Origin of the sequence: Paraburkholderia sp. BR14312, from assembly GCF_040948675.1 — a bacterium.
Lineage (GTDB): Bacteria > Pseudomonadota > Gammaproteobacteria > Burkholderiales > Burkholderiaceae > Paraburkholderia > Paraburkholderia nodosa_A.
Genome location: NZ_JBFPKI010000011.1, coordinates 114,364 through 170,699 on the forward strand (window position 1 = coordinate 114,364; position 56,336 = coordinate 170,699).

The window sequence follows — 56,336 nt, forward strand, 5'->3', positions numbered from 1 at the left end:
TCGCTGCGGTGGCAGGCCATGCAGTTGTCGCGATAGACCGCTGCGCCGCGTGCGCTCGCGTCGCCGTTTTGCAGCTTGTGCGCGGCGGCGGGATCGTAGGCATACGCGGTTTCCTTCGGGTCACTGGAGGGCAGCGTCTTGAGGTAGCGCGCGATGGCGAGCAGGTCCGCGTCGTTCATGTGCTGCATGCTGTGCCGAACCACGTCGGTCATGCCGCCGAAGGCCGCAGTATGCAGATTGCGGCCCGACTTGAGGAACTGCACGATGTCGTCCTCGTTCCAGTTGCCCAGGCCCGTGCGCGGGTTGCCGCGCAGGCTGGAGGGGACCCAGCCGTCGATCGGGGCGCCGCCCGCGAGGAAGTCGTCGCCTTCGAGGTCGGTGAGCGCAAGCTCCTGCATCGTGCGTGCGCGCGGCGTGTGGCACGCGCCGCAGTGGCCGAGGCCCTGCACGAGATACGCGCCGCGCGCGACGATCGCATCGTTGTAATGCGAGCCGTCGAACGCCTGCACCTTCGGCGCGAACAGCACGCGCCAGGCGCCGAGCGGCCAGCGCATCGAGAGCGGCCAGGGAATGTCCACCGCGCGGTTCTGCGCCTGCACGGGCCCGACGCCATGCATGAAGTACGCGTAGAGCGCCTTCATGTCGTCGTCGGAGAGGCGTGCGTACGACGGGTAGGGCATCGCCGGGTAAAGCGTGTCGCCGTTCGGCCGCACGCCCTGGCGCACGGCCCTGGCGAAGTCGTCGTAGCTCCACTTGCCGATGCCGCTCCCGGCGTCGGGCGTAATGTTCGTGGAGTAGATCGCGCCGATCGGCGTATCGAACTTCAGCCCGCCCGCGAAGGGCTTGCCGCCCTGGGCGGTATGGCAAGCGATACAGTCGCCAGCGCGAGCGAGGTATTCGCCGTGCGCGACGAGTTCGGGGTCTGCGGGCTTGGCAGTGGCATTGGCGGCACGGGCCGTGAGCAGCGCAAACGCCATGGATAACGCAGCACAGGCGGCGAGCGTGATCGCCGCCTTCGAAACGGGGTTCAGGCGGCGCAGTGCGCCGCGTGCGCTTTTGCGAGCGAATCGCATGGGGACCAGGTTTTTCTTCATGATCGTCATGAGGCTTCTCACACGCTCACCAGGGGACCGGAGTTCTTCAGATACTGGTTGCGAATGGCCTTCGCGCTCCAGTAAGCGAGGGCGGCGACGAGGCCGGTCGGGTTGTAGCCGATCCCCTGCGGGAACGCGGAGGCGCCCATCACGAACACGTTGGGCACATCCCAGCTCTGCAGATAGCGGTTGATGACGCTGGTGTTCGGATCGGTGCCCATCACGGCCCCGCCCACGAGGTGAGTGGTCTGATAGTGGCGCGAGTCGAAGTGCGCGCCGAACTCGCGCGTGTAGACGTTGATGGCCTTCGGGCCCATCGCCTCGGCAATCTTCTGCATCTGGCCCGTCACGTACCGCGCCATCTTGATGTCGTTGTCCTTCCAGTCGAAGGTCATGCGCAGAAGCGGCTGGCCGTACGAATCGCGATAGGTCGGATCGAGGTCGAGGTACACGTCGCGGTACGACATGTTGGAGCCGTGCGCGTCCATCGAAATGGTGTGCGCGTAGTGGTCCTTCACGGCCTTCTTCCAGCCTGCGCCCCAGTTCGGCGTGCCCGCGGGCGTGGCGATGCCGCTGATCGGCTTCACGCCCGCCTGGTTCACCCAGAGCGGCGAGCCGCCCACGAAGCCGGGCGGGCCGTGGTCGAAGTTGTCGGCGTTGAAGTCGTCCACGGCCACGCCGTTGCCGCCCGCACCGATGAACGGGTTCGTCCACGTGTCCTTGTCGAAGAACGCCGTGATGGTCGAGAGGTTCTGGTACGCGAAGTTGCGGCCCACCACGCCTTCGCCCGACACCGGGTCATAGGGCTTGCCGATGCCCGAGAGCAGCAGCAGGTGCACATTGTGATACTGGAACGCGGCGACGATCACGAGATCGGCAGGCTGGAACACTTCCTGGCCCGCCGGATCGATGTACGTCACGCCCGTGGCGCGCTTTCTCGTGTCGTCGAGTTCGACGCGCAGCACGTGGCATTTTGAGCGCAGTTCGAAGTGCTTTTCCTGCTTGAGCGCGGGCAGGATGTTGAGATTCGGCGAAGCCTTCGAGTACATGTAGCACGCGTAGCCGCTGCAGAAGCCGCAGAAGTTGCACGGGCCCATCTGCACGCCATAGGGATTCGTGTACGGCCCCGACGTGTTCGCCGAAGGCAGGCGGTAGGGATGCAGGCCGAGCGACTTCGACGCATCGAAGAAACGCTGCGCCGAATAGGTATTCAGTTGCGCGGGCAACGGGAAATTGTCGCTGCGCGCGGCTTCGAACACATTGCCGTCGCCGACCACGTTGCCCTTCACCTTGTACGCCTGGCCCGAGGTGCCGAACACCTTTTCCGCGAAGTCGAAGTGCGGCTCCAGTTCGTCGTAGGTGACGCCGTAGTCCTGGATCGTCATGCCTTCGGGGATGAACTTCTTGCCGTAACGCTCTTCGTAATGGCTCTTCAGGCGCAGCTCTTCGGGCGTGATGCGGAAATGCACGCCCGACCAGTGCAGGCCCGCGCCGCCCACGCCTTCGCCGGGCAGAAACGCGGCGAGCTGGCGGTAGGGCAGGGCCGTGTCGTTCACGCCGTGGCGGATCGAAACCGTGGTCTTCGAAAGATCGAGAAAGAGCTTCTTGCGGATGTTGTACGTGAGCTCGTCGATGGTGTTGGGGTATGCACCGTCCGGGTAGGTGTCGCGATACTCGCCGCGCTCGAGCGCCACCACCTTCAGACCCGCTTCGGTCAGTTCCTTCGAGAGGATCGCGCCGGTCCAGCCGAAGCCGACCACGACGGCATCGACATGAGGTTTCTTGATCGCCATTTACGTACGCTCCCCGTTGATCGAGACCGGGCCGTACGGATAGGGCTTGCCGTTCTGGTTCACGAAATCCATGAAGTCGGCGCGTGCGCCGGGAAAGCCGATCATCTTCCACGCGGCCATGTTGCGGTTGCCGCCATGAATCGGGTCGCAGAAGTAGCCTTCGCGCGTGTTCTGCAGCAGCTGCCCGAAGAACACGGAGGCCGGCACGCCGTCCAGTTCGACCTTGCCCGCCTCGAGCGCGCCGAGCACGCTGTCGCGCGTGCTGGCGTCGAGCGCGTCGAAGTCCTTGCCGTAGGCCTTCGCGCAGTACGCGTTCACGGCCTTGATGCTGAGCCGGTAGATGTCGCGTGGCACGAGCTTCAACTGGTAGCCGAGTTCGGGCACGCCTTGCTGGAACGGTCCCTGCATGTACCAGAGCGCGCCGTGCGCGTAAGGCGTGTCCATCTGCCGGTCGATGAATTCGGGCACACCGGCTTGCAGCGCGCCGGGGCCTTCGGCGTCGGCGGGAATCAGACGGTCGGTGGCGGCTTCGACAAAGGCCCACTCGCGCGCGTCGAAGAAGCGCGGCTTGTAGGCGGCCTGCGCGGCTTCTGGCCTGACGTTGGGCGCAGAGGCGGCGCTGCCCGCCGCGGCGGTTTCGCTCGACGGCTGCTTGCCGCCCTCGCAGCCCGCCAGTGCGCTGGCGGGCACGAGCACCGCTGCCGTGCGCAGGAAGCCGCGGCGTGACGTGAGAGGAGAGGCTGACATAGTTGAAATCCGTATCAAGACTGCGCGGCCGGCTTCGACTGAGGCGGCAAGCGGGGACTGGAGATCACCAATTGGTGAAGGAGACCACTGATTGCTCTGGCAATCAGGACGCGGTACCAACGAGGGTTAGATCGCGGCCAGTAAGCGTACCGATTAGCGCTACCAACGATGCACGGGCCTCGTCCTTTTGAGTCATATAAAGATACATTCGGCATCCTAATTTATATCGATGCTCAGCTGCGTGGTCACAATAAGCGCTGCGCCGATGAGCACGACCTCGAACCCGATCCGTATGTCCAGAAGTAACGGAGACGTTACCCCTTACGGCACCAAGTAGGCCCATGTGCATGACAAGCTGGCCGAGGAGACCCAAGCCACTAAGCGGGGAGACACTCTACGCCGCCGCGTCAATGGCTTTAAAGATTATTAGTCTCTAGGGTTGGCCACCTCGGCCGCTTCCTGAAATCCACAGCAAGCCTTCCGCCTGAAAGCCAATCTAGAGTAAGCCACGCGTAGACGCAAATGCACTTTGGGTTACATATGACACGGCGCTACTTCCCATCGACACATGGATGTAGGTAAGCCATTGTGCAGTGGACCGCTACACCGATTGCAGCCTAGAGTGCTGTCATGTCCCATTGTTCACTGACTGCATAGTACCGTCCTCACCAAAATTTCACTTCGACATTACTGTCCTCTCACGACTTTCGGGCACATCCACACCAATAATGCTCCCGTCGTAACCATCTCTTTGAAGTAGATGGTATGGACGCGTCGCAATGGTGAGGCTGCAGAAGCGGAGCCAAAACGCCCGCAGGCCATACTGTCGTAATCCGGCAAGACCGGACTGTTGACCATAGCCTCATATCTAACGAGAGGACCATGATGAGCATGTACGCAAGGGATTTGCTTGAGCTACGCCGAGAAGATCCGACGTCGACAGAACTACCGAAGATGGCGATGAACATCATCGCCGCCGGCACACGAGATCAACGTGAAGGCTGCTGACATGAACGCAATCGAACGGTGGCGCTCACGACCGTTGCAGTTCCGTGCCTTGACCCGCTGCGATGAATGCGGCGAATTGAAAGAGGACGCACAGAAGCGCGTGAAATATTGCTCGAATATTACAGTCATCTGTTGTACGAAGTGTTTCGCGGAAATGACTGAAGGTCATGAGGCGGAGTGAGTCAACAAACTGCGATTTCCGGTAAACCACGACGCCTCAGTGACTCAGCATCAGCAACCGAGCGCGATTCATTCCTGCGCACGTGGCTCCTGCGTAACCGTTAGCGGCGGGTGATCGCGCAACCAATCACTGCGCCCCAACTGTGCAATGATTTCGCAAAACCGCGGATAACGATACAACCGGTGTGACAAAGGAAAATATCTGGAAAAGTAAAATAAATTAGTGTCGCGAATTTCGCACGCTTCGCGGGCGTAGCGAATCACCTCATCCTCCCTCGCCACCGCACAAGCCGTGATAGCGAGCGCCGTCGGCGTAACATATTCACGACGGGCTCGGGCCTGCATTTCGGCGAAAATCGCATCGGCGTCCGTGGCTTTGCCCCAACTTGCGAGTGCCACGGCAAGCCAGGCCATGGACCAGGGGTGCCGGCCGGACATGGCCAATGCCGATTCTCCCGCCGCGATAGACTCTTCGAACTGGCCGTTCAACAGCAGTGCCATTTGCAGCACCCAGTTAGCAAGAAAGCTCTCGGGATCGAGATGGACGGCGCGCCGGCTGACCTCCACGCCTTCCCCGGTTTTGCCCGCCACGATACAGGTCAGTGCGTATAAGGCGTGTGCGTAGGCGGATAGGGGGTCCGCTGCCAGCGCTAGCTTCGCTTGCTCCATTCCCTCCGCCAGCCGCCCTTCCGAGAACTGGAGATAAGCACTTCCGTACCAGCCGAGTGCCGAGATGTACTTCGGATTCAGTTGTAGCGCGCAAAGAAACTCACGCTCGGCCTCCGCTGTGTTCCAGGCCCAGAGCAGGTAGGCGAGAGCCAAGGTGCAGTGTGCTTCGGCGAGCGAAGGATCTAATGCCACCGCGTGTCGAGCGGCCTCTATGGCCTTGGGCATGAAAGCCTGAGGAGCCGCAAACCCGTAGAAGCAAAGCATCGAGTAGCAATCGGCAAGATCGGCCCACGCCAATGCATAGCCTGGATCGAGATCCACTGACCGCTGGTAACAGGCGAGGGCACGTGAAATAGCGGGACCCCTCTTGTAGAGCAGAGCGTGACCCTTCAGGTAGGACTCGTATGCCTCGAGATTCGGGGTTCCAGGATTAGTCAGGTTTCTCGTATTCCACGGGAACGTGATCTTCAACCGCTTCACTATCGCTTGGGCAATCTCTTCCTGAATAGCGAAAACATCGTTCATCTCACGGTCATAGCGCTCCGACCAGAGATGATATCCGTCCACCGCAGACACAAGCTGCGCCGTGATACGCAGGCGATTATCCGCTCTGCGCACACTTCCCTCGAGAACGGTGCGCACGTTCAGTTGCTCGCCCACAATGCGCAAGTCGATGTGCTTACCCTTGAACGAGAAGGCGGAGCTTCGTGCCACGACGTGAAGCTCCTGGATCTGGGCGAGCGCGTCGATGATTTCTTCAGTGATCCCGTCGGCAAAGTATTCTTGCTCCGGATCTGCGCTCATGTTGACGAACGGCAGGACCACGATGGAATCGCTTACCACACTCTCAGTGGGCGCAGGCGTGGCGCTGCCTGCAGTTACCGGTGCAAGCAGTCGATAGCCTCGTTTCGAAATTGTCTCGATGACGCGCGGATCGCGGGCATCGTCGACAAAGGCGCGGCGCAACTCAGCGATGCAGCGCTTCAATACATCCTCGGTCACCACGGTCTTGGGCCACACAGCTTGAAAGAGCTGCTCTTTGGAAACCGTGTCTCCCGGGTGCTGGGCCAAACACACCAGCACTTCCATTACTTTCGGCTCGACGCGAACGGTCCGGCCCATGGAAGAGATGCTGTTGAGGCTGGGGGTGACCACCCAGTTCCCCACTCGGAGGTCGTCCATCGGGTCTCTCCACCAGCCGGTCGGTTATCAGAATTATAGCTTTGCTGAATACCGTCCGCACGAGCATCCGCCTGGTCAGGAACGGTATAGCAAGTCTGGACGACTACCGTAAAGGCTCCATCGATATTATCAAAGGCAGGCCCGAACACTGAGCGTCTGGACGGAAGGCACATCGACACGGATTGGATTCGAGGTGCGCCACCAAAGGCTCCGATCGCCGAAAGCCATTCCTCACTAAAATTCCCCGCCTATATCACCGTCTCCTCACGACTTCCGGTCACTTTCAGACTAACAATGGTCCCGTCGGAGCGATCTATTTTGAAGGGAATACTTAAGTTTTCGTGAGCCTTCGACGTGCGCTTCTCTTCGGGAACGGCAGAAGCGCAGCGCGCGCCAATACGGGCGCAGATTGGAAAAGCTCGCGCTGGTAGCGCGCCTGAAGGGAAGGACCGCGATGGAATATGAACTCAGAAGTACGGTGGATGCGCTCCCGGGCCTGGTCTGGACCGCACTGCCGGACGGTCGCATTGAATTCGTCAATCGCCCCTGGTCGGACTATACGGGGCTCTCCGTCGAGCACGCGTGCGGCGAGGGCTGGCAGTCTGCGGTCCATCCCGAGGACCGGCCCGCGCTGCTTGACGCCTGGCGAGCGGTCGTTGCTTCCGGCGTGCAGGGCGAGTTGGAAGCGCGAATGCGTCGCTTCGATGGCACGTATCGCTGGTTTCTATGCCGTGTCAGTCCGGTCGTCGACGCTGCCGGCAAAGTCGCGAAGTGGTGCGGGATCAACACGGATATCGAGGACCGTAAGCAGGCCGAAGCGGCCCTGAAGGCACACGAGGAGCGCTTTCGGCTCATCGTGGACGGACTGCCTACGCGCGTCATTCTCTTTACGCCGGACGGGGACGTGTTTCAAGCCAACCGCCATACGCTCAAATATTCAGGGGCGACGCTCGAAGAACTGAAGCAGTGGACTAGCAGAGACTTTACCCACCCGGATGATCGACGTGCGACTGTTGCCCGATTTTATGCGTCACTCAGAACCGGCGAGCCTTACGATTTTGAGTCCCGTCATCGTCGCGCGGACGGCGTCTATCGATGGTTTCGCGTACAAGGCTTTCCGTTGCAGGACAAGGAGGGGCGAATCGCTCTCTGGTACTTCCTGCAGACGGACATCGACGAGCGGAAGCGAGCCGAGGCGCTGCTTGCGGGCGAGAAGCGCCTGCTCGAAATGATCGCCATGGGCCTGCCCTTGCCCACGGTTCTTGATGACTTATGCCGGCTGGTCGAGCAGATCGTGAGCGATTGCTTCTGCAGTATTGCGCTGATCGAACCCGGCGACATGACATTCCAGCAGGTGAATGCGGCAGGCCTCGCTTTGACCTACACCTATCCTTCGAGTGGCGGCCGCGTCCACCTGGACTTGGGACCCTGCGGATTAGCAGCGTCGCGCAGCGAGCAGGTCGTCGTATCAGATATCGCGTCTGATTCACGCTGGCCCACGGCATGGCGCGACCTGAGTCTCGCACATGGTCTGCGCGCGTGCTGGGCGACCCCGATCCTGTCACGTACAAACGAAGTGCTGGGAACATTCACGTTATTCCGGTCGGAGCCTGGAACCCCCTCTCCGTTTCAATCCGATCTAACAGGACGGCTTACACACCTTGCGAGTATTGCGATCGAGCGTGCACAGGGCGAACTCGCACTGAAGCGAAGCGAGGAGCGCTTCCGTGCGATCGTGGACACGACGCCGGACTGCGTGACAGTCCTCGCAAACGACGGAACGGTATTGTGCGCCAACTCGGCTGCACGCCGCGCTTTGAGATCGGTGCGTGCGGAAGGTGTGATCGGAGCGTGTTACTTCGATTTCGTGGCTCCTGAACATCGCGCGCGCTATGTCGAGTTCAACAGAAACATTTGCTCGGGACGGGACGGCGTCCTGGAGTTCGACTTCATCTCGCCACACTACGAGCGACGGCACCTCGAAACCCATGCCGCGCCGATGCACGATTGCGACGGCGCAATCGTGCAACTGGGCGTTACACGTGACATCACGGCACGCAGGAAGGCGGAGGAGCAACTGCGCAAGAGCGCGGCGCTGATGGCCAAAGTCGAGCAGCTCACCTTGAGCGGAAGCTTTAGCTGGCGCCCAGAGACTGGTTCATTCACCTGGTCGGAACAGCTTTATCGCATCTTCGGCTTCGAGCCAGGGGTGAGAGTCACGCTGGATACGATCGCCACGCGCGTCCACCCCGGCGACCTTCATCTATTGCACGAAATGATCGAGCGGGCGCAAGACGGCCAGCACCTGGAGTTCGAGCACCGCCTGCTCCTGTCCGACGGCTCGGTCAGGTACGTGCGCATACAGGCTCACGCGACGCGTAGCCCACAGGGCTGGCTGGACTACATCGGTGCGGTACATGATGTCACCGAGCGCCGGGAGTCCGAAGAAGCGCTCTACGGCCTGCGCGTCGAATTAGCTCACGCAAGTCGGGTCAACAGCCTGGGTGCGCTGACCGCCTCGATTGCGCACGAGATCAACCAGCCGCTGGCCGGCATCATGACCAACGCCAGCACTGGCTTGCGCATGCTGAGCGCCCAGCCGCCCAATGTCGAAGGTGCGCTCGGGACCGTAAAGCGCACGATCCGGGATGGACATCGCGCCTCGGAGATGATGACGCGTCTGCGCGCACTGTTCAGCAAGAAGGCGGTGACGAAGGACGCCGTCGATCTGGTTGAAGCCGCGAACGACGTCATCGAACTGCTGCGCGCAGAGATTCGGAACAAACGGATCGTGCTACGACTGGAAACTGCCGACAACCTGCAGCCGGCCACAGGCGACCGGATCCAACTCCAGCAGGTGGTGCTGAACCTGCTTCTCAATGCCGTCGAGGCGATGAATGGCATCGATGATCGTCCACGGCAGATGCTGGTTAAGATAGAGCGCGAGGATGGCGACCACGTGCGATTCGCTGTCACTGATTCCGGCGTGGGCATCGACCCGCAGAATGCGGGCAGGCTATTCGACGCGTTTTTCACGACCAAGAGGGAAGGGATGGGCATCGGGCTGTCCGTATGCCGACGCATCATCGAGAGCCACGGTGGCCGCTTGTGGGCCAGCTCGAATGAGCGCTTTGGCGCGACGTTTTCATTCTCGCTACCGTCTCGAGCCGAATTCGAGGCGCCCGCGGCCCGTTCTGTCGATAGGAGCTTGCCGGTGCGCCCGGACGCAGAGCAGTTCGTGAGCGACCTGTGATGGTCGAACGCTCGCTTATCGTGGTGGTCGACGACGACGAGTCGGTGCGCGAATCGCTGCCTGACCTGTTGCACGAGTTCGGCTTCGCAGCGCAGGCCTTTGCTTCGGCGGAGGCGTTCCTGGCCTCCAGCTATGTAGGCGAGGCGCACTGCCTGATCGTCGATATGTGCATGCCCGGCATGTCCGGCCGGGACCTGCAGCGCGAACTGGTGCGGCGCCGGCAAACCGTTCCGATCGTCTTCATTACAGCGCATGGAGATGAATCCCTCCGCCCACGCGTGCCAGGACAGGGCGCCGTTGAATGTCTCTTCAAACCATTCAGCGACACCGCTCTGCTCGGGGCGATCCGGGCCACGCTCCGCGTCAAATAATTCATCCAGGCGCTTACGAATGGAGTTTTCAATGACACCATCTCATGTAGTTGAACGTGAATCGGAACTTTCGCCGGTGCAAGCCACGCCGGTCGTCTTCGTCGTCGACGACGACGTCTCGGTGCGTGAGGCGCTCGAAGCCATGATTCACTTTGCCGGTCTCAGGGCAGAGACGTACACCTGCGCACAGGACTTTCTCAAACGTCCGCGCGACAGGGCCCCGAGCTGTCTGGTGCTAGACGTCATGCTTCCCGATCTCAGCGGCCTCGACCTTCAGAATCTTATTGCCGCCGAGCGTTCCGACACGCCGATCATCTTCATCACCGCCTTCGGCGATGTGCCGATGACCGTGCAGGCCATGAAAGCTGGCGCGGTTGAATTTTTCACCAAGCCCTTTGACGACCAGGTCCTGCTCGATGCCATCCGGCATGCCATCGAGTGCAGCCGCGTGGCGTTGAACGAGGAAGCCGAGCTGCAGTCGATCAAGGATCGCCACGCTTCACTCAGTGGGCGCGAGCGCGAGGTCATGGCGTTGGTCGTGACCGGACTTCTGAACAAGCAGGTGGGGGCCGAGATCGGCATCGCCGAGATCACTGTGAAGATGCATCGCAGGCAAGTCATGCGAAAGATGAACGCTCACTCGCTCGCCGAACTGATAAGCCTGGCGCGAAGACTTCATCCTGACCGCGCGCCGAAGGCCGCGCTGCAAAAAGTCGCGTAAAGCGGTCGGCATATCGCTGGAAGACTACTCGAGCGACCTGACCATGCACCAGGAAGCCGTGTGCGCTCCGGCTCCCGCTTCTCCGATCGGCTAGCGACGAAATCGGGCATCGATCCGGGAGTGTCGAGCACGGATGCAGCGCGGCGTTCGTATGAGCGCTTGCACGTACGCGCCATGCGTCTGACGCGCAAGTGTCGACGCTGCCCGCCTGGTGCGCTGATTCTGCCGATACAATGCGGCCCGGGAGCTCATGTTTGGTCGTCGGTCGTGCGTTTTCTTACGCTCAGATGGACGCCAACACTGTCTCCTGCTGACGACGCGATGGCGAACGATGCAACGCACGCCGCTTTGCCGATGCACTCAACCGTCGAGAAGATCGCAATGGCAACGCTGCGCGAATACTCAAGAGGTAACGCTGGTGCTATGGCGAACACGCCGACTCCACAGATGAACGTGAAAACCTGACGGGTAAAGCGCAGGTTGGCTATAGCGGCCGTGCCAATGAAGCCGAGCAGTACCTTCGACGCTACCAAGGCAAGCAGCCCGGTCCGATCAAGCGCGCCACCAAGCTCCAAAGGTGTCTCAATCACTGCCCAGACGCATACCGCGATGACAGATGCGTTGAACAGCAGGTTCCTGTTTTTTGCTAGCTCGACGAGGTTCTTTGGAATACGTTCGGATAAAACGTCCTTGTAGCCCATCGGGTTGATCATATTGGCTGTTTTCTTGCGATCCACGAGAAATCCTCCTCTGGGCGGGAAACGTGTCCTTATCGCGCAGCCGCCATGGAGCCAAGCTACGTTCAACGGATTGAGCAGGCGTTTCTGTTAAAGGGCGGCAATGCTGCTGCCACGGCTTTAGCGGCACAGCACAGTGCATCTGCACATAGCGGCCATTTACGGAGAATCTGCGCCGACGTAGGGGATGCCATGAGTCGGCGCGTGGAAGACCTGCGTTTGGAGCATCGGCCTGTGAACGAATTTAGGCCATGCCCAATGTGGCCGCAATGACACTTTGGGTGAGGGGTGAAACGAAATTCACTCGCGTCGACGCGTCGACCTTCCTACACCATTGTGCATTTGAGTCGGGCGCCGCCTTGCGCTTAACCTTATCTCTGAAAGGCGACTATCAGGACGACTCGATAGGCAATCGCGGCAGCAAGGCGTCTCGATGATTCGGTAGGCCGAGTGGGTACATCGAGGGCCCCATCGAATGAAGTTCCGCTCCGGGTTGTGCAGTCTTCCTTCGCCCCTTTCCCTGCCGCTTTTAGGGCGGCCATAGAGCAAGGTGCCTTTATGAGAGAAATATGCCGGAAAGTTCTTTGTCGCTCTGCCGTAATCGCGGGGCTGTCAGGCCTCGGTGGCTGCAGCTGGGTCCTGTTTAACACGAAGGGCAGCGTCGGCCTTCAGGAGCGCGACCTCATCATCCTGTGCGTCGGGTTGATGCTGATCGTGGTCTTGCCGGCCATCGTGCTGACCTTTGTATTTGCGGGGCAGTACCGGGCGTCGAATCACAACGCCACGTACATGCCCGAGTGGGCGCATTCCACACGGATCGAAGCAGTGGTGTGGGGTATCCCGATCCTGATCATCGTCACGCTGGCAACCATCGTGTGGAAATCGACAAACGAGCTGGATCCGTACCGGCCGCTCGATGTGCCCGGCCAGCCCATCAACGTCGAAGTCATCGCAACTGACTGGAAGTGGATCTTCATCTATCCAGACCTCGGTATTGCCACAATCAATCAACTGGTATTCCCTGCACATCGCCAGGTGGCGTTTAGCATCACCTCGAACTCGACGATGGGGACGTTCTTTATTCCCCAGCTCGGCGGCCAGATCTACGCGATGGCGGGCATGCGAACCCAGCTGCACCTCATGGCAAACGAGGAGGGGAAGTTCCGCGGCATGTCGGGCAATTTCAACGGACCCGGTTTCTCCGACATGAAGTTCATCGCGACCGCCACCAGCGAGGATGACTTCCAGCGCTGGGTGAGGCAGGTCCAGACCTCGCCTAACCGGCTCGATTTCAACACCTTCCAGAAAGTGGCGAAGCCCAGCCAGGGTACTGCCATTGTGCAATTCTCGCGGGTTCAGCCAGGTCTTTTCAGGGCTGTGATCGACCAGTTCGTTGCTCCGGGAGCGGACGCCGCGGCACATACAGCTCTCAACGTCAGCGCTTCGTCGAAAAGAGAGGAGTAACCCATTCATGTTCGGCAAATTGACATGGGCGGACGTGCCACTGCACGAGCCGATCATCGCGGTCACCCTCGCGGGCATTGTGGTCGGCGCCGTGGCGGTTCTGGCCGCGATCACATGGTTCAAAAAATGGGCTGTGCTCTGGAACGACTGGATTACTACGGTCGACCACAAGCGCATTGGCATCATGTACATCTTTGTGGCAATCGTGATGCTGATCCGCGGCTTCGCCGACGCCATCATGATGCGAACACAGCTTGCGCTCGCCGGTCCCGGGCACCAAGGCTACCTGCCGCCGCATCACTATGACCAGATCTTCACGGCGCACGGCGTAATCATGATCTTCTTCGCGGCTACGCCGTTCGTCGTTGGCCTGATGAACATCGTCGTGCCGCTTCAGATCGGGGCTCGCGACATGGCGTATCCCTACCTGAACGCCTTCAGCTTCTGGCTGTTCGTCGTGGGCGTCGTGCTCGTCATGCTGTCGCTCGGCGTCGGCGAATTCGCGCAGACAGGCTGGGTCGCCTATCCACCATTGTCGGACATAGAGTTCAGCCCTGGAGTGGGGGTGGACTACTACATATGGTCGCTACAGGCATCAGGTCTGGGGACGCTGTTGACGGGCGTGAACCTCTTCGTGACCATTCTCCGGATGCGAGCACCTGGGATGACGCTGATGAAGATGCCGATCTTCACGTGGACGGTGTTCGTCACTAGCGTGATCATCATTGCCGCCTTCCCGATCCTGACCGTTGCGCTGGCCGCGCTCGCACTCGATCGCTACCTGGGCTTCCATTTCTATACGAATGAGTTCGGCGGCAATCCGACGATGTACGTGAACCTCATATGGGCGTGGGGGCATCCTGAGGTATATATCCTCGTTCTTCCGTCGTTCGGAATTTTCTCCGAGGTCACATCAACATTCGCGCGCAAGAAGCTGTTCGGCTATAACTCGATGGTGGGCGCGACGCTGGCGATCGGTATCCTGTCGTTCCTCGTCTGGCTGCACCACTTCTTCACGATGGGTTCGGGCGCGGACGTCAATAGCTTCTTCGGTATTATGACGATGATCATCGCCATTCCGACCGGAGTGAAGATCTTCACTTGGTTATTCACGATATACCGCGGGCGCGTCGAGTTCACGACGCCCATGCTCTGGACGCTGGCGTTCCTCGTGACTTTCACGATCGGCGGCATGACCGGCGTTTTGCTCGCCATTCCGGGGGCCGACTTCCTCCTTCACAACAGCCTGTTTCTCGTCGCCCACTTCCACAATACGCTCATCGCCGGCGGGTTGTTCGGCTATTTCGCCGGCTTGAACTACTGGTTCCCAAAGGCCTTCGGCTTCAAGCTTAACGAGCGTCTCGGCAAATACTCGTTCTGGTGCTGGGTCATTGGCTTCTATCTCGCGTTCATGCCGCTTTACATGCTCGGCTTCATGGGCATGACCCGGCGCCTGAATCACTACGACAACCCCGCCTGGACGCCGTATCTCCTGGTCGCGTGGGTGGGGGCTGTCTTCATCCTCGCGGGGATTGGTTTCCTCATTGCGCAGATCCTCGTCAGTATCCGCGACCGCAAGCAGAACCTCGACGTCACGGGTGACCCGTGGAATGCGCGCACGTTAGAGTGGTCGACGTCATCGCCGCCGCCGTTCTACAACTTTGCCGTGGTGCCGCGCGCGGATGCCGTCGACGCATTCTACGAGGCGAAGAAGCGCGGAGTGCCGCCGCCCGCGAGGAAATACGAGCCGATTCATATGCCGCGCAGCACCGGTGTGCCGTTCATCCTGAGCGTATTCATCCTGCTGCTGTGCTTCGCGCTGATCTGGCACATCTGGTGGCTCGCGGGTGCAAGCTTCTTTGCCACGATCACGATGGTGATCGTCCGCTCTTACGACGACGATACGGATTACTACGTTCCGGCCGACGAAATCGAACGGATCGAGAAAGCACACGTTCCTCCCATGAAGCGAGATCTGAACCATGTCTACGCAAACACTAATTGAATCAATCGGGGCCGGGGAGGAGCATGCGCAGGATGGCCACGACACAGGCTCGCGCAAGGTACTGGGCCTATGGATCTACCTGATGTCGGACTGCATCCTGTTCGGTTCGCTGTTCGCGTCGTACGCGGTATTGAGCGGCGCATTTGCAGGTGGTCCCGGCCCGAGGGACATCTTCGAGCTGCCATACGTGCTCGCTGAGACGTTCGTGCTGCTGCTTTCCAGCATCACCTGTGGCTACGCGATGCTTGCCGTGCACCGGCGCGATCAGGGCAACGTGCTCCGGTGGCTGAGCCTGACTTTCATTCTGGGCGCTGTCTTTATCGGCATGGAAATACACGAGTTCCATCATCTGATCTCGCTCGGCTTCGGACCGCAGCGCAGCGGGTTCCTGTCTGGCTTCTTCGCGCTCGTCGGCACGCACGGTCTGCATGTCGCGTCCGGCCTGCTCTGGATGGCGGTGGTCCTGCACCAGGTGGCGATCAAAGGACTGACACCGGCCAATGTGACACGCCTCTCGTGCCTGAGCCTTTTCTGGCACTTCCTGGATCTTGTCTGGATCTGCGTGTTCACGATTGTCTATCTGATCGGAGCATTCTGACCATGGCAAGCGATGCGACTACCCGCGCCGGCCAAGCCCACGGCAGCGCGAGGTCCTACAACACGGGCTTCATCCTCTCGATCGTCCTGACGGCCATCCCGTTCGCGCTGGTCATGCATCCGATGCTGCCGCGCGCGACGACGCTGCTCGTGGCTGTGATATTCGCGGTCCTGCAACTCGTGGTGCACCTCGTGTACTTCCTGCACATGAGCCGTTCCTCTGAGGGCGGCTGGAATCTGATCAGCTTCGTATTCACGCTTGTGATCCTGTTCATCGTCGTGGCGCTCTCGGTCTGGATCATCTGGAGCATGCACTTCAACATGATGATCCACTGATCCACCGCGCGCATCTGACGAAGAACACCCGGACCATGTATCGACCATTCCTGCAACTGACTAAGCCCGGCATTGTGATCGGCAATCTCGTCGCCGTCACGGGCGGTTTTCTGCTGGGTTCGCACGGCAGTGTCGACTGGTTGCGTGGCGGCCTCGTTGCCGTCGGCGTCATGCTGGTCGTCGCGTCCGGGTGTGTGATCAACAATGTGATCGACCGGGATATCGACGGCCTGATGGCGCGAACACGCAATCGTCCCATGGTAACCGGCTGTGTACCGGTGCCGTTCGCGTTACTGTATGGTGTCGTGCTCTGCCTCGCAGGCATAAGCGTGCTTTACGCTGGCTCGCGTTCGCTCCTGCCCCTCGCGCTGATACTCGTCGGCTACGCCGTGTATGTTGGACTGTATAGCCTTTACATGAAGCGCAATTCGGTATATGGGACGCTGGTCGGCAGCATTGCCGGCGCGATGCCGCCAGTCGTCGGATATTGTGCGGCGACCAGCCGGTTCGACACCGCCGCCGTCACATTGCTAGTCATGTTCAGTCTCTGGCAGATGCCCCATTCGTATGCGATCGCCATCTTCCGGGCCCAGGATTATCGCGCGGCTGCCATTCCGGTTTTTCCGGTTGTCTGCGGCTTTGCGGCCGCGAAGCGCCACATGTTGGCCTACATTGTCGCCTTTACGGCGGCCACCCTGACGCTCGGCTTCCTGGGGTATGCCGGCAAGATCTATATGCTCGCGGCGCTGGTGGCGGGGCTGTACTGGTTCGGGCTCGGCGTTGCGGGACGCACCGCGGCAAACGAGGGCAGATGGGCACGCAAGATCTTCTTTGCGTCGATCATCATCGTGAGCGTATTGAGCGCCGCAATGTCGGTGGATGGCTGCCCGCCTCAACCGGCGCCCCATCTCGCGCCGATTGCGAGGGGTTTCCGGGGGTAGTGCGCTGCGAGCTTGCTACTGTCCTCGGCACTTTCCTCATATTGCAGCGCGAAGCGCACCACACCCTTCGTGTCGATTGCGTAAGCGAATACCGGGTGTTCCATCGAACACGAGCTACCGGACGGGACGTTCCGGTAGTACGCTCCGAAGGATCGGGCGGTTTCAACTGTCTGTTGCGCGTCGCCGTATAGTCCGATAACCGTCGGGTCGAAGGCCGCGGTGTAGGCCTCCAGAATCGCCGGCGGGATCAAGCGAAATAACGACTATCTTCGGCCCCTTACCCTGATCTCCGAGCAGCCGTTTGATCTGTGCAGCGCGAGCCAGAGTCGTTGGGCACGCGTCTGGACGCCGCATGTATCCGAAGAGAAGCAAGGCCACATTGCCCAGGAAGTCCTCAAGCGTTCGCGGATTGCCGTTGGTATCGCGCAGATAGAGCGTCCCCGGTAGCTTCGTCGATGACAGATCGATACCGTGCGGCTTCGATGAGATTCTTTTGCCGTTCGAGAAGGAGCGCAGCAGCGAGCAGACGGCGGCAACGCGGTGACAGAGCATTTTGGGACGGACGGCGCTTCATGGCCTCGGACATGCTGAAACCCCATGAGTCGGAGGCAGTGGCGACGCTGGTTACGTGCGGCGCACAGCGTGTCGTTAGCATGACCAACGATACACCTCTATCCGTGCCGGCCGCGGGCGGTATACCAGGGGCAATAGCAGCCGACGGCGACCATCGGAACAGGCTCGACATGTAACCCTTCGACCAGCTTGTTGAGAATCGGCTCCACGAAACTGTTGTTCGAACTACAGACAAGGCCCGTGCTGTAGGGTCCCGCGTAGGCGAGCTTTCCATTCGCATCCCAAATGGCGATAGCGGGACTGGCCGGTATGCGCTCCATTCCTTCGATTCCCCGTAATGGCTTGATTTTGCCTCGCAGAAAGGCCGGTAACTGTCCGTGGGTACCGGGCTTGCGCACGCTGTAGAAGTCAATATCCGCATCCCTGAACATCGTGATGAGATAGTTCAAGTGGGCGTCGGTAATCTCGTTACAGCTTACGCAGTCGGGGTCCCAGAAATGCACGACACGAATGCGTCCGGTATTACCCGCGAGGTCCGGCGGCAGACGCAGGTCGGCGTCTTCGAAGAGAACAGGCTGATTCGAGTAACTGGACACTCCATCAACGCCGAGGTATCGCCACAGTGCAACACCGGTCCCGACCAGAATGCATACAGCTGCACAGAGAAACAGGATGAATAGGCGGCGACGCATCAGGGGAACGATTGATTGAGGGGGTTCCACGGTATCGGCTGGAAACATGTGCGGCAGGTGAAGTGTCGAGGCTTGTGATCAGCGGCGGAACCGATCATAGACAGTGTGGCCGACGAGTCGGTTGCCGCACGCAAAGCGCGATGGGTAGTGCGGCTGGCCGAATTCTTTCCTAGAAATCGCAGTCCCGAGGCTTGCGAACGAGGTCGATAGCCTCCCTCAAAGTCATTGCGGTTACACCATTCTTCTGCGTCTTGATGCGGGGCAGTGTTATGTAGGTGCGGCATAGCTCACGGTAATACTCGTCATGGGCCTGCTCACTTAGCCAGTTGAGCCGTTCGCTGTCCGCATTGCTGGTATGGGCTTCGACCAAGTGCTTGCGAAGCAGCTCGATCTCGTTGGCGACTTGACGAAGGGTTTCAGCCACCTCACCTGTCATCCATTCTGCCTGTTTTCTTATCTGTTCAAGATCAACGCACATAATCAGGTATTAAAAATATTGCAATAATGTTGTCTGGACAACGTCCGCTTCCCACCCGGACCGTGAGAAAAAATCTGGCTTATTCACTCAGCTCGCGGCTCAGCATGGCCGCCCCAATCAACGGTGCGCCGATGAGCGCGAGCTCGAACCCAATCCCCATGCTCTGGAGGGGAAGACACTCCACGCCTTTCGGCACGAGGTCGCCAACGAAACGCAGGGTTATGCGTGTGACGAGGTGGCCGAGGATGTTCAGCCCGCAAAGCAGGTAGAGAAACCATGCTGCGGTGGCGGGGCGCAAACCGTGGCGAAAGGCCCTTCATGTAGTCTCTCGCGTCGATCGTGCCAGCCGCTTTGATCAAGTCCACAACAAGGCCTCCGTCTACGAATGAATTTAAAGTAAGCCCTGCGCAATCGCAATTCCACTTTGGGTTACATATAAGATGGCGCTTCGTGCCGCCGGTACGAAGGCTTACCTAAACCATTGTGCAATGGACCGGTGCACCCCTGGCAACGTAGAGTTTCCGTCATGTCACTGTCCACTGACCGCATCGGTTGCGTGACTTTCGCGTTCATGCTGGTCCGGATTAGCCTCCTGTTCCCGGCGATGAACGGCTACAACCTGTACCAACCCGCGATTTCCGTGGCTAGGTGAAGGGCAGGACTCACGCCGCGGGGAACGCGATTCAGGTAAACGGCTTGTTTCCAGGAGCAGGCAATGAGGACGAAAGAGTACGCTGCAGAAGACGTTGCACGGGTCCAGGTCGAAATTCTCGAACAGGCAGAAAATACACTCCTTATTCGATGGGTTGAGCCCGGTCGATGCCATTATGGCGAGCAACGTTGGCGTCGTCGTTCCGCGAGGGTGTCGGGAGTGTGTGTTGTGTCGCAACGAGCAATCCGACGCGGCGATGCCGTATTTCGCCCGGCTGAGCGGCCCGTCCCGGCGAACGGATCGGCGATGATCTCGGTGGAGGCGCTCAGGTCATTCGAAATAGTGCCAAGGGAATTCCGATTGACGCGCGTACGCCGGCGACTGACTCACCAACCTAACTGTGAGGCTGCGCAGGACAGGGACGAGTCCATCGAGCGCGAGTAGCTCGCGCAAGACTTCGCGGCACGGGAGTCAAGCCAACGGGATCCGGCTCTCGCGTCTAGTCAGGATTCACTTCCACATTTCTGGCGTTGCGCTGCAGCGCCGTTTCCTGGAGGCTCGCATTGCTGCTCGTGAAAATCTCTCATTTTGCTTCGATGTGCCGCGGTCGGCTCAGCGCTCGTCTCGAATGTGACTAACGCAAACGAAATTGGTAGCAGGCTGGATTGCCATTTTGGCGCCCACGAGTTCATTGAACAGTTGGTCGAGGAAAAGGAGATCGATCCGGTACCGATGAATGTGTCAAGCAACTCGGTCAACGCGTACCGGCTGAGGCCGAATCAAGACTTGACAGCACTCGGATTCAAGGTGCGAGCTGTCTTTGGCTTCTCCCCGAACGACGAGATGTTCGCCCAGAAGAGCGGTGGAGGTACTGTGTCCCACCAGGTCTATGGTGTTGTCGTCCTGGCAGGGAAAGAGGCGGTTAGTGAGCGCCTTCTTGAAACGGGAAGCTCGGCGACAGTCAAGGAAGTCATGCCGCTCGTCATGTCGGCCGTCGTTTGCGAGATATAGCTTGCCTTCGACCGTCCGCTGCTCCTCGACCGGTTGGGCTGTGCGGTCGAAATGTCGGGCGGCACCCGAAGGGCAACACCATTCCCCGCTTTTTCCGGTTCGTGGCGAGCGCGCAGTGGGATAGCTATCCAGACCGACGACAATTTGGCACTCGCGGCTCAGAACAGCCCCCATAGAGATTGGCGAGAAAACGAGCCCGCTGTGAGCGCGCAGTATTCTGGGCAAGCAGGCGCGTCATTCGTTCGCAAAGGCCGCGGTCGCGCGTCAAGTGTGGGCCGGTGCTGCTCGATGTGATGACTTAGGGAACCTTCCCACCTTGGCTTAACACGCTTTCCTCGACGCAGGAGCGACGCCCAGCCGTTCTCCGCGACGGTGATGAAAGGAACGAGTCACTGCGGCGCCGGCTGTGCACTCGGCGACATCATCGTCGAATGGACCGCATTTGCCTTTCCCGCATTGGCAGTCTGGTTCGGATGGCACACAGTGTTTGACGACAAGACGTTTGCGGTCTGGATCCCGGACTTCCTCGTCGCCTTTCTGCTCGGCATCGTGTTTCAATATTTCACGATCAAACCCATGCGCGGGCTGTCGGCAACCGAAGGCGTGGTCGCGGCAGTCAAAGCGGATATCGCGTCGATTACGGCGTGGCAGGTCGGCATGTATGGACTTATGGCCATCATCCAGTTCCTTTGGTTCAAGCCGGCCTACGGGATGGTCGCGAACGTTGGGAGTGCTGAGTTCTGGTTCGCCATGCAGCTCGCGATGCTCGCAGGATTCGCAACCAGCTACCCTGTCAACGTGTGGCTGATCCGTTCTGGGGTGAAGGAAAAGATGTAATTCTGCATTGGATCTGCGGCGAGCCTCGCCCGGCCGGTGCAGATATATTGCAATCAACGCGTCCTGATGTTTTCCAGCAGTCGGGAAGCTTCCACCGCGTCAAGACCAGGCACGTAGCGCGTTCTGATATCCTCGCCTCTCATTCTGGCTGTCCAGGAGTAGCGACATGCGTTGGATAGTGACCGTTGTGTTAGCAATCGTATGTACGTGTTCCGCGCTGGCCGATCCGGCTACTTTTAACGCAGGGGTAATCCGTCTCACGGTGGTGGGCGATGCTGCTCCTTTCGACACCGTTGTCTTTTACCCTACGCATGAGCGTGAGGTGTCATGGCAAGCGGGTCCATTCACTGTCGAGGCGACACTCAATGCTCCGCCTGCACTGGATAGCCGCTTCCCGGTTGTATTGATTTCGCACGGACGAGGTGGAGGCCCGTTAAGCCATCGTGAATTGGCGACCGCTCTGGCTCGCGCCGGATTTATCGCGGTCTTGCCGACGCACGTAGGGGACGCTTCGGGCTTTCCCCGCGCGCCGTCCCAAGCCCAGATTCTGATCGACCGTCCCCGGCAGGCAGAGGCCGCGCTTAATGCAGTGCTCGGAGATCCACGGTTTTCGGCAAGCGCCGATGTCAACCGGATTGGCATGATTGGATACTCGGCTGGTGGCTACACCGCACTGATCCTGGCGGGAGCGAAACCCGATTTTGCCTATGCCAGTGCGTACTGCGCAAATCACGATGATCCGGGGTCATGTCCGCGTTCAGCAACCAGCAATCGTGCGCACGGCACTCAGGTTAAAGTAGCTGTACCTGCTGAACTGATAGCTTGGCAACCGCCCGTTGATCACCGCCTGAAGGCCCTGGTGCTGATGGATCCACTGGCCATGATGTTTGGGGCACCTGGCTTGTCCGCTGTGCGCGTACCGACCATGCTCTATCGCCCGCAGGATGACAGCTACCTTGGTTCTGCGAGCAACTCTCTTGCTGTCGTCTCAAGCTTGCCTACACCGCCTGCGGTTCACATCGTGCCAGGCAATCACTTCGTTTTCATCGATCCTTGCCCGGCCTCGGTCGCAACCAATGGGGCGCTGATCTGTCAGGACGCGCCCGGGATTGATCGCGTGGAGGTCCATCGTCAGATCGACCATGAGGTCGTGGACTTCTTGCATGCAAATCTATAACGCATCAGGTCGACCCTGTGTTGCGAATAATGACACCGCGATAGGGTGTGCGGTCTTCAGTCCTGCTCCGACGCCCGCGTCGCTTCACGTCCCAGCTTTGCCTCTCGCCGGGACCTTTCATTGAGGATCTGATGGCGCCGGTGGTCCGTCATCTTTTTCCAGCCGCGGGCTTCCTCACGCGTCCGATAGCAGCCCGTGCAAAACCCGGTCTTGCCATCGAACGCGCACAGGTCGATGCAGGGCGATTTGGCAGCCATGGTTTACGTGGCGGCCCGAGGGGCGTTCACTTCGACCGTCACATGGGACAGCCCCTTAAAGCGCTTGAGCGCCGCATGATAAAAGCCGGGGCTGCGTTGTGCTTCACTGGTGACGACTGACACCACCGCACTCATGTGGCCCGGACCGACCCGCCAGACATGGAGATCAAGCACGGCGTCACCGTTGTCTTCAATAATGTGACGAACGTTTTCGGCCATGCGCTTATCCAGATTCATGTCGAGCAGAATGCCTCCCGTATCGCGCATCAGGCCCCACGACCAGTTAGCGATCACCAGGGCGCCGATCACGCCTGCGAGCGGATCCATCCAGACCCAGCCGAACGCACGGGCCAGCAGGAGGCCGATGATCGCGAGCACGGAAACTGCCGCGTCTGCGATGACGTGAATGTAGGCCGAGCGGATGTTGTGGTCGCGGTTCGCGGCAGCATGTGCGTCTTCGTGACTGTGATCGTGCTCTTCGAATTCGATTGACTGCTCGCCATCGGGCAAGCCGACAATCGCCCTGAATGCATGCGGCTCGGGAATGTCATCTTTCGACTCCAGATAGCTCCCACGGTCGGCAAACGCGAAGGTCTGACGCGAACCGTCGGGGCGGACCGTCGTGACTGATACCGCGTCGGCGGTCAGGTTCGAAGAAGCCGTCTCAGGCGTAATACGGAAGACGGGTGGCACGCCATCTTCGAAGATCGACACGGCGAAAACTCCAGCAGTACCGAAGATGCGATGCGCCTCTTCCTCATGACCGTGTTCGTCTTCATGTCCGTGCCCGTGGCCGTGGCTGTGCCCATGTCCATGACTGCGGCTGTGATGGTTGCCGCTGAGCAGCCAGACGCTTGCAAGATTCACCAGCAGGCCAAGAACGGCGATGGGGATCGCCTGGCCGAAGTGAATGGGCACGGGCGAGAGAAAGCGCGAAACCGCCTCGTACCCGATCAGCAGCGCGATCATGGCGAGCACAATGGCGCTGGTAAAGCCCGCGAGATCGCCCAGCTTCCCCGTACCGAATACGAAGCGGCTGTCGCTCGCATGCTTTCGCGCGTACGTATACGCGAGCGCAGCGATGAGCATCGCGCCGGCGTGTGTCGACATGTGCAGGCCGTCGGCAACGAGCGCAAGCGAGCCAAAAAGACTTCCGCCGACGATCTCGGTCACCATCATCGCGCTGCACAGCGCAATCACCATCCACGTCCTGCGCTCGTTTTCCTCGTGGGCAGCGCCCAGGAAGATGTGGTCATGTCCCGCCCCGAAGGCGGCATCCTGGAACTTGCTCATGCTTGTCTCACTTGAAGTAGCTGTGGACTACTTCGATCAGTTGCTCTGTTCCGCTGCCATGCTCGTCGTCCGGTTCTGCATCGACGAGATGGGTGCGAATGTGGTCCTCGAGCACGACGGCGAGCAGCCCGTTCATGGCGCCACGACAGCTCGTGACCTGTTGCAGCACGGCCATGCAACCGCGTTCTTCTTCCAGTGCCCTTTCAATCGCTTCAACCTGCCCTTTAATCCGGCGAATGCGGTTAAGCAGCTTCTGCTTTTCGCGAATCGTATGGCTCATACCTGTTCTCCCGTTTGTGGGCGAAGTCTATCACCAATAGGGTAAGGGGGTATACTAAAAATCACTTGTGGATCGCGGCAGCATGCATTTGGGACAATCGCCGCGCGCTTCGGGGAGTAGCCGCTCCGGATGCGATGTTCGCTGCTGCCGAAGCACGACTGAGCGGCCTGGGAGAGCGGCCACAAGGCGAAAGTGTTTGCGCCTGGCAGACTCTCCGTATGGAGATAGCCGCCTTTCTCTTCCTTGAAGGGAATACCGAAGGCCCGACTGCAGCCCGCCCAACCGATTACGCATTCGCAGTGGCGATGGCCGCTCTCAGGACCACAACTTCCCATCCAGGTATCGCTCCCGCTGAACCTGTTGCCATCTCCGAGGCACGGAATAAACCGGCTAGCGAACTGTTGTAATAAGCAACCCGTTCGCGACAGATGCTTTGAGTCCGACAACACTCGTGGAGACTTTCATGGCGAAAGAAAAGTGGAGCTTGTTTCGCTGGATTCCCAAGCAGCACGCAGCCGCCGCGGTGGAGAAAAAGCTCATGTCGCATAACGGGTCAGCGCTGTGGGTGTTTGACCTTGAGCAGTCCTATCGGCCAGGGCGGGCAATTTCCGGTAATGCCTGGTTAGTGGCCTACGATCTCGACCGAACTGCCGAATCCAATATCAAAACTCGTCAGCATATCGATTTCGAGTCGGCGGGCTTCCGTGGGGAGGCGGCTCATCCCGCAGACGTCATCATCAAGGAAAACGAGAAGGGCGCCTATGGTATCGGGCGAATGCGCCAGAGCACCACCAAATTTCACGTTACCGCCCGGTTCGCCACGAAGAACGAGGTCGCCAGCGCCCTCGGACTGGACAAGAAGGAAGTTACCGATGGTTATCGTCCGGGCAGGACCTGGCCGACGTGAGAAGTCGTTGAAGCCACCAGAGTGACACGCTGTCACGCCGGTACGGTTGATCACACAGGGGCTTGGCTGCGAGTGTCTGCGCTCTGGCCGATGACGGTCGGCGCGAAGTTCGGTAACGACATCCTTCCCTTCGGCTGTGAGTTAGCCCGCAAGCGGACGATGGCCATCGTCCGCTCCTGGGTCAGTGGGCGTCGCTCCAAGTCCGTTGAATGGCAACGCGGCCAGCAGCAGCTCTGCGCGCTGCGTCTGCGGTAGGGAGCGGGGGTCGCGCAAAGCCGATCAGCACTCGCCTTTTTTGGCGTGTCCCGGAGGGCAGTGCCATCCTTTGTCGTGATGGTGATGTTTTTCCCAGTCATCGCGATTCCAGTAGCGATGTCCATCCCAATATCGGTCGTCGTGCCATCCAGGCGTGACGACCACGGCAGCGGGTGGGGCAACCACGACAGGCGCGCCTACATTGATGCCGACATTGACATCAGTCGCGTGGACGGCACTGGTGAGGCTGACTGCAGCGGCGGCGAATGTCAGATGCGCGAGCGCGGGATTCTTCATGAACCAGTCCTCAAAATATGAACGCGTGCACGAGTCGGAACTTGCCCGATAACAGGAACAGGGCGTCTTCCGACGGAATGTTGCGCCTCGTTGCCCTGTTTCCGACAACGATTCTGCTCGTGTGCGGCATCATTTTCGCAGAATCCCTGCGATTCTGATCGCCGACGCCATGCAGTAGCCTTTGCGGGACCAGGACCGCGACACCATAAGGCAGCCTTAAGGCTGCCTCCCATACCATCGCCGATTCGAGTCATTCAAGTGATGCGACGCATCATCCACTGACCGTCTTCGGCCTGTCCCTGCTCACGCCGTGTCTCACGCTGCCATTGTCGACGTTCACCCTGAGAACTGCACGACGATTTGTTGCGTTGCGCATGAATTGGTTCAATCGCGTGCCACGGGAGCGATAGAGAACGTGCATATTACGACCCCAAACCGGTGGCTGCTTCTCGGCGTGCTGCTGCTTGGCGCTTCGCTCGGCCTTGTTGTTGCTGTGCTGCTGGGCATCCGGATCTGGCCATGAGGCGAGCCTTGCTTCAGGATGGACGTTGCGCAATGGAGCGCACAGCATCAAGGGGACTTTCGCGCACGCCCATTTCACGTGCGAGCGCCGCAACCTTTGCCGGTCCCTTCCGCTGCGTGGCCGATCTGATGCTCGCCAGGCGGTACGCTGCTCTCGGCGGCGACAACGCGCGGTAGTCGCAGGTAGCCGTGGGACGATGCTGCGCTGCGCGCCGTTTGCAACGCATCGGACCCGATGCCGAATCGGACCTCAGGTGCCGTTTCACCTGTCGCGCGCCGACTCAATGCGGTGGCGGGAGGCGTCTGAAACGATTCCATAGCTTCTTTAGCGTTTGATGATCTGCAGCGACGCGTGAAGAGAGATAGCCTCGGGCATAAGCCGCGCCTGGCGCTGCGTCCCTCGACCTGCGCGAAACGGTCCGCAGAAGCTGATCGGCGACCACCGCATCGTTACGCCAGCCGAGATCGTCCTGAAGTGCAGTCAGCGCTTTCACGTAGTGCTGCACGGCCCGTTTCGGGAACAACGACGCAAAGAACTCTGTCGCATACCGAACCTTCTTCGCCGCGATACGCGCGCGGTGCCGGCGGTGATCGTCGAGATCGGCGAGGCCCTTGCCACGCTTGATCAGCCTGCTGTGCCTGCGCCGCAGCACCTTGTCGGCGAACTGCCTCGCGGGGCTGTCAAGCGCTGCGCGTTGTTTGCCGGTCATATCGTCGCGCCATTTTTTGCAGGCCAGCCACAGCGCGAGTTCGAGCACCAGACGCGTGTAGCGAACCGACTCGACCGCGGCCGCCGCACGCTGCCGGTTGTCGACGGCGACCACCGTGCACGCCTGCCGCACCGGCATGAGTTCGTCTGCATTGCCGTCCGCGCCCGCCCGATCGAGTGTGGCCCCGGCAAGGACCTCCCAGTCACGCGCGGCGCCGAGTTCCGCCGCGATCCAGCGCAGTTCGTCGTCGAGCCCGGAATAGGGAGGAATCGCCTTGGCGAACAGGTCCAGCGCCGAGCGCAAACGTCGCAGTCCGACCCGCATCTGATGAACGCTTGACGGATCATGACCGGACACGACGCCGCGCTCGTTGGCATGCACCTGCGAGAGGCAGTTATGGACGATCGTACAGAACACGTCCTCAATCGAATTGTCTTTCGACAAGCGCACGGGTTCGGCCTTCACGGGCGCGGCGTGCTCGGCCACGAGCAATTCGTAGCCGATATCGGCCTTGCTGCGATGGTCGATGCTCAGCGGTACGGTCTTCAGAAGTTCGAGCGCCGTCGCATGGAGCGCCTCCGGCTTGCCCTGTTTCAGTTCGAGTTCGACAGCGGCGAGCGGCACCGAGCGCGTTTGCGCGTCGACAGTTCCCTCGTCGAGCGCTATTTCGAGTTCGTCTTCCGACGGCAGGTGCAGCGCGATTGCAGTGCGATGGATGCGTGTGACGAAAACAGGAGCGAGTTGCGCGGCGACGGCCTGATCACGGATCAGCCTGCCGCAATCGCTATCGGCCGATATGGCGTCATAGAGCAGCGCCAGATCGGGCGTGTCCCTTTTGATCGGCATTTCATATTCGGGCCTGTCGAACACACCGGCCTCCACAGCGCCCTCGAGCTTCAACGTCTGGATTCGCCGCTTTCCGACGGCGCGTACGCGCAGCGAGGCTTTGCAACGGTGGAGGGCCAGTTCCGGCGTGTCGAAGTACGTGCTGTTCAGGAATTCCGGTCGATCGGCAGTGGCCTGAGCGCGCGCCAGCAGCGGTGCGCCACGAAGCTTGCCGAGGTCCTCCGGGGCGATTCGTAGCTTTAACTCCCGTTCCATGATTGCCTCCATGCCGCGCGCCGCATCATCACACAATCCCGGACGCGCAAGTTTCGGTCCGCATCGATTACGGGAAACCAGGCTGCCCGGTAGCCAAATCAGTCTTTGGTCGAGCGGCCGTAGATGGCCGCACTATGTCGCACGATCGCCTGTGGCGGTCATCACCGTGTTCGATAACACTGCCCCGCAGGCACGACAGGTGCGCTACTCGAATGGACCGGATCCGCACGACGTCCTGTGCAGCGGACCACCCCTTTCGAAAATAGACCATGAAAAGAACACTTCTCACTTTTGCGATCGTTATGTCACTTCCAGTGATTTCACCGACGTCAGCGGTGGCGGCTGGCTGCATGAAAGGCGCTGCCGTGGGTGGCGTTGCAGGCCACGTCGCGGGTAAGCACGGCACGGCAGGCGCCGCGGCTGGGTGTGCCGTCGGACACCACGAGGCAGCGAAGAAGCAGAAGGCGGCGAGTGAAGCCGCGGCGAGCAAACCTGCGAGCCAATAGTTGGCGATCTCGGTAACCTCGCGGGGCCATCGAGGGTCGCCATGCTCGCGCGCCACGGCGCGGTACCGTGCTGCTCCGTTCCGCGCGCGAGGGTGCGCGTCGTGCCTGCGCCATTGGCGCAGGGCTCGGGCGGCAGACGCGTGCCGTCGATGAAACGCACGGCGCAGACTTCGGCGGCGCTTGCATCAGCAGAAAGAGCGAGGCAGGCGTGCGTTCACGCGCTCGTCCCCGCACTCTGCACGTGAGATTCGAGCGCGCCGACCACGTCGAACAGGTCGCCGACAAGCCCCACATCGGCCACCGAGAAGATCGGCGCGTCCGGGTCCTTGTTCACGGCAACGATGAACTTCGAGTCCTTCATGCCGGCGAGGTGCTGGATCGCGCCCGAGATGCCGAACGCCACATACACGTCGGGTGCCACGCTGCGGCCGGTCTGTCCGACCTGCGCGGCGTTCGGCGCATAGCCGGCATCCACGGCGGCGCGCGAGGCGCCGAGCGCCGCGCCGAGCTTGTCGGCGAGCTTGCCGAGACGCGCCATGTTCTCCTGCGAAGCGAGGCCGCGTCCACCCGCGATCACCACGCGCGCGCTGCCGAGGTCTTGGCCGCTCTGCCCGGCGGCGCGGCGCTCGATTAGCCGCGTGGCTGTGAACGGCGCACCAGGTGCGAGCGCAACGACCTGCGCCGCGCCACCTTCCGCCTCGACCGGTGCGAATGACGAAGTCCGCACGCTGGCATAAGTGCGCGCCGTGGCGCTCGTCACCGTCGCGATCACGCTGCCCGCATAGAGGCCGCGCACGAACTGCGTGCACTCGCGAATGGCGATTACGTCGGCGATAAAGGCGTCTTCGGTGAGCGCCGCCGCGCGCGGCAATGCAGCGCGGCTGGAGGCGCGGTGCGCCGCGAGCACCGCCGAATACCCTTCAGCGAGGGCGTGCAATTGCGCCGCGATCGTTTCCGGTGTGAGCGCATCGGCTGCGCCAGCGGATGCGACCAGCACGCGGTCGACTCCACTCACATGTGCCGCCGCTGCCGCGCTCGACGCATCGAATACGAGCAGATCGACGGGTTGCCCCAGTTGCAGCGCCGCGCCTATCACGCGCAGCGTGACATCGGAAATCGATCCCACGTCGGCATCGGCCAGAACCAGCGTTCTCATAGTCAAACTCCCACGGATTCAAATACGCGTCGATCGGCGAGTGCTGCGAGCAGCGCGTCGACACTGTCCACCTTCAGACCAGGCTCGCGTACGGGCGGATCGTTCAGTTTCAGCACGTGGCTGCGGGCGCTCGACACGCCGCCGAGCGCGTCCGCCTCTCGCGTGGCGAGCGGCTTTTGCTTCGCCTTGACGATGCTCGGCAGTGTCACGCGGCGCGGCTCGGCCAGGCGCAGATCGGCGCTGATCACGGCGGGGCCGTCGAGCTGCCACGTGGCGGTGCCCGCATCGTCGCCGCAGCTCGCGCGCCAGCCGCCGTCGATGGCGTCGAGCGCGCTCGCATTCAGCGCCTGCGGCCAGCCCAGCAGTGCGGCGAGCATGGCGGCCACGCCGCCCACGTCGCCGTCGATGGCCTGCTTGCCGCACAGCACGAGACCGTAGTCGACCTCGTTCATGTGTGCGGCCACGAGCCGCGCAACGGCGAGCGAATCGAGCGTGGCCGTGGCGGCCCCCGTGTCGATCAGCACCGCGTCGTCGGCGCCCATGGCGAGCGCGGTGCGAAGCACGTCCTGGTGCGCGGGCAGGCCGCAGGTCAGCACCGTGACGTGCGAGGCCACCCCGGCTTCCTTCAGTTGCAGCGCTTTCTCGAGCGCGCATTCGTCGAACGGATTGAGCGACATCTTGAGCCCTGCCGTTTCGATCGCGCCGGCGCTGCTCACGCGCACGCGCACGTTCGGGTCGACCACGCGCTTGACGGGTACGAGAATGCGGACAGTCATCTGTTTTCTCCTGTTTGCATGAGAAAGCACATTGCGCGCTGGAGTTACGACACCGCGCCGAGACCGTACTTGCCGGTCAGCAGCGCGCCGCTCGCAAAGCGTTCGAGTGCGTACGGTTCGAGAGAGACGTCGGTGGCCAGGCCGAGCGCGTGCTGGGCGAGCAGCTTGCCGATGCCCGGCGAGAGCTTGAAGCCGTGACCCGAGAAGCCGAAGCCCACCGTGAGGCCTTCCACATCGGCAACGTTGCCGAGCACGGGGTTCCAGTCGGGTGTGACGTCGTACACGCCGGTCCACGACGAGGCGAGCCCCGCCGTTTCGTAGGCGGGAAAGTGTTCGGCCACCTGTGCGCCGACTTCGGCCACATAGTCGAGGGAGATCTCGCCCTGCTCGGTCTCGGGCGCATTGAGCGTTTCGCCCACCACGCCTTCGGAGACCAGCATCTGGCTGCCGCCGTAGCTGCGGAAATAGAGCATCCCCGGCGAGCCGAGGTCCTTGAATGCGGGCATGGCGAACGTGTAGGGGGCGGCTTCGCATTCGAGCGCGAGCACGGTGTGGCGCTCGGGCTTGACCGGCAGCGGCACGCCGATCCATTCGGAGAGTTCAGGGGTCCAGATGTTTTGCGTGCTGACGAGCGTGCCGCAACCAAAGCGTCCCGCCGACGTTTGCACGCCCACCACGCGGCGGCCTTCGCGCACGAGGCCGGTCACGCGCACCCCTTCCATGATCTTTACGCCGCGGCGGCGCGCAGAGCGTGCGAAGCTGGTCGCGACGAGATAGGCGTCGGCGAAGCCGGCTTCTGGCTCGAAGCCGATCAGCGCGGCGTCGTCGAAGGTGGCGATCGGCAGGCGCGCCTGCGCCGTCTGGCGGTCGAGCAGTTGTACCTCGATGCCCATTTCCTGCTGGGCGCGCACCGAGGCTGCCAGCGGGTCGAGCTTGTCGCCCTCGGGCGCGCTGATCATGTAGCCGCATTTGACGAGGCCGCAGGAGGCTTCGTCGTCCCCGAGATAGTCGGCGAAATTGTTGAAGGCCCACCAGGAAGCGCGGGCGAGTTGGACGTTCTGGCGCACCGAGTAATGCGTGCGCAGCAGCCCGGAAGACTGCGAGGTGGTGCCCGCCCCGATCGTCCCTTGATCGAGGACGAGAACGCTGTTCGCGCCGAGCGCGGCGAGATGGTGGGCGACGGACGTGCCGATGACGCCGGCGCCTATCACGACATAGTCGAAGTGGCTCATGGGGCCCTCGTGGGTGAACGATGGGCAAATTCTGCGTCCCGGCTGCCCGCCATTATTTTGTATTAGGCAAACTTATGGTTCATCGACGCAATTGCTCATCGTCCGTGTGTTGAGCCGTCAGGGCGGCACCATGTGGAAGACGACGCGGTAGCGTCATTTGCGCAGACTTCCGCGGAGCTCCTCATGAGACGTACCCAGGCGCCAATCGACCTCAACGCCTTGCAGGCTTTTCTCGCGGTGTGCGAGACCGGATCGATGACCGGCGCGGCGAAGCAGCTCGGCGTGAGCCAGAGCGCGGTGAGCCAGGCCATCGCGGCGCTCGAGCGAGATCAGGGCGTGGTCCTGTTCGATCGCGAAAGCCGGCCTCCCCGGCCGAACGTCGCGGGCCGCGCGCTGCTCGAACTGGCGGGCCCGCTGCTCGAGCATGCGCAGATGGTCAGCGCGCGCATCGGCGACACATCGAACGCGGGCAGCTTGCCCGTGCGGCTTGGCTGCGTGGATTCGTTCGCGGCGACCGTGGGCCCGGAGCTGATTCGCGCGGTGTCGGGCTCGGCACGGCAGATTGCGTTGTGGTCCGGTTTGACCCCCGGCTTGAGCAAGCAGTTGCACGATCGCGAGCTCGATCTCGCGGTATGCACGCAGACGACCCTCAACGACGCGCGCATCGTCGAGGCGCCGCTCTTTTCGGAGGCGTTCGTCGTGGTCGTCTCGCGCGCCTTGATTGCCGAGCGCGGGAACATCGATTGGCGCACGCTTGCGCTCGAAATGCCGATGATCCGCTATACCCCTCGCTCTGTGATCGGACAGCAGGTCGAGCGCTATGCGCGGCACCTCGGCATCAACAGTCCGCGCCGCTATGAATTCGACGCGACCGATCCGCTCCTGAGCCTAGTCGCGGCCCGGCTCGGCTTCTCGATTTCCACGCCGTTGTGTCTCTGGCAGGCGCGCCATTATTTGCCTGAGATCGCCGTGTTGCCGCTGCCGGCCGGACGGCTCGGGCGGCGCGACTTCTTCCTGCTGCATCGACAGGGCGAGTGGGACGCGTTTGCGCACGAGATCGTTGCGTTGACGCGGCGCGTGCTTGACGCCTCGATTAGGCCGGCACTCGCGCGCGCGCTGCCGCAACTGCCTGAAGACGCATTGATGTAGCGGATCTGCAATATTTTTTACGAGAGGCGGCGCTCGACGCGTTAAGGCGCTCGCACCGACGCTCGTGCGTACATAAGTATTTCTGATAATGGAGCGTAAGCACGCGTCCCGATTCAGTGCAGCAGCGCACGGCAGGCAGGAAAACCGCGCACCGTTAGAAGGCAAACGCCGATGCGAACGAATCGGCAAGGTAAGCGGCATAGGGCCGGCGTGCGTGCCAGATGTTTATCTGCAGGAATTTTTAGTTCATGAAGATAAACATGGCACGGACGTTGCATAAGAAGCAGCACAGGCGAGGCTGCAAGGCTTGCGCCTCAGTCGGCGGTTCCCGGCGGATAGATGAAGATCGACAGGAACTGGATGGGCGTCTTGATGAGGCGCTCGGGGCCGTGAGGAATATCGGCCTGGAAAGTAAGCGTGTCGCCGGGATGGAGGATGTAGGTTTGCTGTCCGTGGCGGTATTCGATCACCCCCTTGAGCATGTGGATGAATTCGGTGCCGGGGTGTTCGAAGGTCGGGAAGCGTTCTGCTTCGTCCTCCATGGTGATGAGGAAGGGCTCGAAGGCTTTGCGCGGGCCCTGGTCGTAGGCGAGCAGATGGTAGGTATGGCCGCGTTTGGTGCCCTTGCGAACGACTTCCATGCCCGCGCCTTTCTTGACGAGTTGCGCGTCGCCTTGCGGCACGTCGAAATTGCGAAAGAGCGCGGAAAGAGAGACGCCGAGCGCCTGGGCGATGCGGTGCAGGACGTCGAGTCCCGTTGAGGTCTGCGCGTTCTCGATCTTCGAGAGCATGCCGCGGCTGATGCCGGCCTGGTCGGCGACCTGGGCGATGGTCAGGTCGTGGCGCTGGCGCAAGTCGCGAATAGTGGCGCCCAGAAAGCGCTCGAGCGCAGTTTTGTTGTCGTCCCCAGCGTGCATGATCGGCCTCGGTAGAAATGCTTGACGCGTAGCTGGCCGGCACGCAGTGGCACGCGCCGGCTGTTTCACGCCATGAAGCATTGTTGCATGACAGGAAAAGAAGTTCCAGACGGAGCGCGTAACGAGAAGTGCGACGAGTGCGCAATGGCGGGTGCGCATGAGCGCCCTGAACGATGGCCAGCAAGTCCCCGGAACCGGCCTAGGCACGATGTGCCCAGCCTCTTTCAACCGCAAACGGAGTTGGTGCAAGGAGTGACGATGAATCTGAACGACGCGAGTAAGCTGCCGCTCAGCGAGCCCGGAAGCGTGCCCCGTTTCGACTCGGCAGAAAACGCGCAGGGCTGGCTTGCTCAGCAGGGCGTGAAATACGTTTTGGCGCAGTTCGTCGACATCCATGGTGTCGCAAAGGCCAAGTCGGTGCCGGTCGCGCATTTGAAGACGGTGCTCGAGGCGGGAGCCGGCTTCGCAGGGTTTGCGATCTGGGGTGTCGGCATCGAGCCGAACGGCCCCGATTTCATGGCCGTCGGCGAGCTCGCGACGCTCACGCCCGTTCCCTGGCAGCCGGGCCTCGCACGCATCGTCTGCGAGGGGCACGTGAACGGCGAAGCGTGGCCGTTCGATTCACGCGTCACGCTCAAGCGCCAGGTAGCACGCCTGACCGAGCGCGACTGGACCCTTTTCACAGGACTCGAGCCGGAATTCTCGCTGCTGCGCCGCTCCGCTAGCGGAACCCTCGAACCGTGCGACCCCAGCGACACGCTGGCGAAGCCGTGCTACGACTATAAGGGGCTATCGCGCACGCGGGTGTTTCTCGAGCGGCTCACCGAAGCACTGCGCTCGGTCGGCATCGACGTCTATCAGATCGACCACGAGGACGCCAACGGCCAGTTCGAAATCAACTACACGTACACCGACTGCCTGACGTCGTGCGACCACTACGTGTTCTTCAAGATGGCCGCGTCGGAGATTGCCAACGAGCTAGGCATGATCTGCTCGTTCATGGCGAAGCCGTTCGCGAACCGGCCCGGCAACGGCATGCACATGCACATCTCGATCGGCGACGGCAAGCGCAATCTGTTCGCCGACGGCGGCGACCCGCTGGGCATGGGCCTGTCGACGCTTGGCTACCAGTTCACCGCCGGCATTCTTGCGCACGCCCCCGCGCTCACCGCGCTGTGCAATCCGACCGTCAACTCGTACAAGCGCCTCGTGGTGGGGCGCTCGCTCACCGGCGCGACGTGGGCGCCGGCCTATGTGAGTTATGGCGACAACAACCGCTCGACCATGGTGCGCATGCCCGGCGAGCGCATCGAACTGCGTCTGCCGGACGGCTCCTGCAACCCGTACCTCGCAACGGCCGCCGTGATTGCCGCGGGGCTCGACGGGATCGACCGGCAACTCGATCCGGGCGCGCCGGCAAACGAAAACCTTTACGAGTGGTCGTCGGAGCGACTTGCCGCGCACGGCATTGCGGTGTTGCCGCAAAACCTCGAGCAGGCGCTCGACGCGCTCGAGGCGGACACGCTGATCTGCGAAGCGCTCGGCCCCCTGGCCGGTGAGTTCCTCAAGCTCAAGCGCATGGAATGGCTCGAATACATGCGGCACGTGTCCGACTGGGAACTCAAGAGCTACCTCGAATTTTTCTAAGGAGAACACACAATGTGTGGAATCGTAGGGTTGCTGGTGAAGACGCCGGCGCTACGCGAGCGGCTCGGCGAGCTGATGGTGCCGATGCTGATCGGCATGACCGAGCGCGGACCCGATTCGGCGGGGCTTGCGGTGTTCGGCAGCGAGGTGGATGCGAGCCAGCGCAAGCTGAGCCTCTACGCGGGCTTCACGGACGAGGGCGCGCAATTTCCCTGGGCCGCACTCGCCGACGCACTCAACCACGCCATGGACGTCACCGCGCGCTTCGACGTGAAGGGCAATCATGCAGTGCTCACGCTCCAGGGCGATGCGGAGCGCGTCAAGGTGTGGTTGCGCGAGCACTATCCGAAGCTCTATCTGCTTTCCACTGGACGCTCGATCGATCTCTACAAGGACATCGGCTCGCCGGCCGAAGTGGCCGCGCGCTATGACTTCGCGAACCTCAAAGGCTCGCACCTCGTCGGCCACACGCGCATGGCCACGGAATCGGCCGTCACGCCGGACCGCGCGCATCCGTTCACGGCGGGAGAGGACTTCTGCCTCGTGCACAACGGATCGCTTTCGAACCCATATGGCGTGCGGCGCAAGCTCGAGCCGCTCGGCATCCGCTTCGATACCGACAACGACACCGAAGCCGCTTGCCGTTTCATCGAATGGCGTTTGCGCGAGGGCGATGCGCTGCCCGAGGCGCTGCAAAAAGGCTTCGAGGAGCTGGACGGCTTCTATACGTTCCTGATGGGCACGACGACCGAGCTCGCGCTGATCCGCGATCCGTTCGCGTGCAAGCCGGCTGTGGTCGCGGAGAACGACGACTACGTAGCGATTGCCTCTGAGTTTCGCTCGCTCGCGCATCTGCCCGATATCCGCAATGCGAAGGTCTTCGAACCCGCTCCCGAGGAGATGTACGTATGGAAAGCCTGAATTTCGACCTCGAGACGCAGACGGTCCGGGACCTGAACCAATACCTGCACGGCGACACCGCGGCGCTGGCGGGGCAGCGCATCGCCGTCACGTCGCCGAATGGGGCACACAACATCGCCGTGGGCGTAGATGCCGACCTGCATGTGACGATCAAGGGCCACGCGGGCTACTACGCCGGCGGGATGAACCAGCAGGCGACGATCGTGATCGAGGGGAGCGCCGGCACGGGCGTCGCCGAGAACATGATGAGCGGCAAGGTGCATGTGCGAGGCTTCGCCTCGAACGGCGCGGGCGCTTCTGCGCACGGCGGACTGCTCGTGATCGACGGCGACGCGGGTCTGCGCTGCGGAATCTCGCTCAAGGGCGGCGACATCGTGGTGGGCGGCTCCGTGGGCAGCTTCTCGGCCTTCATGGCACAGGCGGGCCGCATGGTGATATGCGGCGACGCGGGCGACGCGCTGGGCGATTCGCTCTATGAAGCGGTGCTCTACGTGCGCGGCGAAGTGAAATCGCTCGGGGCGGACGCGCAGTACGAACCGATGAGCGATGCCGATCTCGACGCAGTGCGCGTGTTGCTGGCGGCGGGCGGGCTGGATCACGATCCAGCGTCCTTCAAGCGAATCGCGTCGGCACGCACGCTCTATCACTGGAACGCCGACGCCAACCAGGAATATTGAACACACGCTCTCTGAGAAGGTTCCCAATGGATGCCAAACCCGTTCAATTCGTTCGTTTGCAGCACGAAGAGTCGCACGGCTACGACCGCAAGACGATCGACTATATCCACTCGGCGGCACAGCGAGGTCTCTATGAGATCCGCGGTCTGGGCGCGAAGCGCCACGTGCCGCATTTCGACGACCTGCTGTTTCTCGGCGCGTCGCTGTCGCGCTATCCGCTCGAAGGGTACCGCGAAAAGTGCTCGACCCAGACCGTGCTGGGCACTCGCTTCGCAAAGAAACCTGTCGTGCTGGATATTCCGGTCACGATTGCGGGCATGAGCTTCGGCGCACTGTCCGCGAACGTCAAGGAGGCGCTAGGGCAGGCCGCGACGGCGATGGGCACGTCCACGACCACCGGCGACGGCGGCATGACCCAGGAGGAGCGCCGCGCTTCGAAGACGCTGGTCTATCAGTGCCTGCCGTCGCGCTACGGCTTCAATCCGGACGACGTGCGCCGTGCCGACGCGATCGAAATCGTGATTGGCCAGGGCGCAAAGCCGGGTGGTGGCGGGATGCTGCTCGGGCAGAAAGTCAATCCGCGCGTGGCGGCGATGCGTACCTTGCCGGCCGGCGTCGACCAGCGCTCGGCGAGCCGCCACCCGGACTGGACCGGTCCCGACGATCTGGCGATCAAGATCCAGGAACTGCGCGAAATTACTGACTGGAACACGCCGGTGTACGTGAAGGTCGGGGCAACCCGCACGTTCAACGACGTCAAGCTTGCGGTACATGCTGGCGCGGACGTGGTCGTGATCGACGGCATGCAGGGGGGCACCGCGGCCACCCAGACCTGCTTCATCGAGAACGTCGGGATTCCGACGCTGGCTGCGGTTCGCCAGGCGGTGGATGCTCTCGAAGAACTGAATATGAAAGGGCAGGTGCAGCTGATCGTGTCGGGCGGCATACGGACCGGAGCCGACGTAGCCAAGGCGCTGGCGCTCGGTGCAGACGCCGTCGCGATCGGGCAGGGCATGCTGATGGCACTCGGCTGCAATAGTGACAGCTACTTCCAGAACGGCGCACTGCATTCGGCGGCTGCCGACTATGCAGCGCTTGGCACGTCCCCGGGCTTCTGCCACCACTGCCATACCGGCAAATGCCCCGTTGGCGTGACGACCCAGGACGCCGTTCTCGAGCAGCGCGTCCTGCCCGACGAAGGTTCGCGCCGTGTGCGCAACTACCTGAAGACGTTGAACATGGAGTTGACGACGATCGCGCGTGCCTGCGGGAAGCAGAACGTGCATCACCTCGAGCCCGAGGATCTGGTCGCCCTGACCGTGGAAGCCGCAGCGATGGCACGCGTGCCGCTCGCGGGCACTTCGTGGATTCCTGGCTGGAACAATTAAATTCAGTTGGCTGGAATTTTTGACTCTGGGAAATTTAAGCAAAGTCCGTTAAATCCCCAATCTTTCAGGAGCCCTACATGAGTACGCAAAGCACCACACAAGCAGCGCCGGCATCGTCAACCGGCCTGCGTGCCGGTACTTTAGGTTTTGCCGAGGTGATTGGCCAATCTATCGCAAACGTTTCGCCAACCTTTACTCCTTCGATCAATGTGACCGCGATCGCGGCGCTGGCGGGCGCGGGGACCTGGCTGATTTATGGACTTTCGACGCTCGGGCTGCTGCTGGTCAGCATGAGCATCATCGCGCTCTCGAGCCGGATTGCAACCGCTGGATCATTCTTCATCTATATTTCGCGCGCGCTCGGGCCGATGGCAGGGGGCATGGCCGGCTGGGGGTTGATCGCGGCGTATGTGGGCACCGCGATGGGGGTAGGTGCCGCAAGTGTGGTTTTCGTGCAGAATGCCTTCTCTTCCTGGGGCATCAATATCCCGTCGTGGGCGGTCTACACCGTTTTCATTGCTCTCGCCTGGTTCTTCTCCGCACGCGACGTGAAGCTTTCCTCGCGCCTCTCACTGGCGATCGAGGCAACGTCGGTGGTGATCGTGGGCGGCGTGCTGATCTACGTGCTCGCCCTGCATCCTGACCATATCATCGACCATACGCAATTGAGCCTGCAGGGCGTGAGCGGGAAGGGTATGGCGCAAGGCATGGTGCTCGGCATCTTCTCGTACGTGGGCTTCGAAAGTGCTGCCTCGCTCGGCCAGGAGACCCGGGACCCGCTGCGCATCATTCCGCGCGCCGTGGTCTGGAGCGTGATCCTGTCGGGCCTTTTCTTCATGTTCGTCGCCTATTCGATGACGATCGCCTACCACGACGACACAGCCAAGCTCGGCGCCGATTCGGCCGTGCTCAACACCTTGCTTGCGAGCGTTGGCGCCTCGCCGCTCGGCCCGGTGTTTTACCTGATCGCTTCGGTCAGCGCGTTCTCGTGTGTCCTTGCGTGCATCAACTCGTCCAGCCGCCTGCTGTACTCCATGGGGCGCTACCAGTTCGTGCACCGCTCGATGGGAATGATTCACCGCACGCACCAGACGCCGTATCTCGCTGTGGCGTTTTCCTCGATCGTGACGCTCGTTGTGTGCATTGCGATGCTTGGCGCCGGTCCGCTCAATACCTTCGGCTACACGAGTACGTTCGCCACCTTTGGCTTTCTGGTGACCTATTTTCTCGTCGCGGTTTCCGCGCCTCTCTATCTGAAGAAGATGGGCGTGCTCAAGCCGGTCAACGTGCTGTGGAGCGTGCTTGGCGCGCTGGCGATGGTCGGCGCAGTGATCGGCAGCGTGTATCCGGTGCCTGACTATCCGTATAACATACTGCCGTATCTGTTCGTGGCGTACATGCTGGTCGGCACGGTCTGGTTGCTCATGCTGAAGAAGCGTTCGCCCCAGGTGCTCGAGAAGATCGAACACGATCTGGAAACCAGCGACGTGATGACTCACGGCAAAAAGTAAATGACTGAACCGCGCTCCGTGGACCACCTTTCCGCACCGGCTGCGGACCGGAGGTCGGTCCATGCAGCCGGGACGGCCGTTGCAACTCGCGAAGCGGATTCTCAGGAAGTCGACCTGCAGTTGCGGCCCGAGCGCGGCGAATGCGCCGCGCTCGAGATCGGCTGCGTCTCCCGCCCCGCCCGTCTGCGTGGGCAAAATCGCGTCAACGAGGACTATTTCGGCGTGATGCTCGGCGACCTGGCCGCGCGCGCCGCGCGTGGCAGTGTGATCGCGCTGGCTGACGGAGTGAGCGGAAGTCAGGGTGGCCGGGTCGCAGCCGAGCTTTCAGTACGTACCTTCATCGATGCGTATTACGGGCTACCCGAAACGCTCCAGCCCAGCGTGGCCGCTGCGCGTTCGCTACAGGCGCTGCACGGCTGGCTGCACCACATGGGCCGCGTCGATCCAAAGCTTAGACAGATGGCCGCATCATTTGCGGCGCTGGTCATACGGCGCGCCACAGCGTATCTGGTCGCAGCCGGAGATGTGCGGCTCTATTTGCTGCGCGACGGGCAACTGGCACAAATCGGCGAAGACGACATTGTGCCGGTCGCTTTTGGTTCGTACGTGGCGCACGCCATTGGCATGAACCCGGCGCTCGTGACCCGCTTCGAAACGTTCGAACTGCGTGAGGATGATCGCCTGCTATTGTGCTCGGACGGTCTTTATCGTCATGTGCCAGTGCGTGAACTGCAGACGGTGCTCGCGACGCGCAATGGCGCGCTCGAAACTGCGCGCCGACTCGACGCGCTGGCACTGACGCGCGGTTCCCAGGACGACGTTACGAGCGCCGTGATTGACGTTGGCAGCCTGCCTTTGCTCGACGGCGGGTACCTGGAGCGAGTGGTCGGAATGCTGCCGATTCTCGCCGTGCCCGACGCCGGTGAGGTTATCGATGGATATCTGCTCAAGAGCGTGCTCAGCGATGGCTTTTATTCGCGGATCTTCGCCGGCTACGATCTGGCCGATCCGGACACGCCACTGGCGCTCAAGTTTCCCAAACCGCGCGTCGAGCAAGACGAGAACATACGCCAGTCGATCGTGCGTGAGCGCTGGCTCGCAGGCAAGGTTGGCGACGCCGGCGTGCTCGCGCCGCTGCCCGTTGACGCCAATCGGCAAACCCGGCTTTATGTGGTAATGCCGCTCGGCGCGGGAGTCACGCTCGAAAAGCTCCTTTCGGCGCCCGAGCCCATAGGGCTGCCGCGCGCGATCGGAATCGCACGGCAACTGGGCCGCTCGATCGACGCGCTGAATCGACGCAATATCTTCCATCGCGATATCAAGCCCGAGAACGTGCTGGTGATGCAGGACGACAGGACGTGCCTGCTCGACCTGGGCTTTGGTTATATGCCCGGTATGGAGCTGCCGGGCTCAGCCTGCGCGCCTGGCTCGCCCGCGTACATGGCGCCTGAGTTGATGAGGGGTGCGCAAGGCGATGCGCGCTCGGAGGTATTTGCGTATGGCGTGACGCTGTACCGGCTATTCAGCGGCGGCAAACTGCCGTACGGCTTCAATGGTCGCGTGCCGCTCTACGAGTACCGGCTCGACGCGCCGCATTGGCTTGACCTCGTGCTGGAGAAAGCGCTGCAGTCTGATCCCGCACGCAGGTATCAGGACGTACTCGCGGTCTGCGCCGATCTCGAGCGCCTTTCGAGCGGCCAGGGTGCGATGGCTCCGGTTCGACGCAAGCCCTTGCTCGAGAGCGAACCAGTGCTGTTCTGGCAGGGGATCTCGATTCTATTGCTGGCCCTGCTGCTGTGGTCGCTGATACGGCGATGAGCTTTCGCGTTGACATGCGGGCAGATTGAACCGCGAGACCGGGGCGCGGTGGGCTTTCGGATGGAAGGTTGCCTCGAAGTGCGATGTGGCACCCGTGTATCTGCGCACTTAGGCGCCGACTGAAGCGAAGTTTCCACGGAACTTGCGTTGCGCCTGCGTGCTAACCGTGTGTGTCGACCCACGCCTTTGCCCAGGCGATTCCCGCGTCCTGCGCTTCCTCCTCCGAATCGAACAGGTCGAGGACTCCGGAAGTGCAGATGAGCTTGTTCCCCTGGATGATGGTGCCGCCCCCCGCGTAGCGCTCTGGCGTCAGCAGCTCTGCCTGTTGCGCGATGGCATGACCCCACAAATCGTAGCCTTTGTAAGTCTCTCGTTCCATCTTTCTGGTGCCTGAAGGCGGGAGCCGTTGCTTATCTCGTTCTCATCTTAACTTCTCTCCTCGACGAGGGCATGCCGTCAGGCGCCGAAGCGGCAGCCTGCGCTTCCTGATCGCCGGCCCGGCAAGGCTTTCGTCCTGTCGGCATTGTTTAAGCTCGATTTAAGTGACGCTACGTACTCTTCGAAAGAATCCTTGAGCGGACAACGACTCGAGGCATCCATAGACGCAAAGAGGTTGAAATGGTGTACCTGATTACCGACCTGAAGATGATCGAAAGCTACGGCCGCATCAAGGCTGACAGCGGCAAGGATGCGCTGGAAGCGTTTGCGCTCAGCGAGGGCTTCCCCAACCTGATGGAGTTTGCTTCGGCCCAGCCCACGTTCGTCAACGACTTGATGGCTGTTCAACTGCAATAAGGAATACTGACGTGGCCATGACTTTGGGGCAGGCCCTCGTGCACGCTGAGCAGCTGGAAGTCTCCGGAGTGATTTCCAGAACGGCGCAGGCGCTCATCCGGCTGAAACAGGAGTACCGTGACCTCGTCGGCGCGGAAAAATACGAACAGATCATCGAGGAAGCGGGGCTGGCGCATCCGGACCCGCAGTGACCCTGGCGCCGCCGGTCGCTACTTTTGCGACTCGAGCATGTCCAGGTTGGCTTGCGCGGTCTCCTCGGGATGTATCGAGCAGTAAGCGTCGAAGAGGGTCGAGCATAGTTGCGCGAGTGCCGCGAGATTCACTGCCTGGCTCGCATGTTCAACTTCTCCGGCGTTGAGTATGTCGTCAACGACGGGGGCGAGACGGCGCAGTCGCCGGAAAGTCTCCGCATCGATTTCCATTGCACTTCTCGTGTTCAAGCGCCGGGGCGCACTCGACAAACCCTTACGGTAGCACTTCAACGACGCGCCCGCAGAATGCGACTTCGGCAAAAGCTGAATACCCAACGCTGATACTACCCTTTGGGGCGATGTTGATGCGTTGCACAATGAAAATCGAATGTCCGTCCGATTTGGCTGCAACGTTTGCATCGACCTGAATGTAAGACCGCCCGATATGGCCCGATAACGGGTGCAAATTCGAATCCATGCACATTGCGTAGTTTATTGTGCAATGCACAGAAACAATGGCTTTTCAGCGGCCAACAAAGGGAATACCCTTAGAAAATTCCCTTATCGGAGGCTTGTGGTTGTGTCGACTCTTCTCGAGCAGGACGGGCTGGTAGCGACCTGGCGTCGGATGCACCCCAGCGCCGATTCCGGGGCGTGGGAATGCTGTGAACTCGATGGCCGCGGTGAAGTGGTGCCGCATCCTCAGCCCTCGGCACGGCGCCAGATTGTCCTCACCGACGTGTACTGCCAGATCGCCGAGCAGATCGGTCACGTGGCAGCGATGTCGGTTGCCGTGGCGACACCGTCATTTGGCATCCGCGTACCCGACGTCGTCTGGATGCCGCCTGAAAAGTGGGAAGGGTTTGACCGGGACGATCCTGTTCCGTTTGTGCCGGATCTGTGCGTCGAGGTGCTCCTCGACCGCAAGTATGCGCATGACATCGGCGCGCGGGTCAGGGCGTACCTCGAGGGCGGCGCCCAGGAGGTCATCGTTGTCGGCCAGCGCGGAGAACTGCAGTTCTGCGGCGCCAATGGGCTGCGGCAAACTTCGCAGTTCGGCATCATGCTCACACTCGAGCGGATGTACTTCGAAGCGTTCGCTCCGTCTTCGCACTGATCATAAGATGAGCGTCGGCCGACGCTCGCGACTCCACCAGCAGTGCTGACTAATCCAGCGCGAAATCCGCCGGGGCCTCCGGCTCCCTGGCGTAGCGGAACACGTTCAAATCATCGTGCTCGATAGCGGGCTTCCTGCCTGAAATCAGGTCGGCGAGAAGCTGCGCCGAACCGCACGACATGGTCCACCCAAGCGTGCCATGGCCCGTGTTCAGGAAGAGGTTGGGCACGGCAGTGCGGCCAACAATGGGCGTGCCGTCCGGCGTCATCGGCCGCAGCCCGGTCCAGAACGTCGCCTTCGATGTGTCGCCGCCACCCGGGAACAGATCGTTCACGCACATTTCGAGTGTCTCGCGCCGAGCCTCGCGCAGGCGCTTGTCGAACCCCACGATCTCGGCCATGCCGCCCACGCGAATTCGTTTATCGAAGCGCGTGATGGCGATCTTGTAGGTCTCGTCGAGGACAGTCGAGACAGGGGCGCGTGCCTCGTCCAGGATCGGCGCCGTGATGGAATACCCCTTGAGCGGGTAGACCGGAATCTTGACGAGGCCAGACAGGAAACTCGTCGAATAGGAACCAAACGCGACAACGAACGCGTCGGCATGGATGAGCCTCGTTCCGTGACGGACGCCAACGACCTTGCAGTCTTCGACGACGAGCGTCTCGACGGTCGTGTTGTAGCGGAACGTCACGCCGGCCTCCTCGGCAAGAGCGGCAAGCCTGGTCGTGAACAGCTGGCAGTCGCCTGTCTCGTCGCCGGGCAAGCGAAGACCGCCGGTCAATTTTTGCGAGGTTGCGGCGAGGGCCGGCTCGACCCGCGAGAGTTCGCCTGCACTGAGCAACTCGTAGGGAACGTTCGCCTCTTTGAGGACGGCGATGTCCTTTGCCGCGCCGTCGAACTGCTGCTGTGTCCGGAAAACCTGCAGCGTCCCGCCGGTTCGTCCTTCGTACTGGATGCCCGTTTCCGCGCGCAGCGCCATCAGGCAATCGCGGCTGTATTGCGCAAGCCGCACCATGCGGTTCTTGTTGATGGCGTAGCGCTCCGCCGTGCAGTTCTGCAGCATCTGCCACATCCACTGCAGCTGGAACTGCTTGTCCGCGTCATCCGGGCGGATGGCGAGCGGGGCATGCTTCTGGAACATCCACTTAACGGCTTTGAGCGGAACACCAGGGCCCGCCCACGGCGCCGCGTATCCCGGAGAAATTTGCCCGGCGTTCGCGAAGCTCGTCTCGAGCGCAGGACCGTGCTCGCGGTCGATGACAGTGACTTCATGGCCGGCGCGCGCCAGATAGTACGCGCTCGTCACGCCGACGACCCCGCTGCCCAACACCAGAACTCGCATATCCGTCGTCTCCCCAGCCAGGCGGCCGCCAACATCTGATGAACGCTGCCGGTATTCGATCTGGCAGTCGATGAAGGAATGCTAGCGACATGCGAGCAGTTTTCAATAATGTTTAGCGGGTTATTTCTGGTTGAAATAGCCATGTCGCCTGGAGGAGAACGGATGTTTTCAAACCGGCTTCCCGGCTGAAGGATTGTTTGCGAAATACGCGAACAGTATTGGAAGGAATCGGGATAAATTCATCGACGTGTGCATATATCGCTTCGGCCTTTTCGCCGTCGAAGCCGCCGGCCGCGATGCTGCAGGCGGGCGATGCCGATCTGGTTGCATTCGGTCGTCACTGCTGCGTCGCAAGCTGTCGCTCAACCGGTACGACCGCCCCACGTTCTTTGGCGGCACACACGTCGGTTATACGGACTACCCGTTCTATCAGTCCGGGACGCAGGCAGTAGCCTGAGCAGGGCGGCCGCCCAATTGCGCGAATTCAGCGCGATATTGGGCTCGTTTCGGGCAATTGGTTCAGCGCGTCTACGCCTACACTGTCTTTCATGGAGCGAGACGTTGGCTCCATCCCAGGATTCCCCTCCTGCGGTCGAGTTGGACCATACCGTGTACCCGTTGCAGAACAGCAGTCCGGCAGTTGTAGTCGTATGTGGCAGAGTTGAGTGTCAATGTCGAAGCACCACGCTGTTGAATCAATGAGGAGTGCAGGGCAACTCGTTGTTGAAGTGCAGAGTACCGTGCAGTTGAAGAGCAGAGCATCGCGCAGTTGAATCACGCAGTTGAAGAGCAGAGCATCGCGCAGTTGAATCACGCAGTTGAAGTGCGGAGCAACACGCAGTTGAAGTACCGCTTCATCCAGGCAGTATGTGATTGCAAGTCCAGGCCGCTTACATCGGAACGGGTGTGAGCGGCCGCCGTTCGTCTGCCTGGGTCACGTGTACGAGTGCGTGTTCCCGGTCGAGCATTGATTCGCTCCGCCATTCGCGCTACCTTTACGTTTGTCCTGTTCGTCGAGTGCTGGTCAACGAGGGGAGAATCGTTTCGTGAAGAGAGCGTGGGTTTTCCCTTGCGTCGTCGCCTTGGGCGCGATCCTTGGCGGTTGCGGCAAGGAGAGTTCGCGAAACGTCACCGAGACGTCGGGCGCATCCGCGAGCCAGGCGCCGGGTCAGCCCGCGCAGGGCGCAAGCGGCACACCTGCCGCATCAGGCGCGCAGGTTGCGGGCGCGCTGGGTACCGTCACCATGAAGCAGTTGCCGGGGGAAGCGACCGAGACACTGCGTCTGATCAAAGCGGGCGGCCCCTTTCCTTTTGCGGACGACGGCGTCTTGTTCCGTAACACGGCGCAATTACTGCCGCAGCATCCACGCGGCTACTACCACACATACACGGTGCGCACCCCGGGCATGACGGATCGTGGGCAGCGCCGGGTCGTATGTGGTGGACCGCGCAAGCAGACCAGCGACTGCTATTACACCGACGACTACTACGTCAGCTTCAAGCGCATTGCCGGGTAAAGGCGAATCCAGATTTTCGTCGTACCTGAGCGCATGCTCGGGCGCTAAATCAATAGCTCCAGGGTTTTGAACAAGGCGAGGTCTTCTTTCTTCGCCGAGCGCGCGTGGCGGCGTATCACCTGCAGCAAACAGTCGATGAAAGCAACGGCCGCGCGGCTCAGTGTGCTGTTGCGGCGCGTGACGATGCCCAGTTGTCGGGGTTCGAACGCTTCGCGCAACGCGAGCGAGCGCAGGCGGCCTCCGAACGGCGGCACGTGGCTCAGGATCGTCGGGCTCCACGTGCACATGTCTGCCTGCTCCACCATGGTTTGCAGCGTCGCTACCGACTGCGCGCGCACAATGCGGCGTTCGTCGATCTGCGCGCCGTGGCGCGTGAACAGATAGTCGACCAGATCGCGTTTGCCGTCCGGCGCGAAGTTCAGCACCCAGTCTTCATCGAGCAGTTCGCGGATCGAGCGCGCCCGCACTTTCCGGTGTCCTTCCCGCACCATCACCGACGATTCGTAAGTGAGCACAGCCTCGGATGCGAACTCCTGCTCACTCGCGCCGGGCTGCAACTGGCCGACGGCGAAGTCCATGCTGCCGTCGCGCAGCAGCGGCTGGGCAACGGCCATCAATCCTTCGACCAGTTCCAGACGGATGTCGGGCATGCGCACGCGAAACAGCCGTACGGCCTCGGCCAGAAAGGTCAGCGTAATCCACGGCGTGACGCCCACCGTGAGACTGCCTTCCACACGGCCTCTCAGTCGCTCGAGGTCGTTGTGTGCGTGTTCGAGTTGATTGAGCACGATGCGCGCGTGCGTGAGCAGCACCTTGCCGTGCTCGGTGAAGGTAATGCCTTCGGGCGCGCGGATCAGGAGCGGCAGGCGCTCGTTTGCCTCCAGTTCGCGCAGCGCGCGCGTGACTGCCGCCTGCGAGAGCCCGAGCGAACGGGCCGCGCCGCGAATACTGCCGGCGTCCGCGCTGGCGACCAGCGCTTCCAGTTGGTGCAGTTTCATGTCAGCGTGCGCGGCGAGAGAGGTGGGTGACAACGGTGGGTTGTCATCATAACAAAACGCTGGCTGTTCCCCGGAATTTGCACTGCATACGATTCGCTCCACGATGCACGAATGGACTGAGGAGGCGAATTGAGCAGACAGTGGGTTTTGCCCGAGGTGGCGGTAATCGAAGCCGACATGATTGCGCTGCGCCGCCAGTTGCATGCGCAGCCCGAACTGGGCTTCGAAGAACATGTGACAAGCGCGCTTGTCGCCGAAAAGCTCGAAGCATGGGGCTATCGGGTGACGCGGGGCGTGGGCGGCACGGGCGTGGTCGCCACGCTCGAGCGCGGCAGGGGGTTCAGGCTTGGGCTGCGCGCCGACATGGATGCGCTGCCCATACGCGAGGCGACGGGCCTTCCCTACGCCAGCGGCAACGAAGGCGTGATGCATGCCTGCGGCCATGACGGCCACACGGCGATACTGCTGGCAGCCGCTCGATGCCTCGCGCAAACCGCACAGTGGCGCGGCACGTTGCACCTGATTTTTCAGCCGGCCGAAGAAGGCCTGGGCGGCGCGCGCAAGATGATCGAGGACGGCCTCTTCGAGCGCTTTCCCTGCGACGCCGTGTTCGCGATGCATAACGTACCTGGCTTCCCGGCAGGACGAATCGGCTTTCAGAGCGGCGCATTCATGGCCAGTGCGGACGAGGTGACGATCCGCGTGATCGGCCGCGGCGGTCATGCGGCCGCGCCGCAGCAGACGATCGACCCCGTCGTGGTCGGCGCCTCGATCGTCATGGCGCTGCAAAGCGTGGTGGCGCGCAACGTGGCGCCGCACGATCAGGCCGTCGTCAGCGTCGGCGCGCTGCACGCTGGGAGCGCCTCGAACGTCATTGCATCGCACGCCGATCTGCACCTGAGCGTGCGTGCGCTTTCGGCGCCGGTGCGCGAACTGCTCGAGCGCCGCATCCGTGAAGTGGCGCACGGGCAGGCCGCGAGTTACGGCGCGCGCGTGGAGATCGACTATCGCCATGACTACCCGGTGCTCGTCAACCATAGCGACGAGACCGAGGTGGCGCGCCGCGTCGCGCTCGAATGGGGCGGCCCGGAGATGCTGCTCGACGGCCTGCGCCCGCTCATGGCGAGCGAGGACTTCGCGTACATGCTGGAGCGCTGCCCCGGCAGCTACCTCTCGATCGGCAATGGTGACAGCGAGCAGCACTGCTCGCTTCACAACCCCGGCTACGACTTCAACGACGCGAGCCTTGCCATTGGCGCGAGCTACTGGGTCAAGCTCGCAGAACACATTCTGCAATAGCACCACAGAAATCGCAGAAACCACCGAAGCAATTGAAACAACCGAAACGACACGAAGGAGACGGGCAAATGAAGCAATGGACGATGGCGCTCTCACTGGCGCTCGCTGCGGCGGCAACGGCGGGGCAGGCGCACGCGGTGGACCTGAAGGGCCGGGAGATCCGGCTCGCGGTCGATCCCACTTACCCGCCGCTCGAATACAAAACGCCGGACGGCAAGCTCACGGGCTTCGGCGTGGACATTGCCAATGCGTTGTGCGCGCAACTGAACGCGCATTGCGTATGGGTGGAAACGAGCTTCGACGGCATGATTCCAGGCCTCATCGCGCGCAAGTTCGATGTCATCTCTTCGTCGATGACGATCACGCCCAAGCGCGCGGAGCAGATCGCCTTCACGAACAAGATCTCGAATGCGCCCGCGCGGCTCGTCGTGCGCCGCGGCTCGCCGCTCCTGCCCGATGCAGCTTCGCTCAAGGGCAAGCGCGTGGGCGTGGAGCAGGGCACGAGTCAGGAAGATTACGCGCGCGCGAAGTGGCAGCCCGCGGGCGTGGAGATCGTCCCCTATCAAAACCAGGACCAGGTCTATACCGATTTGACGTCGGGCCGCCTGGATGCCGCGTTTCAGGCGTCGATCGCCGCAAGCGACGGCTTTCTGAAGCGCCCTGAAGGCAAGGACTTCACGTTCGCGGGCCAGGCCATCGACGACCCGAAATTCTTTGGTCAGGGCGACGGTCTCGGCCTGCGCAAGCAGGACACCGAACTGCGCGAAGCCTTCAACGGCGCGCTCGCCGACATTCTCGCAAACGGCACTTACGCGCGTATCAACAAGAAGTACTTCGACTTCGATATTTACGGCGCGAAATAACTCTGGACAGGTCGTGCAATTGACCAGGGCGGGCGCAAGGCATGCGATCCGCCATCGTGAGAATAAGAGGGCTATGTATTCACCTGATAGTAAGTATGACTTATAAAAACGGAAGACATATGAGCAAGAGGAAGATCGTTTGCGTCATGGCGCTGTGCGGTGCGGTGGCGCCAGCCTTTGCGCAAAGCAGCGTGACCCTGTACGGTTTGATCGATGAGGGCATAGACTATACGAACAATGTCGGCGGTCACGCCGTCTACGAAATGACGAGCGGCTACGCCCAAGGCAGCCGCTGGGGCCTGAAGGGCACTGAAGACCTGGGCGGCGGCAACAGCGCGGTCTTTCAGATCGAAAGCGGCTTCAATGCGAGCAACGGGACGCTGGCACAAGGCGGCCGAGCCTTCGGACGCCAGGCGTACATTGGTCTCGCCAATGAACGCTACGGCACGCTCACGTTCGGGCGTCAGTACGACGCCGTGGTGGACTATCTCGCGCAGACGACGGCGAACGGCAACTGGGGCGGCTACCTGTTTTCGCACCCCTACGACAACGACAATACCGACAATACCTTTCGCCTGAACAACACGATCAAATACGCGAGTCCGACGTTCGGCGGCTTCTCGTTCGGCGGCACGTATGGCTTCAGCAACGACACGAACTTCGCGAACAACCGCGCGGTGAGCGTGGGGGCGCAATACACGGTGGGCGACTGGGTCATCGCCGCGGCCTACCTGAACGCCAGCAACCCCGCGCTGACCTCGGGCGGCGCGATTGCGGGCGCGAGCAGTACGAACGGCGCGGACGGCAATTTCTCTTCGTCGCGTCTGCAGATTTTCGGCGCTGGCGTGAGCTACACAGCGGGCTCGGCAACGGTCGGCTTCGCGTACACCAATACGTACATCGGCCAGCCTGTGGCGAACGTCGGGTATCTCACCGGTGACGAGACGATCCAGCCGGTGACGGGGCCGCTCGCCGGCGGCCGGGTGACGTCGCTCAGGTATCAGAACTTCGAGGTGAACGGCAAGTATCAGCTTACGCCGGCTTTCTACGTCGGAGCGGACTATGTCTACACGCTCGTACACTACGACGCGACGACAGGCAGCGTGAAGCCATCGATCCACTCCGTGGGCGTGATGGCCGACTACAACCTCTCGAAACGCACGGACGTGTATCTGCAGGGCGCATTCCAGCTCGTGGGGGGCGACAAGACCGGCTCGTCGCTCGACCAGGCTTATGTGCCCGGCGCGCAGGATCTCTCGTCCACTTCCCGCCAGGTCGTGGTACGTGCCGCCATTCGTCACAGCTTCTGACGTCGTAGCCTGCACGCGGCGCTCTGCACGGTCTGAGCGCCGCCCATGGTGATTTTATGAAAGACTCAGGTTTCGAAAATTAATCGGATAACTAAGTATTGTGGCGCGTCGGCATATGCCGCATCGCGGGAACGAAACCGAATCGCCCCCGTTTTTTTCTCCAGCATTTTTGGGCCGTTCCCTTTAAAATTGCCTGATCCTGCAGTACCGGAGCACTACCATGGAACGAAAGAAAGCTGAACACATCCTGCTCGAAGCCGACGAGATCGCCGGTCTGGTTCTCAACGGCTTCGACATGACGATGGAAACCGACGCCGGGCGTGCGCTCTACGACCGCGCGTTTAACGCCTATATCCACAACGAAATCGGCGACTTGCCCGTTGGGGATCTGTACGACGCCTTGAACGGCTCGCCCGAAGCCTTTACCACAACCACGCCGCATTGAGCCGGCACCCCGCCGGATAACCACGAAGAGCCACGCTGCGAAAGCGCAAGAAATCGCAGCATGGCCTCATCTCGTCGTTACCCGTTCACTTCACATCGAACGAGTAATGTCCGGTCGTGCGATGCCCATCGGCGGCAACGGCGACCCACACCACCGAATACTTGCCGGGCGTCAGCGCGTTCAGCGCAACCGACATGCGCTTGCTGTTGCCCGCATCGACCTTGGCCTTCTCGCGAATGACGGATTTGCCCTGCGCATCGGTCACGTCGATGGAGCTGAACGCGGGCTCGAGCCCATCGTCGAAGTCGATCACGACCGCGTTGAGCGTGGCCGGCGCGGTCGATCCCGCGGGCGGTTCCTGATGCTTCGGATAGGCGTGCGCCCATGCGAGGTGGGCGGCGAGCAGCGCGATCGAGGCAACAGCCGTGCGCAAAGTAGCGAGTTTCATGGCGATATTCCTGTGTGAATGTGCTGGCTTACTGGAACAGCGGCTTGCCGATCGTGCGTGGCGCGACATCGTCGAAGAAAATGTGCACCTGCGCGAGGATGCCGACGTGCGAGCCGCTCGCCCGGTTGATCGGGATCTGCGCTTCGATGCCGAGCTGGCCGTAACGGTTCATCCAGATGAAGCCGGGGTTGACGGTCCCGGTCGTTTGTCCCTGGCTGCGCGAGAGGGGCACTTCGACCAGCGGGATGAGGTTGGAAAACGGCTGCGGCAAGCCGAGGTCGTGCACGTGCTGCTGCAGGTAGGGCAGGCTGTACTGGAACGTGAAGCCATAGTCGAACGAGTTCGGCTGCCCGCCTCCGGTCGTGAACGACGGTCCCGCTTCTCCGGTGATGGCGATGGGCCGCAGCCAGGCGAGCGAGTCGGGCAGATCGCCCATGCCCTTGCCGGCGAAGACCGTGGGCGAGATCGTCGAGAAGTTGTTGGCGATCGCCCGGCTGCCGGTGCCGCCGAGTTCGGCGTTCACGCCGACCGAGGTCATGAATTCATGCGCATCGTTCACGTAGAGCAGGTACTTGAGCCCCACGCCGAAGTTGTCGAAGCCGCGCGCGGTGGGGTTGTTCTGCATGACGTAGCCGCCGTCCACCGAGAACGCGAGCCGCGGCGTGATGAGCTTGTCGTACTCGAAGCGGAAGGTGTTGATGCTCTGGTCGCCGGCGTCAGCCGGCACGCGCTGGTGCCCGAATTCGAGGTTGGCTTCGTCGCCCACGCCCGGGTCGTCGACGGAGAGCGTGGAGGGGAAAACGCGGTCGCCCGCGATGGCGTGTGCATGGGCCACGCACGGTCCGAGCAGCAGCGCGCAGCCGACGAGTCGACCGAGTGTGCGAAGGTTGGCAAGAACGCCCGGCGCCATGCGGCTGGAAGGCGATTGGTCAGACATGAGTTGTCCTGTCGAGGAGCGAGGCACGCGCGCGAGCTTCGGCGGCGCGCGGGCAGACCCGGCGACACGCTGGGCGCGTCGGCCGGGATTGGCATGGTCGAGCCAGTCAGGACAGGGGTGGGGCGCGTGCGTGGATGTGGCCCGCGGGCGCGACGAGGCGAACGCTTTCGAACTGCGCCGCGATGCGCGCTTGCACGAGCCGGCCGACGACGAATAGCGCCACAGGTACGCCGGACACGACGGGCAGGTGCGCGAAGAAGCTGCAATAGCCGCAGTCCTGCATGTCGCCCGACGTTGCGTGCGTGCCCGCTGTGCCGCTCGCGCCGTGAACGTGATGCTCCATCGAAGGCATGCCGCAGGGCGCGCGTTCCACCGTGCCGGACGCCATCTGCATGGCCTGGGCGGCAAGCAGGTGCGAAACCACGGGCGCGAGCGTCGCCATGAGGAGCGCAAGGGTCCCCAGTAGACTGCCCAGCCTGAGATGGAATCGGCGCACGGCGTGAAGTGGCGGAAATAGTGCGGCGATTATGCCACGCGAGCCGCCATCCCCGCCGCGCGGCTTACGGCAGCGCCGCCCGTCAAGGCGTCGCGGCCGCGCACGTGGCGTGCGGGGCCGCGATCGAGCCCGCGTGAAGCCGGCACGAAAGTGCCTTGAAGCGATCAGCCGCGCAGGCCGACTGTGTGACGCAATTCCTGGTAGCTGCGCAAGCCCGCGACGCCCAGTTCGCGGCCGATGCCGCTCAGGCCGAAGCCGCCCCAGCACACTTGCGGGAAGATCAGTTGCGGGGTGTTCACCCAGACGAGCCCGGCGCGCAACTGCGCCTTGTAGCGTCGCGCGGCCTTTTCGTCGCGCGTCACGACCGTGGCGACCAGTCCGTAACGTGTATCGTTGGCGAGTGCGATTGCTTCGTCATCCGAACGGAAAGACTTCACGCACGCGACCGGTCCGAAAACTTCGTCGGTCCACAGCACGTTGTCCGCCGCGGGCTCCGCGATGACGACGGGCGCCATGAAGAAGCCATCGGCGCAGGCGGGATCGAGTTTCCCCGCGAACGCAATCTGTGCGCCCGCTTCGACGCCTTGCGCCACAAGGGCGGCCACGCGCGCGTGTTGGGCCGCGCTGATGAGCGGTCCCATTGCCGCGTCCGCACCTTGAGGCGGCGCGACCACGACGGCTCGCACCGCGGTCTCGAACGCGGCCATGAACTTGCGATACACGTTGTCGTGCACGAGGATACGCGCGGTGGCCGAGCACATCTGCCCGGCGTTGGTGAACGCGCCGCCCACCGCGAGCGAGACGGCCTGCGCCACGTCGGCGTCTTCGCGCACGATCAGCGCGGATTTGCCGCCCAGTTCGAGCGTGAGGCGCTTCATGTCCTGCGCGGCGGCCTGCATGACCTTGCGGCCCGAAGCCGTGCTGCCGGTGAACGAGATCTTGTCGACGAGCGGATGCGTCGTCAGCCACGCGCCGACGTCGCCGCCGCCGTTGACCACGTTCACGACACCATCGGGCACGCCCGCTTCGCTCACGATTGCGGCGAGCATGTGCTCGGTGGGCGAGGTGAGTTCCGAAGGCTTGATGACGACCGTGCAGCCCGCGGCCAGCGCGGGTGCGAGTTTCCACGCCGTCGTGACCATCGGGAAATTCCACGGCACGATCAGCGCCGCGACGCCGACGGGTTCGTGCACGCGTTCGGCCAGCAGCGCATCGTCCGGCACCGCGACCGCTTCGACGGCGAACGCCGAGGCGTCATCGCAGAGGCTGGCGTAGTAGTTGAACGTCGCGACGGCGTCGCTCACGTCGAGGTCTGCTTCGAACGGCGGCTTGCCGCTCACCTGCATCTGCATGGCAGCGAGGCGTGCGCGGTCGGCTTCCACCAGTTCGGCGATCTTGCGCAGCAGCTTGCCGCGCGCGGCCGGTGTGGTGTGCCGCCACGCGATGAGCGCATCGTGTGCGGCGTGCACGGCCCGATCGACCATCGCGGCCGTCGCGTGCTCCTGCCAGCCGATCGTTTCGCCCGTGGTCGCATTGCAGATGCGCGAGCACACTTCGCTGTCCGCGGCGCAAAAGGTTTCGCCCGCAATCGTTGCGGCGGGCAGCACGAAGGCTTCGCCGTCGATCCGACGTTCGGCGATTTGACGTTCATTATTCGTAGCCATGAGGTGTCTCCTCGCGCCCTAGCGGTAAGCCACGCCGGGCATGATGCAAAGCATTTCGAAGGCGAGATTCGCGCCCACGAGCGCGGTCGTGCCGGCCTGGTCGTACGGCGGCGAGACTTCGACGAGATCGGCGCCCACTACGTTGAGCCCCTTCATGCCGCGCACGATTTCGAGGCCCTGGTGCACGGTGAGGCCGCCGATTTCGGGCGTGCCGGTGCCGGGCGCGAAGGCGGGATCGAGCCCGTCGATATCGAAGCTCAGGTACACGGGCGCGTCGCCCACGCGCTCGCGCACCTCTTCCATGAGCGGCGCGAGCGAGCGGTTCCAGCAGGCTTCGGCCTGCACGACGGTGAAACCCTGCTTGCGGCACCAGTCGAAGTCTTCTGCGTGATAGCCGGTGCCGCGCAGGCCGATTTGCGTGACCTTGTCGCATTGCAGGAGGCCATCTTCGACGGCGCGGCGAAACGGCGTGCCGTGCGCGATCTTTTCACCGAACATGGTGTCGTTCACATCGGCGTGAGCGTCGATGTGGACGACGGCGACCTTGCCGTATTTCTTGTGCAGCGCGCGCAGGATCGGCCACGCGATCGTGTGGTCGCCGCCGAGCGTGATCGGGCGGCAGCCCGTTTCGACGATGCGGTCGTAGGCCGCTTCGATCAGACGAATCGAATCCTTCAGGTCATACGGATTCGTTGCGACGTCACCGATATCGGCCACCTGCAGCGAATCGAACGGCGCCGCGCGCGTGGCCATGTTGTACGGGCGCAGCAGCACCGATTCCGAGCGGATCTGGCGCGGCCCGAAGCGCGTGCCGGAGCGATTCGAGGTGCCGATATCGAGCGGCACGCCCACGAAGCAGACGTCGAGGCCCTCGGTGGTCTCGGCCTGCGGCAGGCGCATCATCGTGGCGATGCCGCCGAATCGCGGCATCTCGTTGCCGCCCTGCGGTTGGTTGAACTGGCGTTCCATCTGGTGTGTCTCCGATCGTTAGAGTCAAATCGATCGGGCGATGGTAGGGGAGATCCCGCGCGGCCAAATATTGAAGTTGAGATGTTTACATCGATGGAAATCGATGT

Annotated in this window: 56 protein-coding genes and 4 pseudogenes (1 of these 60 running past the window's edge); 31 read left to right on the top strand and 29 right to left on the bottom strand. The window is 61.9% G+C overall.

Annotation, left to right across the window (positions count from 1 at the left end; all coding sequences use genetic code 11):
- The 3 genes from AB3X98_RS28525 to AB3X98_RS28535 all read right to left on the bottom strand — a co-directional run.
- Positions 1–977, bottom strand: the 5' portion of a protein-coding gene (locus tag AB3X98_RS28525) for a c-type cytochrome (RefSeq protein ID WP_368603495.1). 316 nt of this gene lie to the left of the window's left edge; only the first 977 of its 1,293 coding nucleotides appear in the window; its start codon is at positions 975–977; its stop codon lies off the left edge, out of view.
- Positions 978–1,111: 134 nt separating this feature from the next.
- Positions 1,112–2,887, bottom strand: a complete 1,776-nt coding sequence (locus AB3X98_RS28530; protein WP_368603356.1) for a GMC family oxidoreductase — start codon at positions 2,885–2,887, stop codon at positions 1,112–1,114.
- A complete protein-coding gene (locus AB3X98_RS28535) occupies positions 2,888–3,643 on the bottom strand; it encodes a gluconate 2-dehydrogenase subunit 3 family protein (RefSeq protein WP_368603496.1) in 756 nt (251 codons plus the stop codon).
- Between the two features lie 873 nt (positions 3,644–4,516).
- On the opposite strand from AB3X98_RS28535, the gene AB3X98_RS28540 reads away from it, so the two are divergent.
- Positions 4,517–4,642, top strand: coding sequence for a hypothetical protein (locus tag AB3X98_RS28540; protein WP_256094829.1), 126 nt, complete (start codon positions 4,517–4,519; stop codon positions 4,640–4,642).
- 249 nt (positions 4,643–4,891) lie between these two features.
- On the opposite strand, the gene AB3X98_RS28545 is transcribed toward AB3X98_RS28540, so the two are convergent.
- The gene (locus tag AB3X98_RS28545) at positions 4,892–6,673 is read right to left on the bottom strand and encodes a winged helix-turn-helix domain-containing tetratricopeptide repeat protein (protein ID WP_368603358.1); all 1,782 of its coding nucleotides are present in this window, start codon (positions 6,671–6,673) and stop codon (positions 4,892–4,894) included.
- Positions 6,674–7,082: 409 nt separating this feature from the next.
- Between AB3X98_RS28545 and AB3X98_RS28550 the strand changes: the two genes are divergently transcribed.
- Genes AB3X98_RS28550 through AB3X98_RS28560 form a run of 3 tightly spaced genes read left to right on the top strand, consistent with a single transcriptional unit; the run spans position 7,083 to position 11,018 of the window.
- Positions 7,083–9,926: a PAS domain S-box protein gene (locus AB3X98_RS28550; RefSeq protein WP_368610354.1), complete on the top strand. Its 2,844-nt coding sequence runs from the start codon at positions 7,083–7,085 to the stop codon at positions 9,924–9,926.
- Positions 9,926–10,297, top strand: a complete 372-nt coding sequence (locus AB3X98_RS28555) for a response regulator (protein WP_368603497.1) — start codon at positions 9,926–9,928, stop codon at positions 10,295–10,297. Before AB3X98_RS28550 ends, AB3X98_RS28555 begins: the two co-directional genes overlap by 1 nt.
- 31 nt (positions 10,298–10,328) lie before the next feature.
- Positions 10,329–11,018: a response regulator transcription factor gene (locus tag AB3X98_RS28560; protein ID WP_368603360.1), complete on the top strand. Its 690-nt coding sequence runs from the start codon at positions 10,329–10,331 to the stop codon at positions 11,016–11,018.
- Between the two features lie 248 nt (positions 11,019–11,266).
- Here the strand turns inward: AB3X98_RS28560 and AB3X98_RS28565 are convergent, their stop codons facing one another.
- Entirely contained in the window at positions 11,267–11,755 is a 489-nt protein-coding gene (locus AB3X98_RS28565) for a hypothetical protein (RefSeq protein ID WP_368603361.1), read from the bottom strand.
- A gap of 558 nt (positions 11,756–12,313) precedes the next feature.
- On the opposite strand from AB3X98_RS28565, the gene cyoA reads away from it, so the two are divergent.
- Genes cyoA through cyoE form a run of 5 tightly spaced genes read left to right on the top strand, consistent with a single transcriptional unit; the run spans position 12,314 to position 17,098 of the window.
- Complete coding sequence (gene cyoA, locus AB3X98_RS28570; protein ID WP_368603362.1) at positions 12,314–13,219, top strand: ubiquinol oxidase subunit II; 906 nt, start codon at positions 12,314–12,316, stop codon at positions 13,217–13,219.
- 7 nt (positions 13,220–13,226) lie between these two features.
- On the top strand, positions 13,227–15,224 hold the full coding sequence (gene cyoB, locus AB3X98_RS28575) for a cytochrome o ubiquinol oxidase subunit I (protein WP_368603498.1): 1,998 nt from the start codon (positions 13,227–13,229) through the stop codon (positions 15,222–15,224).
- The gene (gene cyoC, locus AB3X98_RS28580; RefSeq protein ID WP_368603363.1) at positions 15,202–15,822 is read left to right on the top strand and encodes a cytochrome o ubiquinol oxidase subunit III; all 621 of its coding nucleotides are present in this window, start codon (positions 15,202–15,204) and stop codon (positions 15,820–15,822) included. The genes cyoB and cyoC overlap by 23 nt, the downstream gene beginning before the upstream one ends.
- A 2-nt stretch (positions 15,823–15,824) precedes the next feature.
- Complete coding sequence (gene cyoD / locus AB3X98_RS28585; protein WP_368603364.1) at positions 15,825–16,157, top strand: cytochrome o ubiquinol oxidase subunit IV; 333 nt, start codon at positions 15,825–15,827, stop codon at positions 16,155–16,157.
- 35 nt (positions 16,158–16,192) lie between these two features.
- Complete coding sequence (cyoE, locus tag AB3X98_RS28590) at positions 16,193–17,098, top strand: heme o synthase (RefSeq protein WP_368603365.1); 906 nt, start codon at positions 16,193–16,195, stop codon at positions 17,096–17,098.
- Here cyoE and AB3X98_RS28595 read toward each other — a convergent pair.
- The 4 genes and pseudogenes from AB3X98_RS28595 to AB3X98_RS28610 all read right to left on the bottom strand — a co-directional run bounded on the left by AB3X98_RS28595 (position 17,050) and on the right by AB3X98_RS28610 (position 19,139).
- Positions 17,050–17,650: pseudogene (locus AB3X98_RS28595) on the bottom strand (SCO family protein). The gene cyoE and the pseudogene AB3X98_RS28595 sit on opposite strands and share 49 nt — an antisense overlap.
- A gap of 119 nt (positions 17,651–17,769) precedes the next feature.
- Positions 17,770–18,393: a DUF6436 domain-containing protein gene (locus tag AB3X98_RS28600; protein ID WP_368610355.1), complete on the bottom strand. Its 624-nt coding sequence runs from the start codon at positions 18,391–18,393 to the stop codon at positions 17,770–17,772.
- A gap of 139 nt (positions 18,394–18,532) precedes the next feature.
- Positions 18,533–18,787 (bottom strand): hypothetical protein, encoded by a 255-nt coding sequence (locus AB3X98_RS28605; RefSeq protein WP_368603367.1) that lies wholly within the window; start codon positions 18,785–18,787, stop codon positions 18,533–18,535.
- 133 nt (positions 18,788–18,920) lie between these two features.
- On the bottom strand, positions 18,921–19,139 hold the full coding sequence (locus AB3X98_RS28610) for a hypothetical protein (protein WP_368603368.1): 219 nt from the start codon (positions 19,137–19,139) through the stop codon (positions 18,921–18,923).
- Between the two features lie 228 nt (positions 19,140–19,367).
- Here AB3X98_RS28610 and AB3X98_RS28615 point away from each other — a divergent pair, with 228 nt between their 5' ends.
- The 5 genes and pseudogenes from AB3X98_RS28615 to AB3X98_RS28635 all read left to right on the top strand — a co-directional run bounded on the left by AB3X98_RS28615 (position 19,368) and on the right by AB3X98_RS28635 (position 22,518).
- Positions 19,368–19,493 (top strand): hypothetical protein, encoded by a 126-nt coding sequence (locus tag AB3X98_RS28615; RefSeq protein ID WP_368603369.1) that lies wholly within the window; start codon positions 19,368–19,370, stop codon positions 19,491–19,493.
- A 63-nt stretch (positions 19,494–19,556) separates the two neighbouring features.
- Positions 19,557–19,817, top strand: a pseudogene (locus AB3X98_RS28620) (DUF3331 domain-containing protein); the annotation flags it as partial.
- A gap of 306 nt (positions 19,818–20,123) precedes the next feature.
- Positions 20,124–20,504: a hypothetical protein gene (locus AB3X98_RS28625; protein WP_368603370.1), complete on the top strand. Its 381-nt coding sequence runs from the start codon at positions 20,124–20,126 to the stop codon at positions 20,502–20,504.
- A gap of 375 nt (positions 20,505–20,879) precedes the next feature.
- Positions 20,880–21,341 carry a DUF4396 domain-containing protein gene (locus AB3X98_RS28630; protein ID WP_368603499.1) on the top strand — a complete coding sequence of 154 codons (462 nt, stop codon included), beginning with the start codon at positions 20,880–20,882 and terminating at the stop codon, positions 21,339–21,341.
- 166 nt (positions 21,342–21,507) lie between these two features.
- Complete coding sequence (locus tag AB3X98_RS28635; protein ID WP_368603371.1) at positions 21,508–22,518, top strand: alpha/beta hydrolase family protein; 1,011 nt, start codon at positions 21,508–21,510, stop codon at positions 22,516–22,518.
- Between the two features lie 56 nt (positions 22,519–22,574).
- Here AB3X98_RS28635 and AB3X98_RS28640 read toward each other — a convergent pair whose 3' ends face one another.
- The 4 genes and pseudogenes from AB3X98_RS28640 to AB3X98_RS28655 form a co-directional block, all read right to left on the bottom strand.
- On the bottom strand, positions 22,575–22,775 hold the full coding sequence (locus tag AB3X98_RS28640; protein ID WP_342947065.1) for a DUF1289 domain-containing protein: 201 nt from the start codon (positions 22,773–22,775) through the stop codon (positions 22,575–22,577).
- Between the two features lie 3 nt (positions 22,776–22,778).
- A complete protein-coding gene (gene dmeF / locus AB3X98_RS28645) occupies positions 22,779–24,068 on the bottom strand; it encodes a CDF family Co(II)/Ni(II) efflux transporter DmeF (RefSeq protein WP_368603372.1) in 1,290 nt (429 codons plus the stop codon).
- Between the two features lie 7 nt (positions 24,069–24,075).
- Positions 24,076–24,348: a metal/formaldehyde-sensitive transcriptional repressor gene (locus tag AB3X98_RS28650; RefSeq protein WP_368603373.1), complete on the bottom strand. Its 273-nt coding sequence runs from the start codon at positions 24,346–24,348 to the stop codon at positions 24,076–24,078.
- A 143-nt stretch (positions 24,349–24,491) separates the two neighbouring features.
- Positions 24,492–24,614: pseudogene (locus AB3X98_RS28655) on the bottom strand (glyoxalase); the annotation flags it as partial.
- A gap of 197 nt (positions 24,615–24,811) precedes the next feature.
- Between AB3X98_RS28655 and AB3X98_RS28660 the strand changes: the two are divergent.
- Positions 24,812–25,255 carry a hypothetical protein gene (locus AB3X98_RS28660; protein WP_368603374.1) on the top strand — a complete coding sequence of 148 codons (444 nt, stop codon included), beginning with the start codon at positions 24,812–24,814 and terminating at the stop codon, positions 25,253–25,255.
- 279 nt (positions 25,256–25,534) lie between these two features.
- Here the strand turns inward: AB3X98_RS28660 and AB3X98_RS28665 are convergent, their stop codons facing one another.
- The 3 genes and pseudogenes from AB3X98_RS28665 to AB3X98_RS28675 form a co-directional block, all read right to left on the bottom strand.
- Positions 25,535–25,807, bottom strand: coding sequence for a hypothetical protein (locus tag AB3X98_RS28665; RefSeq protein ID WP_368603375.1), 273 nt, complete (start codon positions 25,805–25,807; stop codon positions 25,535–25,537).
- Positions 25,808–26,610: 803 nt separating this feature from the next.
- Positions 26,611–27,525 (bottom strand): CHAD domain-containing protein, encoded by a 915-nt coding sequence (locus AB3X98_RS28670; protein WP_368603500.1) that lies wholly within the window; start codon positions 27,523–27,525, stop codon positions 26,611–26,613.
- A 114-nt stretch (positions 27,526–27,639) separates the two neighbouring features.
- Positions 27,640–28,152 (bottom strand): annotated as a pseudogene (locus AB3X98_RS28675) (inorganic triphosphatase); the annotation flags it as partial.
- Between the two features lie 290 nt (positions 28,153–28,442).
- Here AB3X98_RS28675 and AB3X98_RS28680 point away from each other — a divergent pair.
- Positions 28,443–28,646 (top strand): hypothetical protein, encoded by a 204-nt coding sequence (locus AB3X98_RS28680; RefSeq protein ID WP_342947184.1) that lies wholly within the window; start codon positions 28,443–28,445, stop codon positions 28,644–28,646.
- 214 nt (positions 28,647–28,860) lie between these two features.
- Here the strand turns inward: AB3X98_RS28680 and AB3X98_RS28685 are convergent, their stop codons facing one another.
- Genes AB3X98_RS28685 through AB3X98_RS28695 form a run of 3 tightly spaced genes read right to left on the bottom strand, consistent with a single transcriptional unit; the run spans position 28,861 to position 31,810 of the window.
- Complete coding sequence (locus AB3X98_RS28685; RefSeq protein ID WP_368603376.1) at positions 28,861–29,802, bottom strand: electron transfer flavoprotein subunit alpha/FixB family protein; 942 nt, start codon at positions 29,800–29,802, stop codon at positions 28,861–28,863.
- A 2-nt stretch (positions 29,803–29,804) separates the two neighbouring features.
- Positions 29,805–30,578, bottom strand: coding sequence for an electron transfer flavoprotein subunit alpha (locus AB3X98_RS28690; protein ID WP_368603377.1), 774 nt, complete (start codon positions 30,576–30,578; stop codon positions 29,805–29,807).
- A gap of 44 nt (positions 30,579–30,622) precedes the next feature.
- Positions 30,623–31,810, bottom strand: a complete 1,188-nt coding sequence (locus AB3X98_RS28695; RefSeq protein WP_368603378.1) for an NAD(P)/FAD-dependent oxidoreductase — start codon at positions 31,808–31,810, stop codon at positions 30,623–30,625.
- 183 nt (positions 31,811–31,993) lie between these two features.
- On the opposite strand from AB3X98_RS28695, the gene AB3X98_RS28700 reads away from it, so the two are divergent.
- On the top strand, positions 31,994–32,959 hold the full coding sequence (locus AB3X98_RS28700) for a LysR family transcriptional regulator (RefSeq protein ID WP_342947072.1): 966 nt from the start codon (positions 31,994–31,996) through the stop codon (positions 32,957–32,959).
- Between the two features lie 314 nt (positions 32,960–33,273).
- Here the strand turns inward: AB3X98_RS28700 and AB3X98_RS28705 are convergent, their stop codons facing one another.
- On the bottom strand, positions 33,274–33,876 hold the full coding sequence (locus tag AB3X98_RS28705; protein ID WP_069266161.1) for a helix-turn-helix domain-containing protein: 603 nt from the start codon (positions 33,874–33,876) through the stop codon (positions 33,274–33,276).
- A gap of 258 nt (positions 33,877–34,134) precedes the next feature.
- Here AB3X98_RS28705 and glnT point away from each other — a divergent pair, with 258 nt between their 5' ends.
- From glnT to AB3X98_RS28735, 6 genes are all read left to right on the top strand, one after another.
- Entirely contained in the window at positions 34,135–35,523 is a 1,389-nt protein-coding gene (gene glnT, locus AB3X98_RS28710; RefSeq protein WP_368603379.1) for a type III glutamate--ammonia ligase, read from the top strand.
- A 12-nt stretch (positions 35,524–35,535) separates the two neighbouring features.
- On the top strand, positions 35,536–36,444 hold the full coding sequence (locus AB3X98_RS28715) for a class II glutamine amidotransferase (RefSeq protein WP_368603380.1): 909 nt from the start codon (positions 35,536–35,538) through the stop codon (positions 36,442–36,444).
- Entirely contained in the window at positions 36,432–37,121 is a 690-nt protein-coding gene (locus AB3X98_RS28720) for a protein glxC (RefSeq protein ID WP_069266159.1), read from the top strand. Before AB3X98_RS28715 ends, AB3X98_RS28720 begins: the two co-directional genes overlap by 13 nt.
- A 26-nt stretch (positions 37,122–37,147) precedes the next feature.
- Complete coding sequence (locus AB3X98_RS28725) at positions 37,148–38,509, top strand: FMN-binding glutamate synthase family protein (protein WP_368603381.1); 1,362 nt, start codon at positions 37,148–37,150, stop codon at positions 38,507–38,509.
- Positions 38,510–38,586: 77 nt separating this feature from the next.
- Positions 38,587–40,020 (top strand): APC family permease, encoded by a 1,434-nt coding sequence (locus AB3X98_RS28730; RefSeq protein ID WP_368603382.1) that lies wholly within the window; start codon positions 38,587–38,589, stop codon positions 40,018–40,020.
- The gene (locus AB3X98_RS28735; protein ID WP_368603383.1) at positions 40,021–41,838 is read left to right on the top strand and encodes a bifunctional protein-serine/threonine kinase/phosphatase; all 1,818 of its coding nucleotides are present in this window, start codon (positions 40,021–40,023) and stop codon (positions 41,836–41,838) included.
- Positions 41,839–41,998: 160 nt separating this feature from the next.
- Here the strand turns inward: AB3X98_RS28735 and AB3X98_RS28740 are convergent, their stop codons facing one another.
- Entirely contained in the window at positions 41,999–42,217 is a 219-nt protein-coding gene (locus AB3X98_RS28740) for a hypothetical protein (RefSeq protein WP_069266156.1), read from the bottom strand.
- Between the two features lie 239 nt (positions 42,218–42,456).
- On the opposite strand from AB3X98_RS28740, the gene AB3X98_RS28745 reads away from it, so the two are divergent.
- Together AB3X98_RS28745 and AB3X98_RS28750 are read left to right on the top strand one after the other, a co-directional pair.
- Entirely contained in the window at positions 42,457–42,633 is a 177-nt protein-coding gene (locus AB3X98_RS28745; RefSeq protein ID WP_176732920.1) for a hypothetical protein, read from the top strand.
- An 11-nt stretch (positions 42,634–42,644) separates the two neighbouring features.
- The gene (locus tag AB3X98_RS28750; RefSeq protein ID WP_368603507.1) at positions 42,645–42,824 is read left to right on the top strand and encodes a hypothetical protein; all 180 of its coding nucleotides are present in this window, start codon (positions 42,645–42,647) and stop codon (positions 42,822–42,824) included.
- An 18-nt stretch (positions 42,825–42,842) separates the two neighbouring features.
- Here AB3X98_RS28750 and AB3X98_RS28755 read toward each other — a convergent pair whose 3' ends face one another.
- Entirely contained in the window at positions 42,843–43,055 is a 213-nt protein-coding gene (locus AB3X98_RS28755) for a hypothetical protein (protein ID WP_368603384.1), read from the bottom strand.
- Positions 43,056–43,404: 349 nt separating this feature from the next.
- On the opposite strand from AB3X98_RS28755, the gene AB3X98_RS28760 reads away from it, so the two are divergent.
- Positions 43,405–43,941, top strand: a complete 537-nt coding sequence (locus AB3X98_RS28760; RefSeq protein ID WP_368603385.1) for a Uma2 family endonuclease — start codon at positions 43,405–43,407, stop codon at positions 43,939–43,941.
- Positions 43,942–43,990: 49 nt separating this feature from the next.
- Here the strand turns inward: AB3X98_RS28760 and AB3X98_RS28765 are convergent, their stop codons facing one another.
- A complete protein-coding gene (locus tag AB3X98_RS28765) occupies positions 43,991–45,283 on the bottom strand; it encodes a D-amino acid dehydrogenase (RefSeq protein ID WP_368603386.1) in 1,293 nt (430 codons plus the stop codon).
- 1,046 nt (positions 45,284–46,329) lie between these two features.
- On the opposite strand from AB3X98_RS28765, the gene AB3X98_RS28770 reads away from it, so the two are divergent.
- A complete protein-coding gene (locus AB3X98_RS28770; RefSeq protein WP_368603387.1) occupies positions 46,330–46,800 on the top strand; it encodes a ribonuclease in 471 nt (156 codons plus the stop codon).
- 44 nt (positions 46,801–46,844) lie between these two features.
- Here the strand turns inward: AB3X98_RS28770 and AB3X98_RS28775 are convergent, their stop codons facing one another.
- A complete protein-coding gene (locus AB3X98_RS28775) occupies positions 46,845–47,798 on the bottom strand; it encodes a LysR substrate-binding domain-containing protein (protein ID WP_368603388.1) in 954 nt (317 codons plus the stop codon).
- Positions 47,799–47,927: 129 nt separating this feature from the next.
- Here AB3X98_RS28775 and AB3X98_RS28780 point away from each other — a divergent pair, with 129 nt between their 5' ends.
- From AB3X98_RS28780 to AB3X98_RS28795, 4 genes are all read left to right on the top strand, one after another.
- The gene (locus tag AB3X98_RS28780; protein ID WP_368603389.1) at positions 47,928–49,097 is read left to right on the top strand and encodes a M20 aminoacylase family protein; all 1,170 of its coding nucleotides are present in this window, start codon (positions 47,928–47,930) and stop codon (positions 49,095–49,097) included.
- 68 nt (positions 49,098–49,165) lie between these two features.
- A complete protein-coding gene (locus tag AB3X98_RS28785) occupies positions 49,166–49,960 on the top strand; it encodes an ABC transporter substrate-binding protein (protein WP_368603390.1) in 795 nt (264 codons plus the stop codon).
- 119 nt (positions 49,961–50,079) lie between these two features.
- A complete protein-coding gene (locus tag AB3X98_RS28790) occupies positions 50,080–51,270 on the top strand; it encodes a porin (RefSeq protein ID WP_368603391.1) in 1,191 nt (396 codons plus the stop codon).
- 220 nt (positions 51,271–51,490) lie between these two features.
- Positions 51,491–51,715 (top strand): hypothetical protein, encoded by a 225-nt coding sequence (locus AB3X98_RS28795; protein WP_342947083.1) that lies wholly within the window; start codon positions 51,491–51,493, stop codon positions 51,713–51,715.
- Between the two features lie 85 nt (positions 51,716–51,800).
- Here the strand turns inward: AB3X98_RS28795 and AB3X98_RS28800 are convergent, their stop codons facing one another.
- The 5 genes from AB3X98_RS28800 to speB all read right to left on the bottom strand — a co-directional run bounded on the left by AB3X98_RS28800 (position 51,801) and on the right by speB (position 56,229).
- Entirely contained in the window at positions 51,801–52,163 is a 363-nt protein-coding gene (locus tag AB3X98_RS28800) for a copper resistance protein CopC (protein ID WP_069266144.1), read from the bottom strand.
- Positions 52,164–52,191: 28 nt separating this feature from the next.
- Positions 52,192–53,073 (bottom strand): hypothetical protein, encoded by an 882-nt coding sequence (locus AB3X98_RS28805; protein ID WP_368603501.1) that lies wholly within the window; start codon positions 53,071–53,073, stop codon positions 52,192–52,194.
- A gap of 133 nt (positions 53,074–53,206) precedes the next feature.
- Positions 53,207–53,863, bottom strand: coding sequence for a DUF2946 domain-containing protein (locus AB3X98_RS28810; RefSeq protein WP_368603392.1), 657 nt, complete (start codon positions 53,861–53,863; stop codon positions 53,207–53,209).
- Positions 53,761–55,260 (bottom strand): aldehyde dehydrogenase family protein, encoded by a 1,500-nt coding sequence (locus AB3X98_RS28815; protein WP_368603393.1) that lies wholly within the window; start codon positions 55,258–55,260, stop codon positions 53,761–53,763. Before AB3X98_RS28815 ends, AB3X98_RS28810 begins: the two co-directional genes overlap by 103 nt.
- 18 nt (positions 55,261–55,278) lie before the next feature.
- On the bottom strand, positions 55,279–56,229 hold the full coding sequence (gene speB / locus AB3X98_RS28820; protein WP_368603394.1) for an agmatinase: 951 nt from the start codon (positions 56,227–56,229) through the stop codon (positions 55,279–55,281).
- Between the last annotated feature and the right edge of the window lie 107 nt (positions 56,230–56,336).

Coding starts and splice junctions, on each gene's coding strand:
- AB3X98_RS28785 (WP_368603390.1), top strand. CDS start 49,166: ATGAAGCAATGGACGATGGCGCTCTCACTGGCGCTCGCTGCGGCGGCA.
- AB3X98_RS28715 (WP_368603380.1), top strand. CDS start 35,536: ATGTGTGGAATCGTAGGGTTGCTGGTGAAGACGCCGGCGCTACGCGAG.
- AB3X98_RS28745 (WP_176732920.1), top strand. CDS start 42,457: ATGGTGTACCTGATTACCGACCTGAAGATGATCGAAAGCTACGGCCGC.
- dmeF (WP_368603372.1), bottom strand. CDS start 24,068: ATGAGCAAGTTCCAGGATGCCGCCTTCGGGGCGGGACATGACCACATC.
- AB3X98_RS28755 (WP_368603384.1), bottom strand. CDS start 43,055: ATGGAAATCGATGCGGAGACTTTCCGGCGACTGCGCCGTCTCGCCCCC.
- AB3X98_RS28665 (WP_368603375.1), bottom strand. CDS start 25,807: ATGAAGAATCCCGCGCTCGCGCATCTGACATTCGCCGCCGCTGCAGTC.
- glnT (WP_368603379.1), top strand. CDS start 34,135: ATGAATCTGAACGACGCGAGTAAGCTGCCGCTCAGCGAGCCCGGAAGC.
- cyoC (WP_368603363.1), top strand. CDS start 15,202: ATGTCTACGCAAACACTAATTGAATCAATCGGGGCCGGGGAGGAGCAT.
- AB3X98_RS28555 (WP_368603497.1), top strand. CDS start 9,926: ATGGTCGAACGCTCGCTTATCGTGGTGGTCGACGACGACGAGTCGGTG.
- cyoB (WP_368603498.1), top strand. CDS start 13,227: ATGTTCGGCAAATTGACATGGGCGGACGTGCCACTGCACGAGCCGATC.
- AB3X98_RS28805 (WP_368603501.1), bottom strand. CDS start 53,073: ATGGCGCCGGGCGTTCTTGCCAACCTTCGCACACTCGGTCGACTCGTC.
- AB3X98_RS28635 (WP_368603371.1), top strand. CDS start 21,508: ATGCGTTGGATAGTGACCGTTGTGTTAGCAATCGTATGTACGTGTTCC.
- AB3X98_RS28680 (WP_342947184.1), top strand. CDS start 28,443: ATGTCACTTCCAGTGATTTCACCGACGTCAGCGGTGGCGGCTGGCTGC.
- AB3X98_RS28740 (WP_069266156.1), bottom strand. CDS start 42,217: ATGGAACGAGAGACTTACAAAGGCTACGATTTGTGGGGTCATGCCATC.
- AB3X98_RS28545 (WP_368603358.1), bottom strand. CDS start 6,673: ATGGACGACCTCCGAGTGGGGAACTGGGTGGTCACCCCCAGCCTCAAC.
- AB3X98_RS28700 (WP_342947072.1), top strand. CDS start 31,994: ATGAGACGTACCCAGGCGCCAATCGACCTCAACGCCTTGCAGGCTTTT.
- AB3X98_RS28640 (WP_342947065.1), bottom strand. CDS start 22,775: ATGGCTGCCAAATCGCCCTGCATCGACCTGTGCGCGTTCGATGGCAAG.
- AB3X98_RS28815 (WP_368603393.1), bottom strand. CDS start 55,260: ATGGCTACGAATAATGAACGTCAAATCGCCGAACGTCGGATCGACGGC.
- AB3X98_RS28730 (WP_368603382.1), top strand. CDS start 38,587: ATGAGTACGCAAAGCACCACACAAGCAGCGCCGGCATCGTCAACCGGC.
- AB3X98_RS28560 (WP_368603360.1), top strand. CDS start 10,329: ATGACACCATCTCATGTAGTTGAACGTGAATCGGAACTTTCGCCGGTG.
- AB3X98_RS28795 (WP_342947083.1), top strand. CDS start 51,491: ATGGAACGAAAGAAAGCTGAACACATCCTGCTCGAAGCCGACGAGATC.
- AB3X98_RS28775 (WP_368603388.1), bottom strand. CDS start 47,798: ATGAAACTGCACCAACTGGAAGCGCTGGTCGCCAGCGCGGACGCCGGC.
- AB3X98_RS28735 (WP_368603383.1), top strand. CDS start 40,021: ATGACTGAACCGCGCTCCGTGGACCACCTTTCCGCACCGGCTGCGGAC.
- AB3X98_RS28705 (WP_069266161.1), bottom strand. CDS start 33,876: ATGCACGCTGGGGACGACAACAAAACTGCGCTCGAGCGCTTTCTGGGC.
- AB3X98_RS28540 (WP_256094829.1), top strand. CDS start 4,517: ATGATGAGCATGTACGCAAGGGATTTGCTTGAGCTACGCCGAGAAGAT.
- AB3X98_RS28790 (WP_368603391.1), top strand. CDS start 50,080: ATGAGCAAGAGGAAGATCGTTTGCGTCATGGCGCTGTGCGGTGCGGTG.
- AB3X98_RS28800 (WP_069266144.1), bottom strand. CDS start 52,163: ATGAAACTCGCTACTTTGCGCACGGCTGTTGCCTCGATCGCGCTGCTC.
- AB3X98_RS28660 (WP_368603374.1), top strand. CDS start 24,812: ATGGCGAAAGAAAAGTGGAGCTTGTTTCGCTGGATTCCCAAGCAGCAC.
- AB3X98_RS28695 (WP_368603378.1), bottom strand. CDS start 31,810: ATGAGCCACTTCGACTATGTCGTGATAGGCGCCGGCGTCATCGGCACG.
- cyoA (WP_368603362.1), top strand. CDS start 12,314: ATGAGAGAAATATGCCGGAAAGTTCTTTGTCGCTCTGCCGTAATCGCG.
- AB3X98_RS28650 (WP_368603373.1), bottom strand. CDS start 24,348: ATGAGCCATACGATTCGCGAAAAGCAGAAGCTGCTTAACCGCATTCGC.
- AB3X98_RS28615 (WP_368603369.1), top strand. CDS start 19,368: ATGTCACTGTCCACTGACCGCATCGGTTGCGTGACTTTCGCGTTCATG.
- AB3X98_RS28725 (WP_368603381.1), top strand. CDS start 37,148: ATGGATGCCAAACCCGTTCAATTCGTTCGTTTGCAGCACGAAGAGTCG.
- cyoE (WP_368603365.1), top strand. CDS start 16,193: ATGTATCGACCATTCCTGCAACTGACTAAGCCCGGCATTGTGATCGGC.
- AB3X98_RS28630 (WP_368603499.1), top strand. CDS start 20,880: ATGAAAGGAACGAGTCACTGCGGCGCCGGCTGTGCACTCGGCGACATC.
- AB3X98_RS28685 (WP_368603376.1), bottom strand. CDS start 29,802: ATGAGAACGCTGGTTCTGGCCGATGCCGACGTGGGATCGATTTCCGAT.
- AB3X98_RS28765 (WP_368603386.1), bottom strand. CDS start 45,283: ATGCGAGTTCTGGTGTTGGGCAGCGGGGTCGTCGGCGTGACGAGCGCG.
- cyoD (WP_368603364.1), top strand. CDS start 15,825: ATGGCAAGCGATGCGACTACCCGCGCCGGCCAAGCCCACGGCAGCGCG.
- AB3X98_RS28690 (WP_368603377.1), bottom strand. CDS start 30,578: ATGACTGTCCGCATTCTCGTACCCGTCAAGCGCGTGGTCGACCCGAAC.
- AB3X98_RS28530 (WP_368603356.1), bottom strand. CDS start 2,887: ATGGCGATCAAGAAACCTCATGTCGATGCCGTCGTGGTCGGCTTCGGC.
- speB (WP_368603394.1), bottom strand. CDS start 56,229: ATGGAACGCCAGTTCAACCAACCGCAGGGCGGCAACGAGATGCCGCGA.
- AB3X98_RS28720 (WP_069266159.1), top strand. CDS start 36,432: ATGGAAAGCCTGAATTTCGACCTCGAGACGCAGACGGTCCGGGACCTG.